Source organism: Streptomyces sp. NPDC048434, assembly GCF_043200375.1.
Taxonomy (GTDB): Bacteria; Actinomycetota; Actinomycetes; order Streptomycetales; family Streptomycetaceae; genus Streptomyces.
The window spans coordinates 1-56666 of record NZ_JBICXQ010000043.1; the positions used below are offsets into that span (position 1 = coordinate 1).

51 protein-coding genes and 2 riboswitches (1 of these 53 running past the window's edge) are annotated in these 56666 nt (G+C 71.6%); of the genes, 18 read left to right on the forward strand and 33 right to left on the reverse strand.

Annotated elements, in window-relative coordinates; genetic code table 11:
- Positions 1–395 precede the first annotated feature (395 nt).
- From ACGFWI_RS35740 to ACGFWI_RS35750, 3 genes are all read right to left on the reverse strand, one after another.
- Complete coding sequence (locus ACGFWI_RS35740; RefSeq protein ID WP_393910235.1) at positions 396–800, reverse strand: DUF3040 domain-containing protein; 405 nt, start codon at positions 798–800, stop codon at positions 396–398.
- 259 nt (positions 801–1059) lie between these two features.
- Positions 1060–1815, reverse strand: a complete 756-nt coding sequence (locus ACGFWI_RS35745; protein ID WP_393910236.1) for a methyltransferase — start codon at positions 1813–1815, stop codon at positions 1060–1062.
- 380 nt (positions 1816–2195) lie between these two features.
- Positions 2196–2681: an SAV_6107 family HEPN domain-containing protein gene (locus ACGFWI_RS35750; protein ID WP_393910237.1), complete on the reverse strand. Its 486-nt coding sequence runs from the start codon at positions 2679–2681 to the stop codon at positions 2196–2198.
- Positions 2682–2909: 228 nt separating this feature from the next.
- On the opposite strand from ACGFWI_RS35750, the gene ACGFWI_RS35755 reads away from it, so the two are divergent.
- The 5 genes from ACGFWI_RS35755 (at position 2910) to ACGFWI_RS35775 (ending at position 9272) form a co-directional block, all read left to right on the forward strand.
- The gene (locus ACGFWI_RS35755; RefSeq protein WP_393910238.1) at positions 2910–3857 is read left to right on the forward strand and encodes an ATP-binding cassette domain-containing protein; all 948 of its coding nucleotides are present in this window, start codon (positions 2910–2912) and stop codon (positions 3855–3857) included.
- Entirely contained in the window at positions 3829–6036 is a 2208-nt protein-coding gene (locus tag ACGFWI_RS35760) for a YhgE/Pip family protein (RefSeq protein ID WP_393910239.1), read from the forward strand. Before ACGFWI_RS35755 ends, ACGFWI_RS35760 begins: the two co-directional genes overlap by 29 nt.
- A 35-nt stretch (positions 6037–6071) precedes the next feature.
- A complete protein-coding gene (locus ACGFWI_RS35765; protein WP_393910240.1) occupies positions 6072–6686 on the forward strand; it encodes a TetR/AcrR family transcriptional regulator in 615 nt (204 codons plus the stop codon).
- 357 nt (positions 6687–7043) lie between these two features.
- A complete protein-coding gene (locus ACGFWI_RS35770) occupies positions 7044–7664 on the forward strand; it encodes a DUF4126 domain-containing protein (protein WP_393910241.1) in 621 nt (206 codons plus the stop codon).
- A 90-nt stretch (positions 7665–7754) separates the two neighbouring features.
- Positions 7755–9272 carry a phytoene desaturase family protein gene (locus tag ACGFWI_RS35775; protein WP_393910242.1) on the forward strand — a complete coding sequence of 506 codons (1518 nt, stop codon included), beginning with the start codon at positions 7755–7757 and terminating at the stop codon, positions 9270–9272.
- Between the two features lie 112 nt (positions 9273–9384).
- On the opposite strand, the gene ACGFWI_RS35780 is transcribed toward ACGFWI_RS35775, so the two are convergent.
- The 5 genes from ACGFWI_RS35780 to ACGFWI_RS35800 form a co-directional block, all read right to left on the reverse strand.
- Positions 9385–10698: a hypothetical protein gene (locus ACGFWI_RS35780; RefSeq protein WP_393910243.1), complete on the reverse strand. Its 1314-nt coding sequence runs from the start codon at positions 10696–10698 to the stop codon at positions 9385–9387.
- A gap of 36 nt (positions 10699–10734) precedes the next feature.
- A complete protein-coding gene (gene metF / locus ACGFWI_RS35785) occupies positions 10735–11652 on the reverse strand; it encodes a methylenetetrahydrofolate reductase [NAD(P)H] (protein WP_393910244.1) in 918 nt (305 codons plus the stop codon).
- A gap of 149 nt (positions 11653–11801) precedes the next feature.
- Complete coding sequence (gene thiE / locus ACGFWI_RS35790; protein WP_393910245.1) at positions 11802–12494, reverse strand: thiamine phosphate synthase; 693 nt, start codon at positions 12492–12494, stop codon at positions 11802–11804.
- A 120-nt stretch (positions 12495–12614) separates the two neighbouring features.
- Complete coding sequence (locus ACGFWI_RS35795; protein WP_393910246.1) at positions 12615–12980, reverse strand: Rv2175c family DNA-binding protein; 366 nt, start codon at positions 12978–12980, stop codon at positions 12615–12617.
- A 129-nt stretch (positions 12981–13109) separates the two neighbouring features.
- Positions 13110–14351, reverse strand: a complete 1242-nt coding sequence (locus ACGFWI_RS35800; protein ID WP_393910247.1) for an NAD(P)/FAD-dependent oxidoreductase — start codon at positions 14349–14351, stop codon at positions 13110–13112.
- A 156-nt stretch (positions 14352–14507) separates the two neighbouring features.
- Positions 14508–14620, forward strand: a riboswitch (TPP riboswitch).
- On the opposite strand from ACGFWI_RS35800, the gene thiO reads away from it, so the two are divergent.
- From thiO to ACGFWI_RS35825, 5 genes are all read left to right on the forward strand, one after another.
- Positions 14618–15838, forward strand: coding sequence for a glycine oxidase ThiO (gene thiO / locus ACGFWI_RS35805; protein ID WP_393910248.1), 1221 nt, complete (start codon positions 14618–14620; stop codon positions 15836–15838). Its footprint overlaps the riboswitch before it by 3 nt.
- Positions 15835–16062, forward strand: a complete 228-nt coding sequence (gene thiS, locus ACGFWI_RS35810) for a sulfur carrier protein ThiS (RefSeq protein WP_393910249.1) — start codon at positions 15835–15837, stop codon at positions 16060–16062. Before thiO ends, thiS begins: the two co-directional genes overlap by 4 nt.
- 45 nt (positions 16063–16107) lie before the next feature.
- Positions 16108–16902, forward strand: a complete 795-nt coding sequence (locus ACGFWI_RS35815) for a thiazole synthase (protein ID WP_393910250.1) — start codon at positions 16108–16110, stop codon at positions 16900–16902.
- A gap of 617 nt (positions 16903–17519) precedes the next feature.
- On the forward strand, positions 17520–19475 hold the full coding sequence (pknB, locus tag ACGFWI_RS35820) for a Stk1 family PASTA domain-containing Ser/Thr kinase (protein ID WP_393910251.1): 1956 nt from the start codon (positions 17520–17522) through the stop codon (positions 19473–19475).
- Between the two features lie 19 nt (positions 19476–19494).
- Positions 19495–20433, forward strand: coding sequence for a deoxyribonuclease IV (locus tag ACGFWI_RS35825; protein WP_393910252.1), 939 nt, complete (start codon positions 19495–19497; stop codon positions 20431–20433).
- 103 nt (positions 20434–20536) lie between these two features.
- On the opposite strand, the gene ACGFWI_RS35830 is transcribed toward ACGFWI_RS35825, so the two are convergent.
- A complete protein-coding gene (locus ACGFWI_RS35830; protein WP_393910253.1) occupies positions 20537–21160 on the reverse strand; it encodes a sulfite oxidase-like oxidoreductase in 624 nt (207 codons plus the stop codon).
- A 155-nt stretch (positions 21161–21315) separates the two neighbouring features.
- Between ACGFWI_RS35830 and bfr the strand changes: the two genes are divergently transcribed.
- Positions 21316–21792, forward strand: a complete 477-nt coding sequence (gene bfr, locus ACGFWI_RS35835) for a bacterioferritin (protein ID WP_381857221.1) — start codon at positions 21316–21318, stop codon at positions 21790–21792.
- A gap of 70 nt (positions 21793–21862) precedes the next feature.
- Here the strand turns inward: bfr and ACGFWI_RS35840 are convergent, their stop codons facing one another.
- Both ACGFWI_RS35840 and ACGFWI_RS35845 read right to left on the reverse strand, forming a co-directional pair.
- On the reverse strand, positions 21863–22117 hold the full coding sequence (locus ACGFWI_RS35840; protein ID WP_393910254.1) for a bacterioferritin-associated ferredoxin: 255 nt from the start codon (positions 22115–22117) through the stop codon (positions 21863–21865).
- A gap of 174 nt (positions 22118–22291) precedes the next feature.
- Positions 22292–23641, reverse strand: a complete 1350-nt coding sequence (locus ACGFWI_RS35845; RefSeq protein ID WP_393910255.1) for a class II 3-deoxy-7-phosphoheptulonate synthase — start codon at positions 23639–23641, stop codon at positions 22292–22294.
- 252 nt (positions 23642–23893) lie between these two features.
- Here ACGFWI_RS35845 and ACGFWI_RS35850 point away from each other — a divergent pair, with 252 nt between their 5' ends.
- A complete protein-coding gene (locus tag ACGFWI_RS35850) occupies positions 23894–25846 on the forward strand; it encodes an anthranilate synthase family protein (RefSeq protein ID WP_393910256.1) in 1953 nt (650 codons plus the stop codon).
- Here ACGFWI_RS35850 and ACGFWI_RS35855 read toward each other — a convergent pair.
- The 5 genes from ACGFWI_RS35855 to ACGFWI_RS35875 form a co-directional block, all read right to left on the reverse strand.
- Positions 25812–26828 carry a 2-hydroxyacid dehydrogenase gene (locus ACGFWI_RS35855; RefSeq protein WP_393910257.1) on the reverse strand — a complete coding sequence of 339 codons (1017 nt, stop codon included), beginning with the start codon at positions 26826–26828 and terminating at the stop codon, positions 25812–25814. The two genes, ACGFWI_RS35850 and ACGFWI_RS35855, sit on opposite strands and share 35 nt — an antisense overlap.
- 189 nt (positions 26829–27017) lie before the next feature.
- Positions 27018–28046 carry a 6-phosphofructokinase gene (locus tag ACGFWI_RS35860; protein WP_393910258.1) on the reverse strand — a complete coding sequence of 343 codons (1029 nt, stop codon included), beginning with the start codon at positions 28044–28046 and terminating at the stop codon, positions 27018–27020.
- A gap of 178 nt (positions 28047–28224) precedes the next feature.
- Positions 28225–28869, reverse strand: a complete 645-nt coding sequence (locus ACGFWI_RS35865) for a response regulator (RefSeq protein ID WP_393910283.1) — start codon at positions 28867–28869, stop codon at positions 28225–28227.
- A 20-nt stretch (positions 28870–28889) separates the two neighbouring features.
- Positions 28890–30182 (reverse strand): MacS family sensor histidine kinase, encoded by a 1293-nt coding sequence (gene macS / locus ACGFWI_RS35870; RefSeq protein WP_393910284.1) that lies wholly within the window; start codon positions 30180–30182, stop codon positions 28890–28892.
- Positions 30183–30274: 92 nt separating this feature from the next.
- Complete coding sequence (locus tag ACGFWI_RS35875) at positions 30275–31021, reverse strand: lysophospholipid acyltransferase family protein (protein WP_393910259.1); 747 nt, start codon at positions 31019–31021, stop codon at positions 30275–30277.
- Between the two features lie 161 nt (positions 31022–31182).
- Between ACGFWI_RS35875 and ACGFWI_RS35880 the strand changes: the two genes are divergently transcribed.
- Both ACGFWI_RS35880 and ACGFWI_RS35885 read left to right on the forward strand, forming a co-directional pair.
- Positions 31183–31980, forward strand: coding sequence for an alpha/beta hydrolase (locus ACGFWI_RS35880; protein WP_393910260.1), 798 nt, complete (start codon positions 31183–31185; stop codon positions 31978–31980).
- Positions 31967–32560, forward strand: a complete 594-nt coding sequence (locus tag ACGFWI_RS35885) for a hypothetical protein (protein ID WP_393910261.1) — start codon at positions 31967–31969, stop codon at positions 32558–32560. The genes ACGFWI_RS35880 and ACGFWI_RS35885 overlap by 14 nt, the downstream gene beginning before the upstream one ends.
- A 1-nt stretch (position 32561) precedes the next feature.
- On the opposite strand, the gene ACGFWI_RS35890 is transcribed toward ACGFWI_RS35885, so the two are convergent.
- The 6 genes from ACGFWI_RS35890 to ACGFWI_RS35915 all read right to left on the reverse strand — a co-directional run bounded on the left by ACGFWI_RS35890 (position 32562) and on the right by ACGFWI_RS35915 (position 37779).
- Positions 32562–33311, reverse strand: a complete 750-nt coding sequence (locus ACGFWI_RS35890) for an endonuclease/exonuclease/phosphatase family protein (protein WP_393910285.1) — start codon at positions 33309–33311, stop codon at positions 32562–32564.
- Between the two features lie 121 nt (positions 33312–33432).
- Positions 33433–34374: an ROK family glucokinase gene (locus ACGFWI_RS35895; RefSeq protein WP_393910262.1), complete on the reverse strand. Its 942-nt coding sequence runs from the start codon at positions 34372–34374 to the stop codon at positions 33433–33435.
- 122 nt (positions 34375–34496) lie between these two features.
- The gene (locus ACGFWI_RS35900) at positions 34497–34973 is read right to left on the reverse strand and encodes a DUF5304 domain-containing protein (protein WP_393910263.1); all 477 of its coding nucleotides are present in this window, start codon (positions 34971–34973) and stop codon (positions 34497–34499) included.
- 105 nt (positions 34974–35078) lie between these two features.
- On the reverse strand, positions 35079–36281 hold the full coding sequence (locus ACGFWI_RS35905; RefSeq protein WP_393910264.1) for an ArsA family ATPase: 1203 nt from the start codon (positions 36279–36281) through the stop codon (positions 35079–35081).
- Between the two features lie 2 nt (positions 36282–36283).
- Positions 36284–36787 carry an SRPBCC family protein gene (locus ACGFWI_RS35910; protein ID WP_393910265.1) on the reverse strand — a complete coding sequence of 168 codons (504 nt, stop codon included), beginning with the start codon at positions 36785–36787 and terminating at the stop codon, positions 36284–36286.
- Positions 36788–37002: 215 nt separating this feature from the next.
- Positions 37003–37779, reverse strand: coding sequence for a metallophosphoesterase (locus ACGFWI_RS35915; protein WP_393910266.1), 777 nt, complete (start codon positions 37777–37779; stop codon positions 37003–37005).
- A 274-nt stretch (positions 37780–38053) separates the two neighbouring features.
- On the opposite strand from ACGFWI_RS35915, the gene ACGFWI_RS35920 reads away from it, so the two are divergent.
- Positions 38054–39850 (forward strand): AMP-dependent synthetase/ligase, encoded by a 1797-nt coding sequence (locus ACGFWI_RS35920; protein WP_393910267.1) that lies wholly within the window; start codon positions 38054–38056, stop codon positions 39848–39850.
- Between the two features lie 230 nt (positions 39851–40080).
- On the opposite strand, the gene ACGFWI_RS35925 is transcribed toward ACGFWI_RS35920, so the two are convergent.
- On the reverse strand, positions 40081–41223 hold the full coding sequence (locus tag ACGFWI_RS35925) for a glycosyltransferase family 4 protein (RefSeq protein WP_393910268.1): 1143 nt from the start codon (positions 41221–41223) through the stop codon (positions 40081–40083).
- A 251-nt stretch (positions 41224–41474) separates the two neighbouring features.
- Between ACGFWI_RS35925 and ACGFWI_RS35930 the strand changes: the two genes are divergently transcribed.
- Positions 41475–42797, forward strand: coding sequence for a glycosyltransferase 87 family protein (locus ACGFWI_RS35930; RefSeq protein WP_393910286.1), 1323 nt, complete (start codon positions 41475–41477; stop codon positions 42795–42797).
- A gap of 97 nt (positions 42798–42894) precedes the next feature.
- Here ACGFWI_RS35930 and ACGFWI_RS35935 read toward each other — a convergent pair whose 3' ends face one another.
- From ACGFWI_RS35935 to ACGFWI_RS35955, 5 genes are all read right to left on the reverse strand, one after another.
- On the reverse strand, positions 42895–44277 hold the full coding sequence (locus tag ACGFWI_RS35935; protein WP_393910269.1) for a hypothetical protein: 1383 nt from the start codon (positions 44275–44277) through the stop codon (positions 42895–42897).
- 51 nt (positions 44278–44328) lie between these two features.
- Entirely contained in the window at positions 44329–45381 is a 1053-nt protein-coding gene (locus ACGFWI_RS35940) for an NlpC/P60 family protein (RefSeq protein WP_393910270.1), read from the reverse strand.
- 234 nt (positions 45382–45615) lie between these two features.
- Positions 45616–46641: an NlpC/P60 family protein gene (locus tag ACGFWI_RS35945; protein ID WP_393910271.1), complete on the reverse strand. Its 1026-nt coding sequence runs from the start codon at positions 46639–46641 to the stop codon at positions 45616–45618.
- Positions 46642–46944: 303 nt separating this feature from the next.
- Complete coding sequence (locus tag ACGFWI_RS35950; RefSeq protein ID WP_393910272.1) at positions 46945–48318, reverse strand: NYN domain-containing protein; 1374 nt, start codon at positions 48316–48318, stop codon at positions 46945–46947.
- Between the two features lie 18 nt (positions 48319–48336).
- Positions 48337–48576 (reverse strand): hypothetical protein, encoded by a 240-nt coding sequence (locus ACGFWI_RS35955; protein ID WP_030086623.1) that lies wholly within the window; start codon positions 48574–48576, stop codon positions 48337–48339.
- 292 nt (positions 48577–48868) lie between these two features.
- Between ACGFWI_RS35955 and ACGFWI_RS35960 the strand changes: the two genes are divergently transcribed.
- Both ACGFWI_RS35960 and ACGFWI_RS35965 read left to right on the forward strand, forming a co-directional pair.
- Positions 48869–49549, forward strand: a complete 681-nt coding sequence (locus tag ACGFWI_RS35960) for a rhomboid family intramembrane serine protease (RefSeq protein ID WP_393910287.1) — start codon at positions 48869–48871, stop codon at positions 49547–49549.
- Positions 49546–49827: an Lrp/AsnC ligand binding domain-containing protein gene (locus ACGFWI_RS35965; protein ID WP_393910273.1), complete on the forward strand. Its 282-nt coding sequence runs from the start codon at positions 49546–49548 to the stop codon at positions 49825–49827. The genes ACGFWI_RS35960 and ACGFWI_RS35965 overlap by 4 nt, the downstream gene beginning before the upstream one ends.
- 473 nt (positions 49828–50300) lie before the next feature.
- Here ACGFWI_RS35965 and ACGFWI_RS35970 read toward each other — a convergent pair whose 3' ends face one another.
- The 5 genes from ACGFWI_RS35970 to ACGFWI_RS35990 all read right to left on the reverse strand — a co-directional run.
- Positions 50301–51671 (reverse strand): aminotransferase class V-fold PLP-dependent enzyme, encoded by a 1371-nt coding sequence (locus ACGFWI_RS35970; protein WP_393910274.1) that lies wholly within the window; start codon positions 51669–51671, stop codon positions 50301–50303.
- 169 nt (positions 51672–51840) lie between these two features.
- Positions 51841–51958, reverse strand: a riboswitch (SAM riboswitch).
- Between the two features lie 91 nt (positions 51959–52049).
- Positions 52050–53114: an anthranilate phosphoribosyltransferase gene (gene trpD / locus ACGFWI_RS35975; RefSeq protein ID WP_393910275.1), complete on the reverse strand. Its 1065-nt coding sequence runs from the start codon at positions 53112–53114 to the stop codon at positions 52050–52052.
- Positions 53115–53289: 175 nt separating this feature from the next.
- Complete coding sequence (locus ACGFWI_RS35980) at positions 53290–54927, reverse strand: cytochrome bc complex cytochrome b subunit (protein ID WP_393910276.1); 1638 nt, start codon at positions 54925–54927, stop codon at positions 53290–53292.
- On the reverse strand, positions 54924–55988 hold the full coding sequence (locus ACGFWI_RS35985; RefSeq protein ID WP_393910277.1) for a Rieske 2Fe-2S domain-containing protein: 1065 nt from the start codon (positions 55986–55988) through the stop codon (positions 54924–54926). The genes ACGFWI_RS35980 and ACGFWI_RS35985 overlap by 4 nt, the downstream gene beginning before the upstream one ends.
- A protein-coding gene (locus ACGFWI_RS35990; RefSeq protein ID WP_393910278.1) for a c-type cytochrome crosses the window boundary here: on the reverse strand, positions 55985–56666 show its 3' portion. It continues 128 nt past the right edge of the window; the window shows 682 of its 810 coding nt (coding positions 129–810); its start codon lies off the right edge, out of view — the gene reads right to left on this strand; it ends in the stop codon at positions 55985–55987. Before ACGFWI_RS35990 ends, ACGFWI_RS35985 begins: the two co-directional genes overlap by 4 nt.

Sequence of the window (56666 nt, forward strand, 5' to 3'; positions counted from 1 at the left end):
CGGGGCGGGGGGCGGCGCCCCCCCCCCCGCCCGGCCGCGGCGCGCGCCCCCCCCCCCCCCCCCCCCACCGCACCGGGGGGGGCCCCCCCCCCCCCCCCCCCCCCCCCCACCACACGAAGAATCCCGGTGCACACGGCGCGGGCCGGTGGGTGCCCAGGCGCCGGGATCAGCCGAGAAGTGAACAGCTCACCGGTCGGCGAGCGGAGAAGACTTGGCGGGAAAGAGCGGCGCTTGGAGCGGTGAGCAAACCGCTCTGAGAATTGCCGGAAAAACAGCGGGAGAAAGGGATGAATGAGGAAACGAAAAGGCCGGATTAAGTGCTGCAGGGACGTGCTGGAGCGGGGGCTCAGTGGACCCGGTGGAGGCAGTCCCGCGGACGCCGTCGCTCCGTCGGCTCAGTGGCCCTGTTCGTCCCTGCGCCGCTGCCAGCGGTCCTCGATGCGGTTCATCATCGAGCGCCGCTGCCTGGCCTGTCGGCGTGCCGGTGCACCACCTCCGGAACCCGTGCCGGACTGCTGCTCACCAGGCTTGGGAGCCTTGCGCCAGCCCGTGACCGCCAGCACTGCGCAGCCGAGCATGACGAGAAAACCCACCACGCTGATCCAGATCTGCTGCGCGACCATGCCGGCCATGAGCAGGGCGATACCCACCAGGAAGCCCGCGACCGCTTGGTAGACCCGTCGCCGGGTGTACGTACGCAGCCCGCTTCCCTCAAGCGCTGTCGCGAACTTGGGATCTTCGGCGTACAGCGCTCGCTCCATTTGCTCGAGCATGCGCTGCTCGTGCTCCGAGAGCGGCACGGAGTCCTCCTACTCGTCGGTCGCGGGGGGCGACCGGGGTGCGACCCTTTCAGGATAGGCAGGGAATCGTCCCCGTGAAACCCGCCCCTCGACGCCAATTCACTGCCCGGGCCGCCGCGGCGACCGGTGATGATGCTGGCTGCATTCCCCACCCGCCTGTCCGCCATGCCGGAACGTCGTACCCCGATCATACGGGGCGAGGGGGCCGATCGGGTGGTCTGTGGCCGACTGCACGCGGTAGTCGGCTGTGCCGCGTGGGTCAGTCGCGCTCGGCGAGGACGTGCAGCTGAGTGGCCACGGAGTGGAAGGCGGGCTGTTCCGCGGCGGCCGCCTCGAGCTTCAGCAGGGCGTCCGCGGCGCCCGGCTCGGTGTCGACCAGAACACCGGGGACGAGGTCGGCGAAGACCCGCACGCCGTGCACCGCGCCGACCTGCAGACCCGTGGCGGACACCAGCTCGGTGAGCTGGTCGGCGGTGAACCGGCGCGGCACCGGGTCGCCCTCGCCCCAGCGTCCGGCCGGGTCGGTGAGGGCGTGGTGGGCCTCGGTGAAGTGGCCCGCGAGGGCGCGTGCGAGGACCGCGCCGCCCGAACCGGCCGCGAGGAGGCTGAGGGTGCCTGCCGGGCGCAGCGCCTCGACGGCGTTGCGGACGCCCTCGGCCGGGTCGTCGACGTACTCCAGCACGCCGTGGCAGAGCACGGTGTCATAGCCGCCGCGCTCGACGACGTCGAACAGACCGTGGGCGTCGCCCTGCACCGCACGTACCCGTTCGGCGACGCCCGCCTCCGCGGCGCGGCGCTCCAGGGCGAAGAGGGCGTTGGGGCTGGGGTCGACGACCGTGACGTGGTGGCCGAGGCGGGCGACCGGCACGGCGAAGTTGCCGGTGCCGCCGCCGGTGTCGAGGACGTCCAGGGCGTCGCGCCCGGCGGCCTTGACCCGGCGCTCCAGGGCGTCCTTGAGGACCTCCCAGACCACGGCGGTACGAAGGGAGGCGCGGGGGCGCAGCGGGTCAGACACGGCGGGTGGCTCCTCGGCGGGGGCATGAACGTCTAGGCGTCCACCACCCTATTCCGTCCGGCGCCCTCCGCCGTCTGCGGAGCCAACCGAGCACCCGGTGGCGCCGGGCCGGGCGGCGGACACTACGGGGCGGGACGGGGCGCCACAGGCGGCGGGACGGGCGGGACAGACGGGACGGGGTGCCGTGAGGAGGCGGGGTAGCCGGTAGCGGGTAGCGCCCCCGAGAGGTACGTGGCGGGCATGGGTGACGGGTGGGTGGTTTCGCCGGGCGGGCGAGGGCGCCGCTTCTTCCCTTGATCCCCCCTTCTCCCTCCTCCCCCGGGGTCCCCGCCCCCGCCCACCCCACCCCACTCCTCGCCTCCCCCGCCCCCCGCCGTTCCCTATCCCGCCCGCTGTGGCGGCAACGACGACTGGAGGAACAGCATCCGCTCCACCAGGCGCAGGAACATGGCGGCGTCGCGCAGCAGATCGTCGGCGTCCCGGCGCCCGGCCGCGCCGGCTATACCGGCCTCGGCCTTTGCCCGGCGGGCGGCGCCGGCGGCGAAGAGGGCGCCCCACTCGGCGAGTTCGGGCGCGACCTCGGGGAGGACCTCCCAGGCGCTGCGGATACGCTGCCTACCGCGCACGGTGGTCTCCGGCCGGCCGCGGACGGCGAGGACGGCGGCGGCGGTGCGCAGCGCGGCCAGATGGGCCGTGGCGAACTGCTCGTTGGGGGTTGGAAGGGTCTGTGCTTCGTCGAGGCCCTGCTGCGCCTGGGCGAGCAGGTCGAGGGCGGCGGGTGGCGCGGTCGCCCTCCGCAGGACGGGGTGGACATCGCTCGGGGGACCGTACGCAGCGGAGCTGCCCCCACCGGGACGAGCTGCCATGACGAACCTCCTGTCGTCGCATGCCGGTTCGGGACCGAATGCCGATTCGGGACCGTATGAACCCATCGTGACGTACACCACTGACAATCGACACTGACCTGCACTTTCGTCGAAAAGGGGACGCACTCGGAGGCACATTCCCGGGATCGGTTCCCAACACCCCCTTGCGGAACCCGGGGTGGGATGCCGCATACTTTTTGAACTGACCAGTCAGTTCAAGGAGGGATCGTGGACAGCACCCCGCACGGGGCGGCGGTCACGGCCGCGGGATTCGGGGTCAAGGGCCCCCGCGGATGGGCATTCCGGGACATCGACCTCACCGCCGGACCCGGCTCACTGATCGCCGTACAGGGCCCTTCTGGCTCGGGCCGTACGTGTCTGCTGCTCGCGCTCACCGGCCGGATGAAGTCCGCCGCCGGCACCGCCGAGGTCGGCGGACTGCCGCTGCCGAGGAAAAGGTCCGCCGTCCGGTCCGTCACCGCGCTCGCCCATGTGCCCGGGGTCGCCGAGCTCGATCCGGCGCTCACCGTGGGCGAACATCTGCGGGAACGCGCTCTGCTGCAGGGCCGGTTCGGCGGTTCGCTGCGTGCGCTGCTGCGGCCGCGGCACGAGCGCCGGACCGAGGCCCGCGCCCTGGTGGACACCGCGCTCGCGGCGGCCGGTCTCGATCCGGAGTCGCTGCCCAAGGGGATCCGTACGTCCGTCCGCGACCTGGAGCGGCTGGAGGCGCTGCGGCTCTCCGTGGCGCTCGCGCTGATCGGGGGCCCGCGGCTGCTGGCCGTCGACGACACCGATCTGAAGCTGTCCGACGCCGAGCGCGCCGCGGCCTGGGCGTTGCTGCGCGGCCTGGCGGCGGCCGGTACCACCGTGCTCGCGGTGTGCAGCGAGCCTCCGGAGGATGCCGAGGGCGTGGTGCTGGTGCATACGGGCGGCCGCCCGGAGCGGGAGTCCCCGGCGGGCACACCCGGCGGTTCCCCCGCCACCACGGACGCCACGGACCACCAGGACGCCAAGGACACCGCGGACGGCCAGGACAGCAAGGCCGCCTCGGACACCGCGGACGGCCAGGACCGCGAAGACACCACGGACAGCCAGGACAGCAAGGCCGAAGAGCACGACGGGCCCGACGACGAGGAGGGGGCGGCCGATGCGCTCGCCGAAGCTGGCCGCTCTTGAGCTGAAGCGGTTCGGGAGGGGGAAGCTGCCGCGTGCCGCGCTGGCCGCTCTTCTGCTGCTGCCGCTCCTGTACGGCGCGCTGTACCTGTGGTCCTTCTGGGACCCGTACGGGCGGCTGGACAAGATTCCGGTCGCGCTGGTCAACGAGGACAAGGGCGCGGCCGTCGACGGGAAGCACCTCTCGGCCGGCGACAGCATCGTCTCGGGGCTGCGCGACAGCCACACCTTCGACTGGCGCCCCGCGGACGCCAAGGGGGCCGCCAGGGGCGTCGAGGACGGCTCGTACTACCTGTCGCTGACCATCCCGAAGGACTTCAGCCGGCGGATCGCCTCCAGCTCCGGGGACCATCCGGAGACCGGCGCCCTCAAGGTGCGGACGAACGACGCGAACAACTACATCGTCGGGCAGATCTCCCGGACGGTGTTCTCCGAGGTGCGCTCCGCGGCCTCCGCGAAGTCGTCGCGCACCTTCCTCGACAAGATCTTCGTCTCGTTCTCGACGCTGCACGGCAAGACCGAGCAGGCCGCCGAAGGCGCCGACCAGCTCAACGACGGTATCGGGCAGGCCCGGCACGGTGCGGGCAAACTGGCCGACGGCCTGGGCACCGCGAAGAACGGCAGCGGCAGACTGGTCACGGGCCTGGGTGACCTCGACGCGGGCGCGGGGCGGCTCTCCCGGGGCAGCTCGGACCTCGCCCGGGGAGCCGGGACCGCCGCCCACGGCTCGCGCCAACTGGCCGACGGCTCCGGGCAGGTGGCACAGGGAACCCAGCAGCTGGCCGACACGGTCAACGGAGTCGTCGGCAAGGTGGGGCCCTTCGTCCGGGCGCACGGCAAGGAGATCGGTGAGGCGGCGCAGCTCGTCGCCGACGGTTCGCAGGCGGTCCGTGACCACCTCGACAAGCTCCCCGCCGCGGCGTCCACCGGGGCGAAGCTCTCCCGGGGGATCTCCGACCATCTGTCCGCCTACTACCGGCTGCGCTGCGAGAGCGCGGTGCGACTCGACACCTCCTGCACGGAGCTGAAGCAGCTCAAGGAGCAGGCGGCCACCGCGGCGGACAAGGCCGAGCAGGTCAGCGGATACGTCCACGACCAGAAGAACCTCGACCAGCTGGGCCGGGACCTGGACACACTGCACTCCCTGGCGGGCGAGCTGGCGCAGCACGGGCCGACCCTGGGCGCCGACATGGACGCCGCCGTCAAGAAGATCAATGATCTCAACGACGGTGCGCACAAGGTGTCCGCGGGGGCGCGCAAGCTGGCCGCGGGCAATGCCCGGCTGGCCGCCGGCGCGGACAAGCTCAACAACGGCGCGCAGGAGCTGCACGACGGTACGGGCCGCGCCACCGGCGGTATGGGCGACCTCGACTCCGGTGTGGGCAAGCTCAAGGACGGCGCGCAGACGCTGAACGGCGGCATGTTCAAGCTCTCCGACGGCTCGCAGAAGCTGGCCGGCGGGCTGCACGACGGGGCGAAGCAGATCCCCGACTACGGCAAGAAGGACCGCGACGCGCGGACCCAGGTCATGTCCGACCCGGTACAGCTGGCCTCGGACGCCGCCCACAAGGCGCCGAACTACGGCACCGGGTTCGCGCCGTACTTCATTCCGCTGTCCCTGTGGGTCGGCGCGATGGTGGCGTACATGCTGATCCAGCCGCTGAACCGGCGGGCGCTGGCGATGGGTGCGTCCCCCTGGCGGGTGGCGGTGTCCGGGTGGCTGCCGGTGTTCGGTGTGGGGGTGCTGCAGACCGCGGCCCTGATGTCCGTTCTGCACTTCGCGCTCGGCCTGGAGATGGTGCGGGCGGCCGGCACGATCGGCTTCCTCGTGCTGGTCACGGCCTGTTTCTCGGCGATCGTGCAATGGCTGAACGCGCAGTTCGGCCCGGCCGGCCGGATCCTGGTGCTGGCGCTGCTGATGCTCCAGCTGACCTCGGCGGGCGGCACCTACCCCGTACAGACCAGTCCGGGCTTCTTCGCCGCCATCCACCCCTATCTGCCGATGAGTTACATCGTGGAGGGGCTGCGCCGGCTCATCACGGGCGGGGGGCTCGCGCCCGTATGGCAGGGCAGCGTGGTGCTGCCGGCGTTCACCGCGGGAGCGCTCGCGCTGACGTCGCTGACAGCGCGCGGCCGCCAGGTGGTGCGGATGAAGGACCTTCACCCGGAGCTGAGCCTGTGAGCACGCACCCGGCGGGGACCGGCACAATCGCCCCCATGGACAGCTCCAATACACGCCGCGACGCCACCCGGCGCAAGCTCTTCGAGGCCGCGGTCACGCTCATCGCCGAACAGGGCTTCTCGTCCACCACGGTGGACGAGATCGCCGAGCGGGCGGGCGTCGCGAAGGGCACCGTCTACTACAACTTCGCGAGTAAGAACGTTCTCTTCGAAGAGCTGCTGCGGCACGGCATCGAGATGCTGGCGACCTCCTTGCAGGCGGCCGCCGAGGAGGTCACCGACCGGGGCGGCGGCCGGATCGACGCACTGGACGCGATGATCCGGGCCGGGCTGGACTTCATCTCCCGTTACCCGTCGCTCACCCAGCTCTACGTCGCCGAGCTGTGGCGCACCAACCGGGCCTGGCAGTCGACGCTGATGGTGGTGCGCGAGCGGGCCATCACGGTGGTGGAGGACGTGCTGCGCGAGGCGGTGGCGGGCGGGGAGCTGAGCGAGGAGATCGACATCCCGCTGACCGCCTCGGCGCTGTTCGGGATGGTTCTGGTGGCCGCCCTGGACTGGCAGTCCTACCAGCCGGACCGGTCGATCGACGAGGTGCACGCGGCGCTGTCGCGGCTGCTCCAGGGCCGGGTCAGCGGCCGGCACTCATAGCCCCGGCCGGCACTCCTCGGGGCAGGTGCGCGCCGTATTGGTCAGGTACGACGCGCACCGTTTTCCTTCCCCCGGGGGCCCGCACAAAAGAGTGCGCTGCCCTGGCACGGATCGTTCCCCCATCGATCCGACCAGGACAGCGCTTCCCCCGTACTCCCCCGTGCTTCCCCCGTCACGTCCGGGAGCCGCGCCGCTCCGCCGCCCCGTGTCGGCGGTGCGGCGCCGCTTCCCTTCCGTGGTCCCCACTCTTCCTTCCGGAGGGCTGCCGGCCCATCCGCGTACCTACTCATCTCGGCGTCTGAGTACGGATACTCAAACCTGAGCACCGGCCCCCAGCCGGGGCCTACGCTTTGCGGCGTGTCCGTACTTCCCTTGGTGTTCACCAGTGGCTGGGCGAGCGGGATCAACGCCTATGCCGTCGTCCTGCTCTTCGGCCTGCTCGGCGCGACCGGCGTCACCGATGAGGTGCCCGCGGTGTTGGAGCGCCCCGATGTGCTGATCGTGGCCGGGGTGCTCTTCCTGTGCGAGGCCGTCGCCGACAAGATCCCGTACGTCGACTCGGTCTGGGATTCCGTGCACACGGTGATCCGGCCGGTGGCCGGCGCCGTCGTGGCGGCGCTGCTGGCCGGCCACAACGGTTCGCTGCCCGAGCTGGCCGCGGGCGCGGTGGGCGGTTCCACGGCACTGCTGAGCCATCTGGTCAAGGCCGGCACCCGGATCGCGGTCAACACCTCGCCGGAGCCGGCCAGCAACATCGTGCTGAGCCTCGCCGAGGATCTGGGCGTCGCCGGGATCATCGCCTTCGCCGTGTTCCATCCGGTGGCCGCGGCGGTCATCGCGGCGACACTGCTGGCCGCGGGTATCGCGCTGGTGGTGTTCCTGTGGTCGCGGATCCGCCGGTATCTGCGGCGCCGTCGGCAGCGGCGCGAGGAGAAGCGGCCGGCCGCGGCGGGCGAGGCGCTGCCACCGGCGGTCTGACGGCATGCCGACGCCGGCGGCGGACTGCCGCTGCCGGGCCGGTCCCCGGCGGTGCGGGCGTTGTCAGTGGGCCCGGATAAAGTCGCAGGCATGGCACGGATTGCGGTGATCGGCGCCGGGATGGGCGCGATGGCAGCCGCTGCCCGGCTGGCCGTCGCGGGCCACCGGGTGGCGGTGTTCGAGCGCGGCGCGACGCACGGCGGCGCGGTGCAGCGGTGGGAGCGGGACGGCTTCGCCTTCGATACGGGTCCCGGCCTGCTGCATCTGCCGGCCGTCTACCGCGATCTGTTCCTCAAGACCGGCCGGGAAGCGCTGGAGAGTTGCGTCGAGCTGACCCAGGTCGACCCCGCGAGCCGGCATGTCTTCTCCGACGGAACGGCCGTATCGCTGCCGAACGCCTCACGGGCCGGGGTGCTGGCGGCCCTGGACGAGGCGCTGGGCGCGGGCTCCGGTGAACGCTGGAGCGCACTGATGGGCCGCGCCCGCGAGGCCTGGGACGCCACCCGTCGGCCGCTCCTGGAGGAGCCGCTGTGGCAGGACTGGCGGGTGCTGGGGCGCGATCCGTATCCGGCGGTGCGCAGGCGTGGGCTGTTCGGCCGGGGCAAGGGCCCCACCACCGCCACCCTCGCCGAGGTGGCCCGCCGCGAACTGGCCGACCCCCGGCTGACCGCGCTGCTGGAGAGCCATGCGCTGGCGTACGGCTTCGACCCGCGCAGCGCCCCGGCGAGCGCCGTCGTGCTGCCGTACATGGAGCAGACCTTCGGGAGTTGGTATCCGCGCGGCGGTATGCGGGCGCTGGCCGATGCACTGTACGAGCGCTGTCTGGCGCGCAAGGTGGAGTTCCGTTTCGGCGTCGCGGTGACCGGGATCGTGGAGAAGGACGGCCGGGCGGCGGGCGTCGAGCTGGCCGACGGACGGGTGTCCGAGGCGGAGTTCGTGGTCGCGGGCATCGACCCGGTGCGGCTCGTGGAGCTCTGCAAGGGGCGGGAGCCGTGGGGTGCCGACGAGGTCCGCCCCGACCTGGGGCCGGGTGACCGCGCCACCGCGCGGCTCACGGTCTGCCTCGCGCTGCGCGGCGCGCGCCCCGAGGACGCGGTGCACCGCACGGTGGTCCATGCCCCGGACCGCACGGCCGAGCTGGCGGGCGTGTTCGGCGACGGATACGGGCTGCGGACCCCCTGTGACCGGCCCACGGTGACGGTGCTGCGTCCGGACGACCCCGCCTCCCGGCCGGACGACGCCCATGAGGCCGTGACCCTGACCGCGACGGTGGCCCCGCACGGCCCGGTCGACTGGCATGACGGCGAGGCCGCGGCCGCCGATGCGGAGCGGATGACCGAGATCGCCGAGGCTGCCGTTCCCGGGCTGCGGGAGCGGGTGCTGTGGCGGGAGGTTCGGCCGCCCGCGGACGACGCCCTGGTGCCGGGCCCGGCGCTGGCGGGCCAGGAAGGCCGCTTTCTGCGGCCCGGCAACCGCACCCGGATACCGGGGCTCTACGCGGTCGGTGGCTGGTCGCACCCGGGCGGCGGACCGGCGCACGCCGGGATGTCCGGCGCGATCGCCGCCGGTCTGATCGTGAACGGCGACGACTGGCACGGCTCCACATGAGGGCGTAGCGGGCGCCGGACGAGGGCGTGGCGGGCGCGGGCGCTGCGGGGGGACACCGCGGCGGCCCGGCCGGCGCGGAATGCGCTGCCGTGGCCGCGTCCCGGCCGTCGGCTCAGTAGCGGTACTGCTGCCCGTCGTAGCCCGGCTGCTGGTAGGGCGGGTAAGGCTGCTCGGGCGGGAGTTCGCCGTCGCGCTGCTGGGGGACCCAGACGCCACCGGGCGGGGTCTCGCCGTAGCCCTGGCCGAGCGGCTGTCCCTGGGCGTCGTACTGCTGCGCCGCATAAGGAGAGGAGGCGTAGGGGTCCGCCTGCTGATAGGGGTCGTAGGACGCGGCGTACTGCTGGGTGCCGAGGTACGGGTCGGCGTAGGGCGCCTGCTGGCCCAGGCCGTCGCCGTACGCCGCATAGGGGTCGGCATAGGCGTCCTGGCCGGCTCCGGCCTGGCCGTAACTGCCGTCGTACGCATAGCCGTTGCCGTTGCTGTTGCCGTCGTACGCGTAGCCGTTGCCGTTGCCGTTGCCGTTGCCGTCGTACGCGTAGCCGTTGCCGTTGCCGTCGTACGCATAGCCGGTGCCGTTGCCCGCGGCGCCGTTGTAGACGTCGTAGCCGCCGTAGCCGGGCTGCTGGACACGGGCGTCGGGGCTGTAGATGCCGTACTGGCCGGTCTCGTCGGGCATCGGCTGCGGGGCGTAGACGGCGGTGGTGTCCGCCCGCGCATAGTCGTCCTGGACGGCGAAAGCCTGTGTGGCGTAGGGGCTTTGATCCTGCTGCTGCCCCTGGTAGGGGTCCTGGCCGTAGCCGTCGTCGGCGTTGTAGCCGTAGTCGTAGAAGCCCTGCCCGACCACGGTCTCCTGGGCGGCGAACGCTTCCTGTCCCGCAGCGGGATTGTCCTGCGCGGCGAAACCGTCCTGCCCCGCAAAGGAGCCCGGCCCGCCGTACGAGCCCTGCCCGGCATAGGTGTCCTGCACGGGATAGCTGTCCTGCCCGGCCTGCCCGGGATAGCTGCCCAGGCTCTGGAATCCGCCGGTGCTCTCGAAGGTGTCCGGGCCCCCGTCGTCGATCCGGCCGGTGCCCTCGGCGGCCGCGACAGCCTCCAGGCCGGAGACCTCCAGGGTCGGTTCGGCCGGGGGCGGTCCGGACGGGCGGGCCCGGCGGCGCCGGCTCTCGCCGGGCTTGCCGCCCAGGGCCCAGCCGGTGGTGAAGCCGCGGCGGAAGGAGAGCGTCACATTCGTCTGCCCGATGGCGAAGGCGACAAGTCCCAGCCCAATCACGACTATTGACGGGATGATGACGCCGACGACCACGCCGAGGAAACCGGCGAAGGCCAGCAGGCGCCAGCGCAGCCGCGCCTTGTTCTGGAGCAGGACCTCACCCAACAGCCAGAGAGCAACCAGGCCGAACGCGATGTAGAGGACCGTCCAGCCCATATACGCCCCTCTTCCGCCGCTCGCCGGCAACCGTGATCAGGACTGCTGGTGCAGCCCCAGATTCTCGTAGATTTCCAGGGTCGCCGTGGAGTGGTTCAGGGTAATGAAGTGCAACCCGGGAACATCCTCGGCCATCAAGCGTGCGCACAGTTCCGTTGCGTACTCGATACCAATGGAGCGTACCGCCGCCGGGTCGTCCTTGACGGCGAGGATGCGCTCGGCCAGCTCGGGCGGGAAGGCCGCGTTGCTGAGCTGAGCGAACCGCTCGATCTGGCGCACGTTCGTGACCGGCATGATCTCCGGAATGATCGGCGTCGAGCAACCCGCCGCCGTGACCCGGTCCCGCAGCCGGAAGTAGTCCTCGGGATAGAAGAACATCTGCGTGATGGCGAAGTCCGCACCGGCCCGGCACTTGGTGACGAAGTGCGCCACGTCCGTGTCCCAGTCCGTCGAGCGCGGATGCATCTCGGGGAAGGCCGCGACGCCGACGCAGAAGTCGCCTGACTCCTTGATCAGCTGGACCAGGTCGGCGGCGTAGCCGATGCCGTCGGGGTGCTTGACCCACTCGCCCATCGGGTCGCCGGGCGGGTCGCCGCGCAGCGCGAGCATGTTGCGGATCCCGGCGTCGGCGTACTGGCCGATGATGTTGCGCAGGTCGGCCGTGGAGTGGTTGACCGCGGTCAGATGGGCGACCGGGGTCAGGGTGGTGTCGGTGGCGATGCGCTCGGTGGCGCGCACCGTGCCTTCACGGGAGGTGCCGCCTGCGCCGTACGTCACGGAGACAAAGGTCGGGGAGACGGCCTCGATCCGACGAATGGCGTTCCACAGGGTCCGCTCACCCTTCTCGGTCTTCGGGGCAGCGAACTCGAACGAATAGGACTGCTTGCCGGAAGCAAGCAGTTCGCGCACGGTGCGGGCGCGATCAGTCCTGGTGGAAGCTGTACCTAGGGCCATACCGGCAGGTTAACCACCGGCCGGGCACACACCAACCGCGTCCGGCGTAATGCCTGGTTGGTCGGGTTGATGTCCACTGGGTGGACATTTTCCGGTCGCCCGGACGTCAGGTGACCGCCCGGCGCCGAACCCGTGCGAAGTGACGCAGGTCACTCGTCTCCGCGGGCCGGGCGGGACGGTGCGGACCCGTCCGGGGCGTCCCAGGTCCGGATGCGCTTGGCCAGTGCGGCGGCCGCGGCTCCCGGATCGTCCGCCTCCGTGAGGGCGCGGACCACCACGACCCGGCGGGCGCCCGCATGCAGCACCTCGTCGAGATTTCCGGCGTCGATCCCGCCGATCGCGAACCACGGACGCTCGGGGGCGCGGGCCGCGGTGTAGCGGACCAGGTCGAGGCCGGGGGCGTGGCGGCCCGGCTTGGTGGGTGTCGGCCAGCACGGGCCGGTGCAGAAGTAGTCGACGCCGGGTTCGGTGAGCGCGGCATCCACCTCGGCCTCGGCATGGGTGGAGCGGCCTATGAGGACGTCGGGGCCGAGGAGGGCGCGGGCGGCCGGGACCGGCAGATCGCCCTGCCCGAGATGCAGCACGTCGCTGCCCGCCGCATGGGCGACATCCGCGCGGTCGTTGACCGCGAGCAGCTTCCCGTGCCGCCGGCAGGCGTCCGCGAAGACCTCCAGATGCCGGAGCTCCTCGCCGGCCTCCATGCCCTTGTCACGCAGCTGGACGATGTCCACGCCCGAGGCGAGCACCGCGTCCAGGAACTGCGGGAGATCGCCCTGGCGCCGGCGGGCGTCCGTGCAGAGGTAGAGCCGGGCATCGGACAGGGCCGGACGTGCGGTGGTCATCGGGCGGCTTCCCCCCAAGATCGGGGGCGTACGGGCCGGTCCTTCCGGTCCGTACGCCCCGCGGATGCGGTTACGGATACTGGTGCGGTGGCCGGCTGGGAGCGGGCCGCGCCGACGGCGTCAGACGGCGAGCGCCTGGGCCCGGCGCTTCACCTCCGTGCCGCGATTCTCGCGCAGCGCCTGGGCGGGCGTGCCGGGCAGGCTCTCATCCGGGGTGAACAGCCACTCCAGCATCTCCTTGTCGGTGAAGCCGTCGTCCTTGAGGAGGGTGAGGGTGCCGACGAGGCCCTTGACCACCTTGTCGTCCTGGATGAAATCGGCGGGCACATGCAGCGCCCTGTTCTCGCCGCGGCGCACCGCGATCAGCTGGCCCTCCTTGACCAGCTGCCGCACACGCGTCACCTCGACGCCGAACTGTTCGGCAATGTCGGGGAGGGTGAGCCAGGCGGGGACGAGTCCATCGATGTTTGCGTCAATCTCGGTCACAGGACAAGCCTGCCACCTCGCACTGACAGCCGGTAGCCGGGCATCGCCATCAGGGGCTTCCTGCACACCGGCGGGTGACGGCAGGCGCTCGGGCGACGACTGCCGGTCACGACGTGCCCCGCACCCGGGCTACAGCGCCGCGGCCTTCAGCGGCACCGCCGCGTTCGCGGCCCGCTCGCGGTCCATGGCCACGCCCCGCTCGATCAGCTTGCGCCCCTGGGCGAGGTCCCGGGGCCGCCCCACGGCCAGCAGCGCGACGAGCCTCCCCTCCCGCAGCCAGATCACCGACCACGCGGCCCCGGCCGGGTCACCGCGCCAGACCAACTCGTCGGCGTCCCCGTGGTGGCCCGCGTACTGCACGAACCGGCCGAACTGCTCCGACCAGAAGTACGGGACGGGGTCGTAGGCCACCCCTTGCGCGTCGCCGCGGGCGATGTTCTCGCCGACCGTACGGGGGCCCTGGAGGGCGTTGTCCCAGTGGTGGATCAGCAGACGGCTGCCGTAGCGGGCCGACGGGAACGAGGCGCAGTCGCCGACGGCGTAGACATCGGCGACGGAGGTGCGCAGCTGCTCGTCGGCCAGTACGGAGCCGTCCTGCGGCGAGACCTCGACGCCCGAGCCGGCCAGCCAGGCGGTCGCGGGGCGGGCGCCGATCCCGACGACCACCGCGTCGGCGGGCAGCGTCGTGCCGTCCGCGAGGGTGACCGCGCCCGCCGTGACGGACGCGACCCGGGCGTTGATACGCAGCTCGGCCCCCGCGTCCGCGTACCAGCCGGTCATATGGGCCGCGACCTCGGCGGGCAGCGCACCGGCCAGCGGGCGGTCGGCGGCCTCGACGACGGTGACCGCGCAGCCCGCCTCGCGCGCCGCGGTCGCGAACTCGGCACCGATCCAGCCGGCCCCGACGACCACGATTTCGTGCTGGGCGGCGAGCACCGGCCGCAGCCGCTCGGCGTCGTCCAGGGTGCGCAGCAGATGGACGCCGGGCAGCCCCTCGCTGCCGGGCAGCACGATCGGGTCGGCGCCGGTCGCCAGGACCGCGTAGTCGTAGGAGAGCGGGCCGTCGGCCGTCTCGATCACATGGGCGTCCGGCCGCAGGGCGGTGACGGGCCGGCTGAGGTGGAGTGCGATGCCGAGCCCTTCGAAGTCGACGTCGAAGGTGGAGCCCTCGGCCTTGCCCAGCAGCACCGCCTTGGACAGTGGCGGACGGTCGTAGGGCTGGTGAGGCTCGTCGCCGAGGAGCGTGATCGCGCCGCGCCAGCCCTGTTCGCGCAGGGCGACCGCGGTCTGCACACCCGCGATTCCCGCGCCGGCGATCACGACATGCGGCCTGCGGTCAGGGGCCTGGGAGGACTTGCTCTGCTCGCTCACCCGATCACTCTAGGACGGGGTGTGACGCGCCTCGCAGCAGCGCGCAAGGAGATCTCTGACACAGCGTCACCATCGGACCGGCCCGGGGCGCGGGGCCGTGGGCGGCCGTGGACGTTGCCTTACGGCGCGTCGCGGCCCCGTATTAGGGTGACGGATACACGCACTCGCGGGAGCCCGGACGCACCGGGCTGAGAGGGAGGCTGGCCGGCCTCCGACCGTACGAACCTGATCCGGGTCATGCCGGCGAAGGGAGGGGCTGGACACCCATGCAGGCATCTGCCACACGAACGAAACCCACCCCGCAGAGCCCCGATGTACTCGTCATCGGCGGCGGCATCATCGGCCTGGTCACCGCCTGGCGGGCGGCCGTCCGCGGGCTGAGTGCCGCGGTGGCCGACCCCGCGCCCGGTGGCGGCGCGGCCCGTGTCGCGGCCGGGATGCTGGCCGCGGTCACCGAGCTCCACTACGGCGAGCAGACCCTGCTGGGCCTCAATCTCGCCTCCGCGCGGCGCTACCCCCGGTTCGCGGAAGAGCTGGAGGAGGCCGCCGGCCACCCCATCGGCTACCGGCGGTGCGGCACCCTGGCCGTCGCGCTGGACGCCGACGACCGTGCCCATCTGCGCGAACTGCACACCCTGCAGATCCGCTCGGGGCTGGACGCGCAGTGGCTCACGGGGCGCGAGTGCCGGCGTCTGGAGCCGATGCTGGCCCCCGGGGTGCGCGGCGGTCTGCGGGTGGACGGCGACCACCAGGTCGATCCGCGCCGGCTGGCGAGCGCGCTGCTGGCCGCCTGTGAGCGCTCCGGAGTGGCCTTCCACCGGAGCCGGGCCGTGCGGCTGACGGTCGACGGCGGCCGTGCCACTGGCGCCGAACTCGCCGACGGCACCCGGGTGCCGGCCGGTCAGGTCGTCCTGGCCGCGGGCAGCTACAGCGGTCAGCTCGCCGGCGTGCCCGACGACGTGCTGCCGCAGGTACGCCCGGTCAAGGGCCAGGTGCTGCGGCTGCGGCTGCCGGACATGCCCGCGGGCAGCCCCGCCTTCCTGTCGCGCACCGTACGGGCGGTCGTCCGCGGCGGCCCCCTCTACCTGGTCCCCCGGGAGAACGGCGAACTGGTCGTCGGCGCCACCAGCGAGGAGCTGGGCTGGGACACCACCGTGACCGCGGGCGGCGTCTACGAGCTGCTGCGGGACGCGCACGAGCTGGTCCCTGGCATCACCGAGCTGCCGCTCGTCGAGACCTGCGCCGGGCTGCGCCCCGGCTCCCCCGACAACGCCCCGATGCTCGGGCCGACCGCACTGCCCGGCTTCCATCTGGCCACCGGTCACTTCCGCAACGGTGTGCTGCTCGCGCCGGTCACCGGTGACGCGATGGCCGAGGTGCTGGCCACCGGGCTCCTCCCGGAAGAGGCCCGCCCCTTCTCCCCCGCGCGCTTCACCCCCGCCTCGGGGCCCGAGCGCACCCGTGCCCCCCTGGAGCAGTCCGTATGAACGCCGTCACCCCTGCCCCTACCGTCTCGGTGTCCGTCAACGGCGAGGCCCGCGAGGTCCCCGGCGGGCTCACCCTCGACCGGCTCGTCGCGACGCTGTCCACGGCGCCCGCCGGGGTGGCCGCGGCGGTCAATGACCTCGTGGTGCCACGCACCCAGTGGCCCACCACCCCGCTCGGCGACGGCGACCGCGTCGAGGTGCTCACCGCGGTCCAGGGAGGCTGATCCGCAGACATGGCCGACACCGCACCCCTCGGGGGGACACCCCCCGTGACCTCCGACACCCTCACCCTCGCCGGCACCACCTTCGCGTCCCGTCTGATCATGGGCACCGGTGGCGCGCCCAGCCTCGACGTCCTGGAGCGGGCGCTGCTCGCCTCCGGTACGGAGCTGACCACGGTCGCCATGCGGCGGCTGGATCCGACCGTGCACGGCTCGGTGCTGTCCGTACTGGAGCGGCACAAGATCAAGGTGCTGCCGAACACGGCGGGCTGCTTCACCGCGGGCGAAGCGGTGCTCACCGCCCGGCTCGCCCGGGAAGCGCTCGGCACGGACTGGATCAAGCTCGAGGTGGTCGCCGACGAGCGCACCCTGCTGCCCGACCCGATCGAGCTGCTGGATGCCGCCGAGACCCTGGTGGACGACGGTTTCACCGTGCTGCCCTACACGAACGACGATCCGGTGCTGGCCCGCAAGCTGGAGGACGTGGGCTGCGCCGCGATCATGCCGCTGGGCTCGCCGATCGGCTCCGGCCTCGGCATCCGCAATCCGCACAACTTCCAGCTGATCACCGAGCGGGCCGGTGTCCCGGTCATCCTCGACGCGGGCGCGGGAACGGCGTCGGACGTCTCCCTGGCCATGGAGCTGGGCTGTGCGGCGGTGATGCTGGCGTCCGCGGTGACCCGCGCGCAGGAGCCGGAGCTGATGGCTCAGGCGATGCGGCACGCGGTCACGGCCGGGCGGCTGGCGCACCGCGCGGGCCGGATCCCGCGCCGCCACTTCGCCCTGGCGTCCTCACCCACCGAGGGCATGCCGGAACTGGATCCGGAGCGGCCGGCCTTCTGACGGCCTTCCCAAGGCCTTCCCAAGGCCTTCCCAAGGCCTTCCCACGTTGTCGGCTGTCCCACCGCGTCCCATCGCGCCGTTGCGCCTGCGGCGGGCGGGGGTTCGTCGGGTGCGGTGACGGCCCTAAGGACTTCGTCCTTCGGTCCGTCCCCTCCCGTGGGTGGGTGGTGAGGCGGGTGGGGGCGGACCTTTCGTGTCCGGTTCCTCCGATGTGGTCCACGGGGCCGCGCGTGATCACATACGGGCACCCCCACCGCCCTTTTCCCACCCCTCAACGGGAGGGGACGGGCCGGAGCGGGTGGGTGTCCGGACGTAAAGCGCAGCAGTCCGGACACCCACCCGCGCAGGCCCGTCACCGGCACCCGACAGCCCCGCGCAGCGGACCCCGCCCGCCGCCAGGCGCAACGGCGAACAACGCCCGCGGCGGGAACGCCGACAACGCGGGCCGGGGCGCAAAGCGCAGCGGACAGGCGCAACGGCGAGACGAACCACGGCGGGACAGCCGACAACGTGGGACAACAGCCAAGCGCCGCGAATAGTCACCGTTCCGCTGCAGTCCGCCTCGGCGGGGGCCGCCGAGTTCGTCCTGTCGGTGGTTCCTCGTAGACTCGTCTGCCGTGGATACGACCCTTCAGGACCCGCTCGTGGGCCAGCTGCTCGACGGCCGCTACCGCGTCCAGGCGCGCATCGCCGCAGGCGGTATGGCCACGGTGTACCAAGCCGTGGACACCCGGCTCGACCGCGTGCTCGCGCTGAAGGTGATGCACCCGGGCCTCGCCATGGACGAGGCGTTCGTCGACCGCTTCATCCGCGAGGCGAAGTCGGTCGCGCGGCTGTCGCATCCGAATGTGGTGGGCGTCTTCGACCAGGGCACGGACGGTACGTACGTCTATCTGGCCATGGAGTACGTCGCCGGCTGCACGCTGCGCGATGTGCTGCGGGAGCGGGGCGCCCTGCAGCCGCGGGCCGCGCTGGACATCCTGGAGCCGATCCTGGCCGCCCTGGGGGCCGCGCACCGCGCGGGCCTGGTGCACCGCGACATGAAGCCGGAGAACGTCCTGATCGGCGACGACGGCCGGGTCAAGGTCGCCGACTTCGGTCTGGTGCGCGCGGTGGACACGAACACCACCGCCTCGACCGGCTCCGTCCTGGGCACCGTCTCCTACCTCGCCCCCGAGCAGCTGGAGCACGGCACCGCGGACGCCCGGGTCGATGTCTACGCCTGTGGTGTGGTGCTCTACGAGATGCTGACGGGCGGCAAGCCGCACACGGGCGGCACCGTGGCACAGATCCTCTACCAGCATCTGCACGAGGACGTGCTGCCGCCGTCCGGGCTGGTGCCCGGTCTCGCGCCGCAGCTGGACGAGCTGGTCGCGCTGGCCTGCGCCCGCGAGCCGCAGCTGCGGCCGCAGGACGCGGTGGTGCTGCTGTCCCGGTCGCAGGAGGCCCGTGCGCAGCTGACCGACGCCCAGCTGGATGTCGTGCCGCCGGAGGCCAAGGAGGTGCCCGCGGGCGACGGCTCGGAGCGTACGGACGTGATACCCCGCACCAACGGCGTACAGCTGCCGCTGCCAGAGACCGGCGACGCGGAGCTGAACCGCACCAGCCGGCTGGAGGTGCCGCCGGCCGAGCAGACCACGCGGCTGCGGCCGGTGCCCGCCGAGGCGCCCCGTGGCGGGCTGCTCCAGCGGCGGCGGCTCGCCACCGTCATCGCGGCCGTCCTGCTGGTCCTCGGGATCGGCACGGGCGTCTGGTACATCAACTTCGGCCAGTTCACCACCGTCCCCGCGGTGCTGGACATGCCGCAGACCAAGGCCGAGAAGACCCTGCGGGACGAGGGCCTGGGCGTGAAGGTGGTGCGCGGCTTCAGCTCGAATGTGGAGCGCGGCCACGTCATGAAGATCGACCCGGCGAACGGCAAGCAGATCCGTGGCACGGGCACGGTCACCCTGACCATCTCCCGCGGCCCGGAGATCGTCGCCGTCCCCGATCTGTCCGGCACCCCGGTCGCGGACGCCAAGCGCAAGCTGCGTGACCGCGGGCTGGTCCCCGGCAGCGTGACCCGGCAGTTCAGCGACGAGGTCGCCAAGGGCTCGGTGATCCGTACGGACCCGGGCGCCGGCAGCAAGCGGCGGCCCGATACGGCGGTGGGGCTGACCATCAGCCGGGGCACCGCGGTCGAGGTGCCCGGAGTGCTCGGCAACGACCGCGCGGACGCGGCGAACACCCTGCGCGCGGCCGGTTTCCAGGTGCGCTTCGCCGACCAGCCGGTCTTCTCCACCCAGGACAAGGGCACCATCGCCCGGCAGACCCCGGTCGAGGGCAAGAAGCTCGGCAAGGGCGACACGGTCACCCTCACGCTCTCCAAGGGCCCGGAGATGATCCCCGTCCCGGATGTCACCGGCAAGAACGTCGATGACGCCAAGAAGCAGCTGACGGATCTGGGCTTCCAGGTCGAGGTGAAGAAGCCGTTCCTGTTCCCGCAGGACACGGTCGACACCCAGTCCGTCGACCCCGGCGAGAAGGCGCCGAAGGGCGGCACGATCACCATCAAGCTCAAGGGCGCGCTGTAGGTCCCGCGGGCCGTGCCCCATGGCTGCCGTCCGGCGGGCGTGGGGCACCTGGCACCCTGGGAGGGTGAGTACCTCCCCCGAGGGCGCCGAGCAGCGCGCCCGTGCACGTAACCCGGTCGGCGGCCATGTGCCGGTGGCCGGCGGCCTGGCGAAGACCGGCATTCCCTACGCCCGGGAGATGGGCGACGAGGTCGTCCAGGTCTTTGTGGCCAATCCGCGCGGCTGGGCGACGCTGCCCGGCAGCCCCGGACAGGACGAGGCGTTCCGGGCGGCCTGTGCGCTGCAGGGGATTCCGGTGTATGTCCATGCGCCGTATCTGATCAACTTCGGTTCGCACACCGCGGCGACCGTCGACAAGTCCGTGGACTCGCTGCGCCACTCGCTGCGCCGCGGCCGGGAGATTGGCGCGCTCGGCGTGGTCGTCCACACCGGCTCGGCGACCGGCGGACGGCCGCGCGCGACGGCGATGGCCCAGGTCAGGGAGCGGATGCGGCCGTTGCTCGACGAGCTGACGCACCCTGACGATCCCTGGCTGCTGCTGGAGCCGACGGCCGGGCAGGGGGCATCACTGTGCGCGCTGGCCGAGGATCTCGGCCCGTACTTCGATGCGCTGGACCGGCACCCCAAGCTGGGGATCTGCCTCGACACCTGTCATGCCTTCGCGGCCGGGCACGACATGGCGGCACCGGGCGGCACGAAGGCGCTGCTGGACGAGCTGGTGGAGGTCGCGGGCGAGGGCCGGCTGAAGCTGATCCACGCCAATGACTCCAAGGATGTGGCCGGCGCCCACAAGGACAGGCACGAGAACATCGGCGCAGGTCACATCGGTGCGGAGCCCTTCAGCGAGCTGTTTCGCCACCCGGCGACGGCCGGCGTGCCGCTGGTCGTCGAGACCCCGGGCGGCAAGGAAGGGCATGCGGCGGACGTGGCCCGGCTCAAGGAGCTGCGCGCGTACTGAACCGCCGGCCGCGGTGTGCCCGCGATCCGGACGGGTCGTGGACGGGCGGGCGCCGTGTGGGGTGTTCCGGAGTTCCGGGAGCACCCCGTCCCGGGCGCGGGGGTCAGAGCTCGGGGCCGTCCCCGGGCTCTTCCTGGTACGAGTAGCGCTGCTCCCGCCACGGGTCGCCCGTGTTGTGATAGCCGCGCTCCTCCCAGAAGCCGCGGCGGTCGGCCCGCATGTATTCGATGCCGCGGACCCACTTGGGGCCTTTCCAGGCATACAGATGCGGAACGATCAAGCGAACCGGAAAGCCGTGCTCCGCGGTGAGGAGCTCACCGGAGCGGTGTGTGGCGAAGAGGCACTTCTCCGCGGCGAAATCCTCGATCCGCACATTCGAACTGAAGCCGTACTCGGCCCACACCATGACATGAGTGACATCGGGTGCCGGCGGCGCGAGTTCCAGGATCGTCCGGGTGGCGACCCCGCCCCATTCGGCTCCCAGCATGCTGAATTTCGTCACACAGTGCATATCGGCGACGACCGTGGTGTACGGCAGCGCCGTGAATTCCTCGTGCGACCAGCAGTGCTTCGCGTCGTCGGCGGTGGCGCCAAAAGCCCGGAACTCCCAGCGTTCGGCGCGGAACTTCGGCACCGGTCCGTAATGCGTCACCGGCCAGCCCCGCTGCAGCCGCTGCCCCGGAGGCAGCTGAGGATGCTCCTCTTCGCGGCTTTCCGGCTGACCCATGCCCTCCATGTTGTCAGACCGGAAGGGGTGCCGATGACCAGGGAGAGGCCGATTCGGGCAACTCGCACTAAGCGTGCACTTACTGGACGCCCTGCTCCGGGCGGTGCGAGGATGCGGCACCTGCCCAGTTTCTCGCGTGGAAGGAGCCCGCAGCCATGCAGGGCGACCCCGAGGTCATCGAATTCCTCAATGAGCAGCTGACCGCCGAACTCACCGCGATCAACCAGTACTTCCTGCACGCCAAGATGCAGGAGAACTTCGGCTGGACGAAGCTCGCGAAGTACACCCGCTCAGAGTCCTTCGACGAGATGAAGCATGCAGAGATCCTGACCGACCGGATTCTCTTCCTCGAAGCTCTGCCGAATTACCAGCGGCTGTTCCATGTACGGGTAGGCCAGACCGTCACGGAGATGTTCCAGGCCGACCGCCAGGTCGAGGTCGAGGCCATCGACCGGCTCAAGCGCGGTATCGAGCTGATGCGCAACAAGGGCGACATCACCTCGGCGAATATCTTCGAGGACATCCTCGCGGACGAGGAGCACCACATCGACTATCTCGACACCCAGCTGGAACTGGTGGAGAAACTCGGAGAAGCGCTCTACATCGCCCAGGTCATCGAGCAGCCGAGCTGAGCGAGCGGCCCGATGCCCACCTTCCGCCGGGTCCGCAACGGCAGCGGGAGACCCCCGTCGCCCCTGAGGACTACGCGGCCTCCGAAAGTGCCGCGGGCCCCACGGCGTCCCCCTCCACGCCCAGCGGCTCGGGCGCGCCACTGTCGATGAGCTCCCGGCGGGGGCAGGCGCCCCGGCCGAGCAGCGCCTGGATACGGCGGACACAGCCGCCGCAGTCGGTACCGGCCTTGCAGGCGGAAGCGAGCTGACGAGGCGTGCAGGCGCCCGTGTCCGCGTGCTCACGGACCTGCTGCTCGGTGATCCCGAAGCAGGAACAGACGTACACGCGGTTTCACCTTCCGTGGAGGCACCTCATCAATCCGGCTGATCTTGAGTGAGGTAACCCTTACCTTACCTGCTACGGCCGGGGCTGCACAACGCAGTGGGGCGCGGATCACAGGATCCGCGCCCCACTCTCGTCTTGCCCCTGCCCGTCAGCGCAGGTCAGCGGCCTACCGCCTCACTGATCGCGGTACATCTCCGCCACCAGGAAGGCCAGGTCGAGCGACTGGCTGCGGTTGAGCCGCGGGTCGCAGGCGGTCTCGTAGCGCTGGTGGAGATCGTCGACGAAGATCTCATCGCCGCCGCCCACGCACTCGGTGACATCGTCACCGGTCAGCTCGACGTGGATGCCGCCCGGGTGCGTGCCGAGGCTCTTGTGGACCTCGAAGAAGCCCTTGACCTCGTCCAGCACGTCGTCGAAGCGCCGGGTCTTGTGACCGGAGGCCGCCTCGAAGGTGTTGCCGTGCATCGGGTCGCAGATCCACGCGACCTGCGCGCCGGAGGCGGTGACCTTCTCGACCAGCTCGGGGAGCTTGTCGCGGACCTTGTCCGCTCCCATGCGGGTGATGAAGGTCAGCCGGCCCGGCTCCCGCTCCGGGTCGAGACGCTCGATGAGCGTCAGGGCGTCCTCGGGGGTGGTCGTCGGGCCGAGCTTGACGCCGATGGGGTTGCGGATGCGCGAGGCGAACTCGAGGTGCGCACCGTCCAGCTGACGGGTGCGCTCGCCGATCCAGACCATGTGGCCGGAGACGTCGTAGAGGTTGCCGGTGCGCGAGTCGACCCGGGTCAGGGAGGACTCGTAGTCGAGGACCAGCGCCTCGTGGGAGGCGTAGAACTCGACGGTGCGGAACTCCTCCGGGTCCACCCCGCAGGCGTTCATGAAGTTCATCGCGCGGTCGATCTCGCGGGCCAGCGCCTCGTAGCGCTGTCCGGAGGGCGAGGACTTCACGAAGTCCTGGTTCCAGGCGTGCACCTGACGCAGGTCGGCGTAGCCGCCCGTGGTGAAGGCGCGCACGAGGTTGAGGGTCGCCGCGGAGGCGTGGTACATCCGCTTGAGCCGCTCGGGGTCCGGGATCCGGGCCGCCTCGGTGAACTCGAAGCCGTTGACGGAGTCGCCGCGGTAGGTCGGCAGCGTCACCCCGTCGCGGGTCTCGGTGGGCTTGGAGCGCGGCTTGCTGTACTGGCCGGCGATCCGGCCGACCTTGACCACCGGGACGGAACCGGCGTAGGTCAGGACGGCGCCCATCTGCAGAAGCGTCTTGAGCTTGTTGCGGATGTGCTCGGCGGATACGGCGTCGAAGGCCTCCGCGCAGTCGCCGCCCTGGAGCAGGAACGCCTCACCACGGGCGACCGCTCCCAGGCGCTCGCGCAGCTGGTCGCACTCGCCCGCGAAGACGAGCGGCGGATAGGACTCGAGCTCCGCGATCACATCGCGCAGAGCCTCTTGGTCCGGCCAGTCGGGCTGCTGCGCCGCGGGCAGGTCTCGCCAGGTGTTGCCACCGGCGTGGGTTTCAGCGTTCACGGTCACACCTCCCACATTACGGGGTCCCGCGAGGCTGTCCGTCCAGGCATCCGGACTTTGAGACGCACTGCACTCGGACGGTCCGGTAGGGTGCCCCTCATGTGCACGCGACCGACGATCAACAGCAACTGGTGGTGGACCGCTCATCCGGCGGCCCACTGATTCGCGCGCACACCACACACTTCGCGAAGGCCGCCCGAGGGGCGGCCTTCAGCCTTTCCGGCGGCCGTTCCTCCTCTCCCTGGAAGGAACCCCGTCATGCACCGCGAGCCTCCCGCCCGCACCGACGCCGCCGCACTCGTCCGACGGCTGCTCGACCCCGCCTGCCCGCCTTTCGCCCTGCTGCACCGCCGCTCCCCCGGGCGGGAGGCGGCCGCCACCGCCGAGGTGCTGATCGGTGAGGTCGACGAGGTCGGGCGGCTGGCCGACATCCCGCTGGGTGAGGGGGTGCCGGACGCGCCGGTGACCGATGCGCTCGCGCTGATCCCGTTCCGGCAGATCCGCGAGCGCGGCTTCCGGGCCCATGACGACGGCACGCCGCTGGCCGTGCTGCGCCCCCGCGAGAGCGCCGAACTGCCGCTGGACGAGCTGCTGGCGGCGCTGCCCGTGCAGGAGGTGCGGGTGACGGACGGGGCGTTCGATGTGGACGACGACGCCTACGCCGGGATCGTCGGGCGGGTGGTACGGGACGAGATCGGCAGCGGCGAGGGCGCGAACTTCGTCATCCGCAGGACGTTCGAGGGCGAGATCGCGGACTTCGCTGCGGCCGATGCGCTGGCGCTGTTCCGGCGGCTGCTGTCCGGTGAGCGCGGGGCGTACTGGACGTATGTGGTGCACCGCCCCGGGGTGCGCACCTTGGTCGGCGCCAGCCCCGAGGTGCATGTCCGGATGTCCGGGGGGACGGTCGTGATGAATCCGATCAGCGGCACCTACCGCTACCCGGAGGGCGGCCCCACCGCCGAGAGCCTGCTGACGTTCCTCGGCGACCGCAAGGAGGTCGAGGAGCTGTCCATGGTGGTGGACGAGGAGCTGAAGATGATGTGCACCGTCGGGGACAAGGGCGGGGTGGTGATCGGGCCCCGGCTCAAGGAGATGGCGCACCTCGCGCACACCGAGTACGAGCTGCGCGGCCGGTCCACCCTCGATGTGCGCGAGGTGCTCAAGGAGACGATGTTCGCGGCGACGGTCACCGGGTCGCCGGTGCAGAACGCCTGCCGGGTGATCGAGCGGCACGAGCCGGTGGGCCCGGACGGGCGGGGCCGCGGCTACTACGCGGGGGCGCTGGCGCTGATCGGCCGGGACGCGGGCGGCGCGCAGACGCTGGACTCGCCGATCCTGATCCGTACCGCCGACATCTCCGCCGAGGGCCGGCTGCGGGTGCCGGTCGGCGCCACCCTCGTGCGCGCCTCCGACCCGCACAGCGAGGTCGCCGAGACGCATGCCAAGGCCGCGGGGGTGCTGAGCGCGCTGGGGGTGCGGCCGGCACCCGCGCGCACGGCGGCCGGGGAGGCGCCGCCGCGGCTGGCCGACGACCCGCGGGTGCGGGCCGCGCTGGACGCCCGCCGCACCGACCTGGCGCCCTTCTGGCTGCGGATGCAGACCACCGCGCCGACCGCCGAGCTGAGCGGGCACGCGCTGGTCATCGACGCGGAGGACACCTTCACCGCGATGCTGGCGCATCTGCTGCGCACCTCGGGGCTGACGGTGACCGTGCGCCGCTTCGACGAGCCGGGGCTGCGCGAGGCCGCCCGCGCGCACCGAGGCCCGGTCGTGCTGGGCCCGGGGCCGGGCGACCCGTCGGACGCCGCCGACCCCAAGATGCGTTTGCTGCGCTCGCTGACCGCCGAGCTGGTCGCCGGACACCGCGACGGTCTGCTGGGGGTCTGCCTCGGGCATGAACTGCTCGCCGCCGAGCTGGGGCTGGAGATCGTCCGCAAGGAGGTGCCCTACCAGGGCGCACAGGAGCGGATCGACTTCTTCGGACGCGAGGAGACGGTCGGCTTCTACAACACCTTCACGGCCCGCTGCGACGACACCACGGCGGCCGAACTCGCCATGCACCGGGTCGAGTTGAGCCGGGACGCGGGGTCCGGCGAGGTCCATGCGCTGCGCGGTCCGGGCTTTGCCGGCGTGCAGTTCCACCCCGAGTCGGTGCTGACCCTGGACGGCGCCTCGGTCACCGCGCAGCTGTTGGCAGCTGTCCTCGTGTGACCAGCATGTTCTCGTTGGTGCGGTGGGCCAGGTAGTCCTCGACATTGGCCACGGTGGCCTCGATGATCTGGCCCACCGCCTCCTCGGTGAAGTACGCCTGGTGCGAGGTGATCAGCACATTCCCGAAGGTCATCAGGCGGGCGAGGGTGTCGTCGCTGATGATGTCCAGGGACTTGTCGAAGAAGAAGAACCGGGCCTCCTCCTCGTAGACGTCCAGGCCGACGCCGGTGAGCCGGCCGGCCTTGAGCGCCTCGACGAGGGCCACGGTGTCGACGAGTCCGCCGCGGCTGGAGTTGATCAGAATCGCGTCGTCCTTCATCGCGGCCAGCGCGGCCGCGTCGATCAGCTGCCGGGTGTCCTCCACCAGCGGGAGATGCAGGGTGATGAGATCCGCCTCGGCGAACAGCCGCTCCCGGGAGACGTACTTCATGCCCAGGGCGAGGCAGTTCGGGTTTTCGGCGAGGTCCCAGCCCAGGAGGTGCATGCCGAAGCCGTGGGCGATGCGGGTGAACGCCTCGCCGATCCTGCCGGTGCCGAGCACGCCCACCGTGCGCCCGCGCAGATCGCGGCCCATCAGGCCGTCCAGCCGGAAGTCGAAATTACGGGTGCGGTTCGTGGCCCGGACGATCCGCCGGTTGATGGCCAGGGCGAGGGCCCAGGCGAATTCGGCGACCGCGTAGGGCGAGTAGGCGGCGACCCGTCCGATGCTCATCCCGAGGTCGGCCGCGGCCTGCAGATCGACGTTGTTGAAGCCCGTGGAGCGCTGGGCGATCATCTTCGTCCCGCCGGCCGCGAGGACCTGCAGGACGTCCGCGCCCAGATCGGCGTTCACGCTGGAGCTGACGATCTCGTAGCCGTGCGCGATGGGGGCGGTGTCACGGTTGAGGAAGACATCCAGGCTGCGGACCTGGTGAGGGCCGGCGAAGGCCTTCTCCAGGAGCGGGCGCTCATCCGCCTGGACGCCGAAGGCGACGATTTGCACAAGCTCTCCAGGGTTCTTCCGCCGGATCAGATTCTCCCGCCTACGAGCGATAGGCCGGATATGTCGCGATGGACCGTAGGGCGAATATACGGCCCATCGCTCGGCGGTGCCGCCCGGAGTGGCGGACGGCACCGTGGGGCTGCGGGGTACGGGATGTGGGGTACGGGAAGGGCAGGACAGGGGCCCCGCTCAGCCGAAGAACACGCCGACCTCGGCATAGAGCGCCGGATCGACGGTCTTCAGCTGTGCGGTCGCCTCCGCGATCGGCACCCGGACGATGTCCGTGCCGCGCAGCGCGACCATCTTCCCGAAGTCGCCGTCGCGCACCGCGTCAATGGCGTGCAGCCCGAAGCGGGTGGCGAGCCAGCGGTCGAAGGCGCTGGGCGTACCGCCGCGCTGGGTGTGCCCGAGGACCGTCGTGCGCGCCTCCTTGCCCGTACGTGCCTCGATCTCCTTGGCCAGCCACTCCCCCACACCGGACAGCCGGACATGGCCGAAGGAGTCGGTGGAGTCGTCCTTGAGCACCATCTGGCCGTCCTTGGGCATCGCGCCCTCGGCGACGACCACGATCGGGGCGTAGCGGACCTTGAAGCGGGAGTCGATCCATCGGCAGACCTGCTCGATGTCGAAGCGCTGCTCCGGAATGAGGATGACGTTCGCCCCGCCGGCGAGGCCGGAGTGCAGCGCGATCCAGCCGGCGTGCCGGCCCATCACCTCGACGACCAGCACCCGCATATGGGATTCGGCGGTGGTGTGCAGCCGGTCGATGGCTTCGGTGGCGACGCCGACGGCGGTGTCGAAGCCGAAGGTGTAGTCCGTGGCCGAGAGGTCGTTGTCGATGGTCTTGGGGACGCCGACACAGGGGATCGCATGTTCGCCGGAGAGCCGGGCGGCGACGCCGAGGGTGTCCTCGCCGCCGATCGCGATCAGTGCCTCGACCTCCTCCTTGGCGAGCGTCTCCTTGATCCGGCGGACGCCGTCTTTCTCCTTGAAGGGGTTGGTCCGCGAGGAGCCGAGGATGGTGCCGCCACGGGGCAGAATGCCGCGCACCGCCGGGATGTCCAGCGGCATCAGGTCGCCTTCCAACGGCCCGCGCCAGCCGTCCCGGAAGCCGACGAAGTCGTATCCGTACTCCTGGGTGCCCTTGCGGACGATGCTTCTGATCACTGCGTTCAGACCCGGGCAGTCGCCACCGCCGGTCAGTACTCCGACCCGCATCGCTGCTTCACCTACATCCCGTCAGTGGCCGCGTACGGCCGTGTATGAGCCGACCCCGGTCACGCTAATGGTGATCTGGGTCACTCCGGGATGGGACAAACGGGGATGTCGGGGATTTACCGGGGAGTTGGCCGGGGCGTTCACCCGTACGAGCGGATCCGGCCGGTGAGCGCGCCGGTCACGCCTCGTCGAGGCCGCGCTCTATCGCATACCGCACCAGCTCCACACGGTTGTGCAACTGGAGCTTGCCGAGGGTGTTCTGGACGTGGTTCTGGACCGTGCGGTGCGAGATGACCAGCCGCTCGGCGATCTGCTTGTACGAGAGTCCCTTGGCGACCAGGCGCAGCACCTCGGTCTCCCGGTCCGTCAACTGCGGCGCGCCCGGCTCGTCCGACGTCGCCGGGGCCGGCTCGGTCGCCAGCCTGCGGTACTCGCCGAGCACCAGACCGGCCAGGCCCGGCGTGAACACCGCATCGCCGGCGGCCGTGCGCCGCACCGCGTCCAGCAGTTCCTCGGTGCTCGCCGACTTCAGCAGATAGCCGGTCGCCCCGGACTTGACCGCCTCCAGGACATCGGCATGCTCACCGCTCGCGGACAGCACCAGCACCCGCAGCGCCGGATTGGCGCCGACCAGCTCCTTGCACACCCGCACGCCGGGCAGCCCCGGCAGATTGAGGTCCAGGACCAGCACATCAGGCCCCGCGGCCTGCGCCCTGCGCACCGCCTGGAGACCGTCGCCGGCCGTCGCGACCACCTCGCACCCGGCCTCCGCCAGATCCCGTGCGACCGCGTCCCGCCACATGGGGTGGTCGTCGACCACCATGACCTTCAGCCCTTGCTCGCTCACTTTCCGGCCTTCCCCCGTTTTCCGCCCTTGGGCGCACCGCCCTTGGGGACCGTCAACTCCACTTCCGTGCCCTGTCCGGGGACCGAGATCCACTCCGCGCCGCCGCCCAGGTCCCGCAGCCGGCCGCGGATCGACAGAGCCACCCCCAAACGGCCCTCGCGCTCGGCGTCCGCGAGCCGGCCCTCGGGGATGCCGGGGCCGTCGTCGCGGACCGTCACGATCACCGCGTGCGGTTCGTCCTCCACCAGGATCCATGCGTGGGCACCGGCCCCCGCATGCACCCGTACATTGTCCAACGCGGCACTGACAGCGGCCGCGAGCTCGCCCGCCGCGGCGGGCGGCAGCGCGACCGGGGCACCGGGCTCGGAGAAGGTGACACCGGCGCCCGCGTACGGCGCCAGCAGGGCCCGGACGTCGCACGGTCCGGCGCCGGACGGCGCCGATGCGGACGTGGCAGGCGCCGCCGCGCCCTCCCCTGAGGGCTCGCCGGCCGGGTGCGGCACCGTGGGCACCGCGCCGCCGGGCCGGATCCCGGGCGGCGAGACCAGCCCGCCGGCGACCAGGGTCCGCAGCGCAACCTCCTGCTCACCGGCCATCCGTCCCAGTTCGGTCGCCTCGCCGCCGATCTCGGCGCCGCGCCGCTGCACCATCGCCAGCACCTGCAGCACGCTGTCGTGGATGTCGCGGGCCAGCCGCTCCCGTTCCCGGGTGGCGGCCTCGATCTGCAGGGCGCGGGCGAGGGTGCGCTCGCTGGAGCGGGCCACCTCGACGACATAGCCGAGGCCGACGCTGGCCACCCACACCAGCACCACGTTGTGGACGGTGTCGCGGGCCAGCTCCTGGCGCTCGACGAGATTGGCCACCGCCACGATGGTGGAGGCCACCGCGGCCCAGCGCCAGCCGCCCTTGATCGCGAAGCCCAGGACGGCGCCCGCCGTCCAGATGGACGGCAGCGTCGGCCCGCCGTCCATGATGCGGGCGTGGCTGTCGACCACCAGCGTGAGCAGGATGCCGCCGACCGCGAAGCCGAGGTCGGCGACCAGGAACTGCCGGGTGCAGCGCTCCGCCGAGGTGGTGCAGCGCCAGGTCAGCACCATCCAGACGGTGAGCACGCCCATGTAGGCGGCGGCACCCAGCGGATGCTCGTACCGCCGGTAGGAGAGCGCGACCAGGCACAGGGTGTAGACGAGGGTGAGGATCCGGTAGCCGGTGAGCGCGCGCCACAGCGGGAGCTCGACGGACATCCGCAGCACCTTCGGGGGGCGCTTGCCATGGCGTCGGGCGGCCATGGCGGCGCTCACCGTTCGTAGGTCCGTATCCGTGTCCGTCATTGCCGTCCCCTCGCCGGGCGCGCTCACGCCCGGTCTCGGCCCTGCTCGTGCTATTCGGCGGCCGCCTTCTTGGCCCGCTCCGCCTCGGCCTTCCTCTTCGCCTCGGCCTGTGCCGCCTCGGCCTTCGCCGCCTCGGCCAGCTGCCGCTTGGCCGCGGTCGCGTAGATGTCGACGTACTCCTGGCCGGACAGCTTCATGATCTCGTACATGACCTCGTCGGTGACCGACCGCAGGATGAAGCGGTCGCCCTCCATGCCCTGATAGCGGGTGAAGTCGAGCGGCTTGCCGATGCGGATGCCCGGCCGGATCATCTTCGGCACGACCTTGCCCGGCGGCTGCACCTTCTCGGTGTCGATCATCGCTACGGGGATGACCGGCGCCCCGGTGGCCAGCGCCACCCGTGCCAGACCGCCCGGCTTCCCGCGGTAGAGGCGGCCGTCCGGGGAGCGGGTGCCCTCCGGGTAGATGCCGAACAGCTCACCGCGTTCCAGCACCTCGATACCGCTCTTGATCGCCGCTTCGCCCGCGCCCCGGCCGCCCGAGCGGTCCACCGGCAGCTGGCCCACGCCCTTGAAGAACGCGGCCGTCAGCTTGCCCTTGACCCCCGGGGAGGTGAAGTACTCGGACTTCGCGATGAAGGTGACCTTGCGGTCGAGTACCGCGGGCAGGAAGAAGGAGTCCGAGAAGGACAGGTGGTTGCTCGCGAGGATCGCCGGGCCCTCGGCGGGGATGTTCTCGATGCCTTCCACCCAGGGCCTGAAGGCAAGCTTCAGCGACCCGCCGATGGAAAACTTCATTGCGCCGTAGATCAACCGACTGCCTCCTGTGTGTGACGCAAAGACCTTAACCTGCCCCGGTGGCGCGCTCGTCCGCGGCCGTCGCCGGACCTATCCGCCCGCCGTCACTTTGCGTACCCTGAGGTAACTCGCCAGGCCCCCTCATCGATCGGAGTCCCCCGGTGCCGCTCCTTCCCGGAGCCGAGCCGTTCCGCCGTGACGGCGGAGAGGTCGGCGTCCTTGTGTGCCACGGCTTCACGGGCTCCCCCCAGTCCGTACGCCCCTGGGCCGAATACCTGGCCGAACAGGGGCTCACGGTCAGTCTGCCGCTGCTGCCCGGTCACGGCACCCGCTGGCAGGACCTGCAGATCACGACCTGGCAGGACTGGTACGCCGAGGTCGACCGCGAGCTGCGGGCGCTGACCGAGCGCTGCAGCACGGTCTTCGTCTGCGGCCTGTCGATGGGCGGCGCGCTGGCGCTGCGGCTGGCCGCCAAACACGGCGACGCCGTCAGCGGGGTGGCCGTGGTCAACCCCGCCAACAAGGTGCATGACGCCGCCGGGCCGCTGCTGCCGGTGCTGCGCCATCTCGTACGGACGACCAAGGGGCTGACGAGCGATATCGCCAAGCCCGGCGCCGAGGAGGTCGGCTATGACCGGGTGCCGCTGCACGCGGCGTATTCGGTGCGCCGCTTCTTCCAGCAGGTCGACTCCGAACTCCCCGGTGTCACCCAGCCGTTGCTGGTGATGACCAGCCCGCAGGACCATGTCGTCCCGCCGGTGGACTCCGAGCGCATCCTGAGCCGGGTGTCCTCGACGGACGTCCGGCAGACTCTGCTGGAGCGCAGCTACCACGTCGCCACGCTCGACCACGACGCGGAGCAGATCTTCCGGGACACCTTCGCCTTCATCACCCGGCTCGCGCCGCACGCGCGGGCGGACGCGGCTCAGGAGGGGACGGCGGCCAGTGGCGGAGCGTAGCCCCCGCGACCCCCGGGACCCGCTGGACGAAGAGGCCGCCTGGGCCGAGATCGTGGCGGGCTACGGCGACCAGCCGTCGTTCCCCCCGGCGGGAGACCGCGTCGACGGCACGGACGAGCCGGCGGGGATCGACGGCACGAAGGACGCCGAGGAGGACACCGAGCAAGGCGCCGCGGACGGTGCCGAGGCAGGCGCCGAAGGGGACGAGGCCAAGGACGGCAAGGGCGACACCGCCCGTCCGGGCAGCTTTGTCGTCTTCGCGCCGGGTGTCGGCCCCCGCAACTGGACCCCCGCGGAGGCGTCCGACGACGACTTCGACGAGAGCGACGAGGGCCACTTCACCCCGCCCGAGCCGCCCCCGCTGCCGCAGGCTGATGTCACCACCAAGTTCGCCTGGATCGCGGTGATCGGCGGTCCGGTGCTGCTGGTGACCATGGTGCTGCTGCAGCAGCCGATGACGTGGTGGAGCACGGTCCTGGGCATCGGCGGCTTCCTCGGCGGCTTCGCCACCCTGGTGACCCGGATGAAGAATGACGACGAGGACGACAACGACCTGCCGGGCAGCGGCGCGGTGGTGTGAGTCAGCCCCCGGCCGGCACCCGCAGGGCGGCCAGCACCGGCAGATGGTCCGTCGCGGCCGTGAGGTCGCTCTCCCGCACCCCCGCCAGCCCGCTCGGCACACCGCAGCCGAGGACCTCCACACCCTTCGTGGCGAAGATCGCGTCGATCCGCTGATGCGGGTCACGGGGCGTGGAGGTGAGCTCCCCGCCCCACGGCTCGGCCGCCCAGGCATCGGTGAGCGCTCCCGCCAGCCGCCGGAAGCCAGGGCCTTCCGGCCGCTCGTTGAGGTCGCCCCCGGCGACGGCGTACGGCACGTCCAGGGCGGCCAGCCGTTCCAGCAGCAGCCCGGCCTGCTCGGCACGCTCCCCGGCGGCGAGGCTGAGGTGGCAGCTGAGCACACCGAGCCGGGCCCCGCCGATCCGGACCACGGCGGTGGCGAAACCGCGCTGGTGCAGTCCGGGGTTGCGGGGCAGCAGTACGTCCTCCGTGCGCTCCACATGGGCGCGCAGGGTGGAAAGAATCATCGGGCCCGCGGTCGTGCCGCCGCCGGTGACGTACACCAGCCCGGCCGCGCGGGCCAGCCGCTCGGCGGCCTTGCGCCAGCGGAAGAACCGCGGCGCCTCCTGGACCAGCACGAGATCGGGGGCACAGGCCTGGATGACCCTGGCCAGCGCCGCCCGGTCGTCGCGCATCGAGCGGATGTTGTAGCTGAGTACCCGGATCACGGCCGTACCGTCGGGCTCGGTACGGGAGTCGGGAAGCGGGATCAAGGCGGCGGGTCCTCTCACCGGGATCGTCACGCGGCCAAGATAGAGCACCGTCCGCCGCATCCCTGGGGGACGCGACGGACGGTGCCGTACCGATGAGCGGGCGCTGACGGCCCTCGGGCGGTCAGCCCTGGCGCGCCAGGTCGGCCGCGCCGACCAGACCGGCCTTGCCGCCGAGCTGGGCGGCGAGTACCTGGGCGTGCGGCCGCCACTGGTTGCCGACCAGCCAGCGGCGGAAGGACTTGCGGATCGGTCCCAGGACCAGTTCGCCCTCGTCCGAGACGCCGCCGCCGACGATGAAGGCCGACGGGTCGAAGAGCGAGGCGAGGTCGGCGAGACCGGCGCCGGCCCAACGGGCCAGTTCGCGGAACGAGTCGATGGCGACCGCGTCGCCCTGGCGGGCGGCCTCGCTGATGTGCCGTCCCTCGATGCCCTCGGAGGTGCCGTCGCCGAGCGCCAGCAGGATCTCGGCGTTCTCGGGGGTGGCGAAGGCCCGCTGGCGGGCGTAGCGCAGCAGGGCACGGCCGGAGGCGTACTGCTCCCAGCAGCCCTGGCTGCCGCAGCCGCAGAGCAGGCCGTCGGGCACGACCCGGATGTGCCCGAATTCGGCGGCGACGCCGAAGCGGCCGCGGCGCAGCTTGTTGCCGATGATGATGCCGCCGCCCAGGCCGGTGCCGAGCGTGATGCAGATGACGTCGCTGTGCCCCTGGCCGGCGCCGAACTTGTACTCGCCCCAGGCCGCGGCGTTGGCGTCGTTCTCGACCACCACGGGGAGGCCGACGCGCTGCTCGACCTTGTCCTTGAGCGGTTCGTGCCGCCAGTCGATGTTCGGTGCGAACAGGACCGTGGCCCGCTTCTCGTCGACATAGCCGGCGGCACCGATGCCGACGGCCTCGACATGATGGCCGGCCCCGACGGTACGCACCGCGTCCGCGATGGCCTCGGTCAGCGCGTCGGTGGCATGCGGAGTCGGAACCTTGCACGTCTCAAGGATCGAGCCCTCTTCGTCGACCACGCCGGCCGCGATCTTCGTGCCGCCGATGTCGACGCCGATGGTGAGTCCCATGTGTCCCTCAGTTTTTCGCTCGAACCCCGCCAGGACCCACCGTACCGGAGGTGGCGGCGGCGACCGTGCCCTTCAGGCGTCGGACGTGGGCGGCCTCCCCCGTGGTGCGGGGCCGTGGGGGCTCAGTCGAGATCGATCCGCTCGGTGCCGGTGGGGCCGTCGTCGTCGCGCGGATCGTCGCCGCGGCGGCCGTCGGGACCCTCGTCGAGGTCGTCGCGGGTCCAGCGGCGCTCGCTGCTCTCGACCGCGGAGCGGTAGGCGGCGAGCAGTTCGGAGCCGGCCGCGGCGAGGTGGTCGAAGAGGTCGGGGTTGCGCTCGATGACCGGCTCGACGGCGGCCTTGGCCTGCTTGAACAGCTGGTTGACGGCTCCCTGCGCGGCGATTCCGCCCAGTGCGCCGGGCAGCTGGATGCCGGCGAGCTTGTCGGTCACCGCGTCGGCGAGCTTGCGCAGCTCCTCCGCCGCGCTGCCCGGCTGCGGGCCATGGGCGGCCCGGTGCCGGGTCTTCTCGGCCGCGAGGTCCTCGGCACAGGCCGTCTCCCAGGCGTCGGCGTCGGGCTCGGCCCCGCGGTCGGCGGGGCGCTCGGTGGCATCACTCATGAGGAACTCCGTGACTCCTGCGGCGAGGCGGGACGGCGAAGGGTGCGGGACGGGCGCGTCAGAGCCAGGCCCACTCTCGACGGTACCCGAACGGTGGTACCGCGTTCAGTCGCTCTTGGGCCACAGCTCCGGATCCGGCGTGAAGCGGATCTCCAGGGCGCCGTCGTGCAGTCCGGCGCCGGAGACGGTGCAACGGCGCAGCACGGAGGGGAGCGTGCGGATCCGCCGGAAGCGGCCGACGGTGACCACGATCTCGTCGCCGCGGCGCACCAGGCCGAGGCCCTTGCGTTCGGCGCCGGGCAGCGGCACCCGCCAGATGAGGAGGCCGTCGGCGGCCAGCCGGTCCTCGACGGTCCAGGGGTCGGGGCGGGGCCCGTCGACGGGTCCGTCCGCGCCGATCTCGCCGGTCGGCCCGTCGATCAACTCGTCCAGCTCGTCGACGCCCTGCGGGTCGCGGCCCAGGTGCGGCACCTCGTGGACCGGGATGTCGGGGAACTCCTCGCGCAGCGCCTTGAGGGCCGTCTGCTGGCTGCCGGAGAGCGCGGCGAGGAACGGGTCCGCCGAGCCGGTGGGCAGCAGCCGGTTGACGATCACACCGTCGGTGCGCCGACCGTGCAGTGCCAGGCCGGCGCGGAGGGTGCGCAGGTTGGCGGCGGCGACCGGGCCGGCGTCGGTGACCAGGCGTACGGACGTGCCGGGGTCGTCGATCGCCCGCTGGACGGCGGCGAGTTCGCGCTCCCAGCGCTCGGCGGCGTCGTAGAGCTTCTGGGCCGGCATCGGGACGCCGGCGAGCTGGGCGAGCACCGGACGCAGCGCGCGGGCCGCCTGGCGCTCGGGCGGCAGCAGCCGGCGCAGATAGCGGCGTATCTGAGCCGGCAGGGCGAGCAGCCGGATGGCTTCGGCGGCCGAGGGCATGTCGACGACGACCATGTCCCAGTCGCCCGAGGCGTGTTCGGCGCGCAGCGCGTGCAGCAGCGCGAAGTCCTCGGAGCCGGGGAGTTCGGTGAGTTCGTCCTCGTCCAGGGGGCTGGCGCCGAGCAGGTCGAGGGCCGCGCCGGCCCGGTCCTGGAAGGCGAGGAATTCCTGGCGGAAGCGGTCGCCGGGGTCGATGCGCAGGGCGTGCAGGCCCGGCGCTATCGGGGTGGGGGCGTCGGCACCCAGGGGGGTGCCGAGCACCGTTTCCGGGGCGCTGCTCCCGGTGGTGAGCAGGAGTGCCCGCGCGCCCCGGCGGGCGCCGGCCAGGGCGGTCGCGGCAGCCAGCGTGGTGCGGCCCGCGCCGCCGGGGCCCGTGACGAGGACGATGCGCACGCTCAGAGCTTCTTGGCCTCGTCGGCGGACTCGGCCGCGTCGGCGGGCCCGGCGGCGTGATCGGCGGGACCGCTCTCGACGCGCTTCTTCAGCCCGGCCAGCGCCCGGTCGATGATGACCTTCTCCGCCTTGCGCTTGATCATTCCGAGCATCGGGATCTTGACGTCGACGGTGAGCTGGTACGTCACCTCGGTGCGCGCGCCGTTGCCCTGCGCGGCGAGGCGGTAGGAACCGTCCAGGGCGCGCAGCATCTGGGACTTGACCAGGGACCAGCTGACCTCGTTGTCGCCGGTCCAGGTGTAGGCGAGGGTGTGGTCGTCCTTGATCGCTCCGGCGTCCAGCAGCAGGCGTACCTGCTCGGCGCGGCCGCGGTCGTCCTTGGCAAGCACCTCTGCCTCTTTGACCTCGCCGGTCCATTCCGGATAGCGGTCAAAGTCGGCGATCACTCCCATCACTTCGGCGGGTGCCGCCTCGATCGTGATGCTCGAGCTGGTGTGTTCGGCCATCGCCGTGACTCCTCCATGCCGATTCATGCCGGTCCGCCGACTCTTCCCCAAGCTCTCGGCTCCGTTGGAGCAGGGGAGACCCTGTTTACGCTGTGTCTCTGCTGCTGAAGGCTACCGCGCGGGGGAACGCGGGCGGACACCAGCAGGCCCGGCGCGACCGGTCGGGACGGCCGCCGGCCACTCACCACCGGGCTCACGACCAGAGACGTCCTGGCTCACCACTCCATGACATAGGGCGTCCCGGTCGCATTGAAATGGCCGACATTGATGCATTCCGTGCCGTCGATCCGGACCCGTCGGGCGAGCGGCTGGTGCACATGGCCGAAGAGGGCGTAGCGCGGCCGGGTGGTGCGGATCGCGTGCAGCAGGGCCGCGCTGCCACGCTCGAAGCGGCGGGCGACGGTGTCGTAGCAGAGCTCGGGGACATCGGGCGGGATATGGGTGCACAGCACGTCCACCTCGCCGACCGCCTCGATCTTGGCGGCGTACTCCTCGTCGCTGATCTCGTACGGGGTGCGCATCGGTGTGGTCAGCCCGCCGCCGACGAACCCGAAGACCCGGCCGCCGAGCTCCACCCGCTGGCCGTCCAGAACGGTGGTGCCGGACGCGGCGTATTCGGGCCACAGGCGCGGGATGTCGACGTTGCCGTAGGTGGCGTACGTGGGGGTGGGGAAGGCCGCGAAGAGTTCGGCGTACTGCTTGCGGACCGCGCCCTCGATGACCGACTCCCGGCTCACGCCCGTACGGTCCAGTTCCCCCCACAGCCGGCGGCCCAGTGCGCGGGCCTCCTCGAAGCGGCGGGCGGTGCGCAGTTCAACCAGTGCGTCGGCCATCTCGACGCCGAAGAGGTCGGGGAAGATGCCGCGCGAATGGTCGGCGTAGTCGAGGAAGAGGACCAGGTCACCGAGGCAGAGCAGGGCGTCGGCGCCGGTTCCGGCCGCCGCGAGGTCCCGGCTGTTGCCGTGTACGTCACTGACCACATGCACACGCATGGCGTCACCCTAAATCGCTCGGGCGCGCGCGGGGAGAGGTCCTGGGCCTGGGGTTACTTTCGGGTCACCGACCCGCTGGTCTAGTCTGCGCGGGACAAGTCCCCATGGCGTGTCCGGCAGCGTGTGACGCATCGAACATCTGGCCGTTCCCCCCTATCCCAAAAGCAATACCCATGGGTAACGTCCGGGCAGTCCAATCCCCCCTGCATGACCATGGACCGCCGCCGGTGTACACACAGCGTCGTGGCGCCGGCGCTTTTGAGGAGCATCAGTCTTGCGCGAGTTCAGCCTTCCGGCCCTGTACGAGGTCCCCGCGGACGGCAATCTGACGGATCTTATCCGCCGAAATGCCGCGCAGCACCCGGATGTTGCCGTCATGGGACGCAAGGTGAACGGCGGGTGGCAGGACGTCACCGCCGCCACCTTCCTCGCCGAGGTCCGCGCCGCCGCCAAAGGACTGATCGCTTCCGGAGTCCAGCCCGGTGACCGGGTCGGCCTGATGTCGCGCACGCGCTACGAGTGGACGCTGCTGGATTTCGCCATCTGGAGCGCCGGCGCCGTCACCGTCCCCGTATACGAGACCAGTTCGGCCGAACAGATCCAGTGGATTCTCGGCGACTCCGGCGCGGTGGCCTGCCTGGTGGAGTCCCCCACCCACGAGGCGACCGTCGAATCGGTCCGCGACCGGCTGCCGGATCTGGAGAACATCTGGCAGATCGAGCGGGACGCCATCGCCCGGCTGCGGGCCGCGGGCTCCGGCATCTCCGACAACGAGGTGGATGCGCGCAGCGCGCTCGCCGACGCGGACTCGCCGGCCACCATCGTCTACACCTCCGGCACCACCGGCCGCCCCAAGGGCTGTGTGCTCAGCCACCGCAGCTTCTTCGCCGAGTGCGGCAACATCGTCGAACGACTGCGTCCGCTGTTCCGTACCGGTGACTCCTCGGTGCTCCTCTTCCTCCCCATCGCGCATGTCTTCGGCCGGCTGGTGCAGATCGCCGCGGTGATGGCGCCCATCAAGCTGGGCCACGCCCCCGACATCACGAACCTCACCGAGGACCTCGCCTCCTTCCGCCCGACGCTGGTCCTGGGCGTGCCCCGGGTCTTCGAGAAGGTCTACAACTCGGCGCGGGCCAAGGCGCAGGCGGACGGCAAGAGCAAGGTCTTCGACAAGGCGGCGGACATCGCGATCGCCTACAGCCGCGCGCTGGACACCCCGGAGGGCCCGGCGTTCGCACTGAAGCTGAAGTACAAGGTCTTCGACCGGCTGGTCTACAGCAAGCTGCGTGCCGTCCTCGGCGGCCGCGCCACCCATGCCATCTCCGGCGGCGCCCCGCTCGGTGACCGCCTCGGCCACTTCTACCGCGGCATCGGCTTCACCGCCCTGGAGGGCTACGGCCTGACGGAGTCCTGTGCGGCCACCGCCTTCAACCCCTGGGACCGGCAGAAGATCGGCACCGTGGGCCAGCCGCTGCCCGGCTCGGTCGTGCGGATCGCCGACGACGGCGAGGTGCTGCTGCACGGCGAGCATCTCTTCACCGAGTACTGGAACAACCCGTCGGCCACCAAGGAGGCGCTGTCCGACGGCTGGTTCCACACCGGCGACATCGGCACCCTCGACGAGGACGGCTACCTCGCCATCACCGGCCGCAAGAAGGAAATACTGGTCACCGCGGGCGGCAAGAACGTCGCCCCCGCAGTGATCGAGGACCGTATCCGGGCGCATGCCCTGATCGCCGAGTGCATGGTCGTCGGCGACGGCCGTCCGTTCATCGGCGCGCTGGTCACCCTCGACGAGGAATTCCTGCCCCGCTGGGCCGAGGAGCACGGCTACCCCACCGATGTGACGCCGTCTCAGGTCACCGGGGACCCGGAGCTGCTGGCCGCCGTCCAGCGCGCCGTCGACGACGGCAACGCGGCCGTCTCCAAGGCCGAGTCGGTACGCAAGTTCCGTATCCTGCCGACCCAGTTCACCGAGGAGTCGGGGCATGTCACGCCGTCGCTGAAGCTCAAGCGGAACGTGGTGGCGAAGGACTTCGCGGAGGAGATCGAGGCGATCTACCGCGCATAGGGGGCCCACACCGCCCCCGAACCGGTTCGGTACCGCCGGGATCCGCCGTCGTGGCTGCGCGCCACGGCGGCGGATTGTCGTTTCCCCCCGAACGCGGTCCGCTCGCGCCGCACCGGCGGACGTGCCGCGGCCCGGCGGCACGGACCGGCCGCCCGGAGCGGCGGACCCGCGGCGCGGAACGGAGTCACGGGCCCGCGGTGCCGGGCCGTTGCGCCGGCCGCGGGCGGTCCCTACAGCAGTTCCTTGAGCCGTTCCGCCAGCAGGTCCCAGCGCCACTTCTCCTCCACCCAGGCGCGGCCGCGTGCGCCCATGGTGCGGCGCAGGGCGGGGTCCCGGAGCAGGGTGACGATGCGGTCAGCGGTGGGGGCCGGGGAGCCGCCGGGGACGACCCAGCCCGTCTCGCCGTCCAGGACGGCGTCGGGGGCGCCGCCCGAGTCACCCGCCACCACGGGGAGTCCGGTGGCGGAGGCCTCCAGGTAGACGATGCCGAGGCCCTCGACGTCCAGCCCGCCACGGCGGGTGCGGCAGGGCATCGCGAAGACGTCGCCGGCGCCGAAGTGGGCCGGCAGCTCCTCCCACGGGACCGCGCCGGTGAAGCGCACCGAGTCCCCGACGCCCTTCTCCAGGGCCAGTGCGCGCAGCTCCTTCTCGTACGGGCCGCCGCCGACGATCAGCAGGACGGCATCGGGCACCGCGGACACGATGGCCGGCATCGCCTCGATCAGGGTGTCCTGGCCCTTGCGCGGGACGAGCCGCGAGACACACACCACCACCGGCCGGCCGGTGAGCCCGAGCGCGGCCCGTACGGCATCGCCCCCCGAGCCGGGGTGGAAGGTCTTCTCGTCCACGCCGGGCGGGAGTTGGACCATCCGTCCGGCGGCTTCCGGGGTGAGCGCACCGGCGATCCGCGAGCGGGTGTACTCGCCGAGGTAGGTGAGCGTGTCGGTGCCTTCACCGATCCGGCGCAGCAGCCGGCGGGCGGCCGGCAGCTGCGCCCAGCCCGCCTCGTGGCCGTGCGTGGTCGCCACGATGCGGCGCGCACCGGCCGAGCGCAGCGCGGGCGCCATCAGCCCGAGCGGCGCCGCCGCGCCGAACCACACGGAGGAGCAGCCGTGTTCACGCAGCAGCCCGGTGGCCCGCCGGGTCACCCTCGGGGTGGGCAGCAGCATCGTCGTACGGTCGCGTACCACCGGGAACGGCTGCTCGGCGTCGAAGGCGGCGGTGGCCGCGCGACCCTCCGCGCTGCGCTTCCAGGTCGAGGCGTAGACGACGACCTGGGAGGGGTCCAGGCGCAGCGCCATGCTGTGCAGGAAGGCCTGGATGCCGCCGGGCCGGGGCGGGAAGTCGTTCGTGACGATCAAGGTCTTGTGCACGATGGTCTCTCGGCGGTCGGTCTCGGCGGTTCCGGCCCGACAGTACCGGTCGGCGGACAGCCGGGGGCGGCCCGCCCCGCCCCGCCCGTCCCTCGTCTACGGTCGTGACCAGCCGCCACCGGCATCATGCGGACAGCGCGGGCGGGGAGCGGTCGGCAGGGCCCGTGCGCGCGGGGCCACAGGCGGCCCGGGCAGCACAGGCGGGCAACTGCGGCACAGGCGGGCAACGGCCGAGGAGCGACGAGGTGACGATGAGCAGCATCAGCAGAGCGCGCGGGGTGGGGCTCCCGGTCGCGGCGTGGGCCGTGACCCGGGCCCTGGTCCTGCTGTGCGTCCTGAGGGTGCTGGTGCTGCCGGGGCCGGATGTCACCACCGATGTCTCGGTGATCTACCACGGCTGGTTCGAGATCCTGAAGACCGGCACCTTCCCGCTGGCGGATGTGACCTGGCAGTACCCGCCGGCCGCCGCGCTCGCGATCCTGTCCCCCGGCCTGCTGCCGTTCCTGGACTACGCCCCGGCGTTCTTCACCCTGATCCTGGTCACGGACGCGGCGGCGCTGGCGCTGTTCCTGCGGGCCGGCCGGCGGCCCGGCCATCGCCCGGCGGGGGCCTGGGTGTGGATCGCGGGCGTGGCGCTGCTGGGCCCGACCGCGTACGCCCGCTACGACCTGATGGTCGCCGCGGTCGCCGCCGCCGCGTTGTTCGCGGCCGCCCGCCGACCGCGGGTGGCGGGCGCCCTGATCGCTTTCGGTGCGCTGCTGAAGGCCTGGCCCGTACTGCTGCTGACGGGGGCGGCGGTGCGCGGCCGCCGGGCACGCGCCCTGTGGGGGAGCGCGGCCGGCATCGCGGCCGGGCTGACCCTGCTCTGCATGGTCGCGGCACCGGGCGCGCTGGCCTTCCTCACCTTCCAGCGCGACCGCGGCACGGAGGTCGAGTCGCTCGGCGCGCTGGTCTTCCATGTCGCCCGGCAGTACGGGTGGGACGGACAGGTCCTGCTGCACTACGGCTCGCTGGAGTTCCTCGGGCCGGGCGTCCCGCTCGTCAGCACCCTGGCGCTCACCCTGAGCCTCGCCGCCGTGGGCTGGCTGTTCCTGTGGCGGGTGCGCGCCCGGGAGTTCGGCCCCGCGACGCTGTGCGACGCCGCCTTCACCGCCACCCTGCTGTTCACGACCACCAGCCGCGTCATCAGCCCGCAGTACATGCTCTGGCTGGTGGGGCTCGCCGCGGTGTGCATGACCGTACGCGCCAGCCGGCAGGCGCTGCCGGCGCTGCTGGTCCTGCCGGCCACCGGGATCACGCTGCTGGAGTTCCCCGTCTGGTTCGCGCACATCGTGGCGAGCGACCTCCAGGCCGTCGTGCTGCTGGCCGCGCGCAACGGCCTGCTGGTCGCCGCCTCGCTGCTCGCCTGCCGCCGGCTGTGGGTCTCGACGCGCGGCGGCGGTCAGGGGCGTACGGGCCCTGTCGGCGTGGTCAGCGCACGCCGGCCGGTCGGCGAGACCACCGCGGCTCCCCCACAGCTCACGAGCTCCGCCCCGCAGGCACCGGCGGACGGGTCGCCGTCATCGGGCCCCTGAGCCAGGCCCCGCGCCGCCGCGGCTGTGCCCGCAGGCGGCGCAACGGCCGTCCGCGCCTCCGCACGGACGGACCGCCCAGCCGGCCCGCCGCCCGCCCTCACCGCCGCAGCTGTGCCTTCACATACGCCCGCCACTGCCGGGTGAACTCCGCGAGTCCGACGCCCAGTTGGGAGCGCAGGGCCCGGTCCGTCCGGTCGGCGTGGGCCGGCGGCCGACGACCGGCGCCGGCCCGTGAGGCCGGACGGGAGCCCGCGGCGACCGCCGTGGCCGCCTCCATCGGCGCTCCCGCGCTCCCCGACGAGACACGTATCGCGCTCTTGCCGGCCGCCCGGTAGAAGGCGATCAGTTTGGCCTCGCCCCACTTGTCGGCGATCATCCGGCAGGCCAGCCAGCTGCCCTCGTAGGCCTTGGCCAGCCGGTCGGCGCCGGCCTTGAAGCCGAAGTCCTCGTCGGTCGGCAGACGGCCGGGGGCCTTGCCCCGGGCGACCGCTCGGGTGAGTTCCGGGGCGGTGGTGGCGGCCTTGCGGCGGCCGCCCCGGTAGGCGACCCAGTCGGCGAAGCCCTCCGAGAGCCACAGCGGGGTCGCCGCCGTGGTGGCCGTGCGGGTGGCGACATGGGTGGTCTCGTGGGTGAGGACCACCCTGCGGCCCAGGTCGTTGAGCTCCTCGTAGGCATCGGGGTTGATGATCACGCGGTCCGCCGGCGTGCTCGTCGAGACGCCCGCCTCGCCCGTGGTGACCGCCGCGATCCCGGCATAGCCGGACGCATCGTCGCTGCCCATCAGCTGTGCCATCCGCTCGACCGAGTCCGGCGACTCGACCACGACCTTCTTCGACCACTTCCCCTTCCAGGCAGCCGAGACCGCGGGCACCGCCCGGTCCACCCGGCGCGCCAGATCCTTCAGCCGCGCCAGATGCCCGGCGCCGCCCAGGATCAGGCTGTGCCGGCCGCGGACCAGCCGCACCGGGCCCTGGTCCCACAGCTGGCGGGTGCCGCTCCGGCCCGCCGCCGCGCCCTCGGTGTCGGAGGAGATCAGCCAGTGGCCGTGGCGCCGGGTCAGGGTGAGGTACTGGACGGCGTGCACCGGCGAGGTGTCATAGCCCTTGATGCGGTAGCGCAGCCGCACCTTCGCGGCCAGATGTGTGTCGGATTCGCCGGCCGCGAGCGGGAAGGCGCCGGTCGAATCGAGGTCGTAGTGCCAGTCGGCCAGCGGCACGGCTGCCAGATGAGCGAACATCGTGCGCTGTCGGTCCCGGTAGCCGCCGGCCCGCGGGTCGACGGAGGCGAGGAAGCCCACCGCGTCCCGCCGCTGGACGGCCCGCGCACGGGTGTCGAGCATCCGCTGGACGTCCGGGTAGCGGGCCGGTGTGGAGGTCGCGGGCGCACAGCCGGCCAGCGGGGCGAGCAGCGCGAGGAGCAGGGCGGCGCAGCCCGCCGCCCCGGCCCGCGACGGCCGCCGTCCCGCCCACTGGTGTGACATGCGGACGATCGTAGATCCGCCCCGGCCGGGGCAAAAACGCTGCGCTCCGCCTCAGGGCCTGGTGACGGACGAGATCGGCAGCATCCCGACGGGGTCGTAGCGGACCCGTGCGCCGGGATAGGGCGCGTGGACCACTTGGCCATTGCCGACGTACATCCCGACGTGGCTGGCGTCCGAGCGGTAGATGACCAGGTCACCGGGCTGCATCCGGCTGAGGGGCACCTGCCGGCCGGCGCCGCGCTGAGCCTGCGAGGTACGCGGGATGGAGACGCCGGCCCGGCCGTAGGCCCATTGGGTGAGTCCGGAGCAGTCGAAGGCCGAGGGCCCGTTGCCTCCCCACGCGTACGGCGAGCCGACCGCGGCGCGCACCGCGGCGACGGCCGCGGCGGCCCGTCCGGAGGCCGGTACGGCTCCCCGCAGGTCCGGGACCGCCTCATGGCGCCCGTCGCTCCTGGAGGCCCGGGCGTAGGCCTCCCTGGCGTCCCTGGGGAGCGCGCTCAGCAGCCGCCGCGCGGTGGTCAGCTTGCGCTGGACGTCCTTCTTGTGGCGCGCGACCTCCTTGCGGCCGGCCTCCAGCTCCGCCAGCTTCCCGGCAGTCTCCCTGCGCTGCTGCTCCAGGGAGCGCTGTGCGGCCCTCAGCCCGTGCAGCTCGCCGGCCTGGCGGGTCCCGAGCCGGTCGAGGGCGGAGGCCTTCTCCAGGTAGCTGTCGGGCCGTTCGGAGAGCATCAGCTTGACGGTGGGGTCCATCCCGCCGGCCCGGTACTGGGCGGCGGCCAGCGCGCCCAGCCTGCCGCGCATCCGGTTGACCCGCTCCTGGGCGCGGGCGGTGCGGTCCTGCAGGGCCGCCACCTGGTCGCGCAGCTTCTTGGTCCGTGCGTCCGCGCCGTTGAACTTCTCGGTGGCCCGCTCCGCCTGCTCGTAGAGGTGGTCGACCCGCGTGGTCGCCGTATCGCGGCCGACGGCCGTGCGGCTGACGGGGGTGGGGTCGGCGGAGGCCTGTGGGGCCGACAGCGCGGCGGCCGCGGTCGCCAGGGCGGCCGAGACCACGGTGACCCCGGCGAGGGTGGTCGGGCCGTGCTGCGAGGTACGGCGGTGGGACGCCACGAGAGCCGCACTCCTTCCGTGTGCAGCCCCTGCCGCCCCGGGAGGGCGGTCGGTGAACCGGATGCTGCGAGGGCAGACAGTAACGGCGCCGGTGCGATCCGGCCAAAGCGGCCTTTTCGTACGCAAAAAGCCGCCCCGCCGGTGACTGTGCAGGTCACCGGCGGGGCGGCAAGTCAGCGGCCGAGGCCGCAATTCGCCCGTTCGGGCGGCAGGTTGAGAGGGTTGTGAGGCTTTTCAGACCCGCACGCCGAACGCGAACGGCATGTTGCCGATCGGCTCGTAGCGCACGGCGGCGCCGGGCTTCGGCGCGTGCAGCACCTGGCCGTTGCCCGCGTAGAGGCCGATGTGGTGCAGGTCGCCGTAGAAGAGCACCAGATCGCCGGGCTTGAGGGCGCTCTGCGAGCCGATCCGGGTACCGGCGTTGGCCTGCGCCTGCGAGGTACGCGGCAGCGACTGGCCGGCCTGCTGGTAGGCCCAGGAGGTCAGACCCGAGCAGTCGAAGGAGGACGGGCCGGTGGCGCCCCAGACGTACGGCGAACCTATCTTGGACTGTGCGGCGGCCAGGGCGGCCGCGCCGCGCTGCGAAGCCGGCACGTCATCGCCGAGGCTGACCCGCTGGTTGCTGCGGTTGGCACGGTTCTCCGCGGCCTGCATGGCCGCCCGCTCCTTGGCGGTCATCTGGTTGAGCAGCTGCTGCGCCTTGCCCAGCTTGCCCTTGATCTCGTCCTTCTTGTCACCGAGCGCCTTACGGGTCTCGGAGAGGTCCTGGATCTTGCTCGTGGCCTCCGAGCGCTCCTGGGCCAGCCGGCGCTGCTTGTCCGCGATGGTCTTCAGCTGGTCGGCCTGCTTGCCGCTCAACTGGTCGAGCGTGGCGGCCTTTTCGAGGTAGGTGTCCGGGTCACCGGAGAGGAACAGCTGAACCGAAGGGTCGATGCTGCCGCTGCGGTACTGGCCGGAGGCGACGGCGCCCAGGCCCTTGCGCATCTGGTTGAGCTCACCCTGGCCACGGGCGACCTTGTCCTGGAGGTCGTCGACCTCCTTCTGGAGCTTGTCCTGCTGCTCCTTGACCCCGTCGTACTTCTCGGTGGCCTGCTCCGCCTGCGAGTAGAGCTTGTCGACCTCGGACTTGACGTCCTTCTTCGACTGATGAGGGGCGGCCTGGGCGGCCTGGGACGAAAGGGCAACGGCCGCCGCGGCGGTGGCGGTGAGCACGGTCACGCGAGTACGGCTCGGCTGCTTGGGTCGACGGTGGGACGCCACGGGGGCGAGCTCCTTCTTCCTCCAGCCGCCTACCGGGAAGTGGGGGGGTGAGACCCCGGCTCCGCGTGAACGCCGCGGACTCGGCGGTACCTTCACCTGTTCATCCCGGTTGGATAATCATCTGCATGAAGGTTCGGGCCTGACCTTAGTAACCGAGCTGTGATCGCTTCAAATCCTCAGGGGAAAAATCTGCGCCACCAGCCCCATCTTTTACCAACATCACACAGCCAGTGAGCATCAACTGACGCTCAGAGACGGATTACCCGCGATTTCCCGTGTTCCGACGCTCCGGGCGGTGGCGCGTCAGGTCCGCGCAAGTCGTTTGAGGAGCAGGGCCGATGCGACCGGCCGCGCCCCGGCCCTCGCCACACCGTCGGCCACTTCCCGGTCCGTGGAGACCACGACGACCGGACGGCCGGGCGGTTCGGCCCGAACCAGCTGACGAATCAACTCATCGGCCGTTACGCCCGGTTTGCTGAAAAGGACCCGGACCCCGCGCGGCGGCGCGAGCAGTACCGGCGCCGCCAGCTCCGCCCCGTCGAAGACACAGGTCATCTCCGCACCGGTCTGGGCCGCCAGCACCGCGAGACCACCCAGCAGCCGCAGCCGCTGCTTGTCGAGCGGCATGGTCGGATAGCCGGTTTTGGTGACGTTGTAGCCATCCACCACCAAATGCGCCTGCGGCAGCGCCAGAAGCTGGTCGAGCAGCGCCGGATCCATCTCCGACAGCGCCCGGGTCGCAATGTCCTTCGGCGTCATCCGGCCCGGTGCGACCGCCTCGACGGTGTCCGCCGGGTGGACGCTGGCGGGCGGCAGTGCCAGCTCGCGGCGCAGCCCCTGCGCGGCGTCCAGGACCGTGTCCAGCAGCAGCCGCAGCCGCATGTCCTCGACGCTGCGGCCCTCGCGGGTGGAGCGTCGGCTGGCCTCCAGCGCCGCCTCGGCCTCCGCGATCCGCGCCTTGAGCCGGCGCACTTCGCTGTCCGCCGCGGTCTTCTCCGTGGCCGCCCGGTCCCGTACGTCCGCCATGGCGCGCTCGGCCTTGCGCACCGCGGCCTCACCGCGCTTGACATCGCTCAGTGCGCTGCGCAGCTTGCGCCGCAGCGACTCGTTCTCCTTGCGGACGGCATCCAGGTCCACCCGGATCCGGTCGGCCTCCGTGCGGGCCTCGCCGCGCGCCTGCCCCAGCTCCTCGCGCAGCCTGGCCAGCTCCCGTTCGGCCTCCTCGCCGGCCCGTTCGGCGCGCGCCCGCTGCGCCTCCTCGCCGGCCGCCGCGACGAGCTTGACCCAGCCTTCGGGGCGCAGCACATAGGCGGCCGCCGCGACATCGAGCGGATCGGCGGCCGCGGGCGGAGTGCCGTGCTCCAGCGCGTCGGCGAGCTCCGACTGCGCCTCACGCAGCTTGCCCGCGATCCGCTGCCGGAAGACCGCATCGCTCTCCAGCGCCGCGGCCATCGCATTTCCGGCGAATTTGGCCCGACGAGTCGGGGTGAACCGGGCGTACTGCCGCAGTGGGGGCGGAAGTTCGGTGAGGGTCAGTGCGCCGAACGACTCCGCGGTGAGCGCCACGACACGGCGCCGTACGCCCTCGGGCAGCGGACGGTCGAGCACTTCGTCGGCCGCACCCTCGGGTGCGTCGTCACGCTGGGCCCCCGGCTCCCCTTCTGGACGGTCCACCACGGCTGCATCGCTCCGATCTCAGGCGTTCGCGCCCGGGCGGTCGACCAGCTCGATCTGGTCGACCGCGTTGCACCAGCGGCAGCGCACGGACTCGATGCTCTCACTGAGGACCTCGCGCTCCTCCACCGTCGGCGCCCCGGCCAGGTCCAGGTGGACGTACTCCACGACCTTCGACCGGCGGGTCACATCGAAACGCGTGAGGTTGCCGCACAGGGTGCAGCGCCACCGGGTTCCGTCCGTCGGCAGGGGAACAGCCATCGTGTCGTCCTCTTTCGTGCTCGTCGTCTCGTGCTGCTGCGCGGTTCACACGGTGCGCCGTCGGCTCGCGGAAGTACGCAAAGTACTGCCTGTAACCCTACGGCCTGATGGGGGGCCGGTGCGGGCCCGCCCAGGTGCCGGGATGCGGCGAGGCACTCTGTCCCGATTGCCCGCATTGGGTCATGATCACCTCATGACGGTGCCGGCCCCCTCACCCCGCTCTCCCCGCTCGTCCGGTCTCCTCCCCCGCCCTCCGCACCCCACCCGGTCACTGGCCGCGGTGTTCTCGCGGATGACGAATGTGCTGATCGGCCTGTGCTGTGCGGTCTTCGTGGTCGGCCCCGCCTCCGGCCTGAACCGGATATACGGCACCGGCGATGCCCTGCTGAAGGCCCAGACCGCGTATTTCGAGCGGTGGGGCGTGATCCCGCTGCATCTGTGGAGCGGTTCGGTACGGGCGCTGATCACCCCGCTCACCGCGTTGTTCGTGCACGGCAGCTGGCTGCATCTGCTCGGCAACGTGCTCTTCCTGTACGTCTTCGGCGGGATGACCGAGGCACGTATGGGCAGGCTGCCGTTCGCCGCCTTCTACCTCATCATCGGCTACCTGGCGCTGCTCGGCTACGCGGCCGCACACGCCGCCTCGGGCCAGACGCTGGTGGGCGCCTCCGGCTCGATCTCCGGCGTACTGGGCGCCTTCCTCTTTCTGTTCCCCACGGCCCGGGTCACCAGCGTCTTCCCGTTCCTGTTCTTCCTGCCGCTGCGCTTCCCCGCCTGGATCGTGCTGCTGTTCTGGTTCTTCCTTCAGTGGCAGGCCGCGCAGGACGACCCCCGCGGTCCCGGCGTCGCCTACCTCGCCCATGTCGTCGGCTTCGCGCTCGGCTTCCTGTACGCCTGGGCCCGATACGGGAGGGATAGTGTGGGGGCCACCGGGGGAGATGACCGGGCAACCGAGGGAGAGAGCCAGCCGTGATCACGTCGATCGTGCTCATCAAGACCAACGTGGACCAGATCCCGGAGATTGCCGCGAAGATCGCCGCGCTGGAAGGTGTCAGCGAGGTCTACTCGGTCACCGGAGCCCACGATCTGATCGCGATGGTGCGGGTCGCCGCCCACGACGACCTCGCCGACGTCATCCCGGGCCGGATCAGCAAGGTGCCCGGCGTCGCCGCCACGGAGACGCACATCGCGTTCCGTACGTACTCCCAGCACGACCTTGAGGCGGCGTTCGCGATCGGCCTCGACGCGTAGCCCTTTCTTTCCCACGTTTTCGCTGCGCTTTGCCTTGCGCACCACGTTGTCGGCCTTGCTCGCCGTTGCGCCTCTCCGCTGCGCTTTGCCTTGCGCCCCACGTTGTCGGCCTTGCTCGCCGTTGCGCCTCTCCGCTGCGCTTTGCCTTGCGCCCCACGTTGTCGGCCTTGCTCGCCGTTGCGCCTGCGGCGGGCTGGGGTCGCTGCGCGGGGCTGTCGGGTGCGGTGCCGCTCCTCCGGACTTCGTCCTGCGGCGCGTCCCCTCCCGTTGAGGGGTGGAAAAGGCTGGTGGGGGTGCCGGTAGGTGGTCCAGTGCGCCTTGCGTCTCGCCCGTGAACCGGCGGGCCGAACGCCCGCCCCCACCCACGTTTCACCCATCCACTCACCGTACCCACAGCCCCGCGCAGCGGACCCGGCCCGCCGCCAGGCGCAACGGCGGACAACCACTACGGCGAGAGAGCCGACAACGTGGGATCAGACGGCGGGCACACAACGCCCGTCCTCCGTGCGGTAGTTCCAGCGCGCACCGTCCGCCACCAGTTCCTTGACCGCCCGGACGAACCGCTCGACGTGCTCGTCGGGCGTCCCGGCACCGAAGCTGACCCGGATGGCGTTCAGCGACCGCTCACCGGGCGCCGCCTCCGGGGCCCCGCACTCCCCCGGCTCCTGCGGCTCGCTGCCCAGCAGGGTCCGTACGAGCGGGTGCGCGCAGAACAGGCCGTCGCGGACGCCGATGCCGTACTCCGCCGACAGCGCCGCCGCGAAGTGCGAGCTGTTCCAGCCCTCGACGACGAAGGAGAGGACGCCCACCCGCGCCGCGTCCTCGCCGAAGAGCGAGAGCACGTTCACCTCGGGCACCTCGGCCAGCCCTTCCCGCACCCGGGCGATCAGCTCCTGCTCACGGGCGACCAGGCCCTCGAATCCGGCCTCGGTCAGCGCCCGGCAGGCCGAGGCGATCGCATAGGCGCCGATGACGTTCGGCGAACCGGCCTCGTGCCGCGCGGCGGTGGTGTGCCACTCGACGTCCACGCCGCCGTCCGTCCGCCGGGAGACCTTGCGGCTGGCGCCGCCGCCGGCCAGATACGGTTCGGCGTCCTGCAGCCAGTCCGCGCGGCCGGCCAACACACCGGCGCCGAACGGCGCGTACAGCTTGTGCCCGGAGAAGGCGATCCAGTCGACGTCCAGGTCCGCGATGTCCACGGGGTGGTGCGGGGCGAGCTGCGCCGCGTCCAGCACGATCCGCGCGCCGTGCGCATGTGCGGCGGTCGCCAGCTCCCGCACCGGCCACAGCTCACCGGTCACATTCGACGCACCGGTCACACAGACCAGCGCCGGGCCGTAGGGCTCCCGCTCGGCCAGCGCCTTCTCCAGGGTGTCCACCGCCTGCTGCGGGGTGCGCGGCGCGTTGAGGTAGGTCACCGCGACATCCGCGCGCTGCTCCCACGGCAGGAGCGAGGCGTGATGCTCGGTCTCGAAGACAAACACCCGGGTGCCCTGCGGGAGTACGGCGGCGAGCAGGTTCAGCGAGTCGGTGGTGGAGCGGGTGAAGACCACCTGGTCCTCGGACCCGCAGCCCAGGAACTCCGCGATCGTCCGGCGGCTGTTCTCGAAGAGGTCGGTGGACAGCTGCGAGAGGTACCCGGCGCCGCGGTGCACACTGCCGTAGTACGGGGCGTAGGCCGCCACGTCGTCCCAGACCCGCTGCAGCGCGGGCGCGCTGGCGGCGTAGTCCAGCGCGGCGTAGTCGACCTCGCCGCCGGTCACGAGCGGAACGAGGACGTCCCGGCCGAGAACCGGCAGCGGGGCACACACGGAGCGGTCGGCGGCAACGGCGGAAACAGACATGGCGAACTCCCGTAAGAGGTAAGCGAATTCGCTGCGGGCGGGGCGCAGGAGCGCACGGCACGGCGCCGCAGCGGAAAAGGAAAAGAGGTGCGGAAAAGGGGCCGTCGAGCCCTATCGCATTCGCTGATTCACGGAAGTTCTCCCTCGGGGACCAGGATCCCTGGCGAGGGATCCGCGCTTGCCGCAGACCTCGCTGCCTGCGGCCTGGTCATCACCCGGGGCACCCCGCCACGGAAGGAGGGTTGCCGGACAGCGGGCCGGGGCCTGCATCGCTGTCACTCGTGACCTGCGCAGAATCATGCCACACCGGCAACATCGCGCAAGCCCCGGTCCGTATACCGGACCGGGGCTTGCGTCACACTCTGCGTCACCGCGCGCTCATGTGTTGCTGGCGGCCACCCAGCGCTCCAGCGCCTGAAGCGCCGCACCCGAGTCGATCGCGGCGGCGGCCCTGTCGATACCGGCCCGGATCTGTTCCGCCAGTGGGGCGTCGGTCGGCTCCAGCGCGACCAGCGCCGCCGCGGAGTTCAGCAGCACCGCATCGCGCACCGGACCGGTCTCCCCGTCCAGCAGCCGGCGGGCCACCTCCGCGTTGTACGACGCGTCCGCGCCGCGCAGCGCCTCCACCGGCACCAGCGGGATCCCCACGTCCCGCGGGTCGAAGGCCTCCTCGCGCACCGTGCCGTCCCGGACGATCCAGACCCGGGAGGTCGCGGTCGTGGTCAGCTCGTCCAGGCCGTCGTCGCCCCGGAAGACCAGCGCCGACGAGCCGCGCTCGGCGAGCACCCCGGCCAGGATCGGCGCCATCCGGGCGTCGGCGACTCCGGTCGCCTGGGCGCCGACCCTCGCGGGGTTGGTCAGCGGGCCCAGCGCATTGAACGTCGTACGGATGCCGAGCTGGCCCCGGGCGTTGGCGACATGCCGCAGCGAGGGGTGGAACATCACCGCGAAGCAGAAGGTGATGCCCGCTTCCTGGGCGACCTCGGTGACCCGCTGCGGGGTGAGGTCGAGATTGACGCCGAGCTTCTCCAGCACGTCGGAGGAGCCGCTGTCCGAGGACGCGGCGCGGTTGCCGTGCTTGACGACCTTGGCGCCGGTGCCGGCCACCACGATCGAGGACATCGTGGAGATGTTGACGGTCTTGGCGCCGTCGCCGCCGGTGCCGACGATGTCCACGCTCGGCCCGGGCACCTCGATCAGCCGGGCGTGCGCATACATCGTGCGCACCAGTCCGGAGATCTCCGCGACGGTCTCGCCCTTGGCCCGCAGCGCCACCGCGAAGCCGGCGATCTGGGCGTCGGTGGCCTCGCCCCGCATGATCTTGTCCATCGCCCATGCGGTGTCGTCCGCGGCGAGGTCATGGCCGTCGAGCAGGGCGTTGAGGACGCCCGGCCAGGTGTGAGCCGCCACGCTGTCGCCGCCCACCGGGGTCACAACGTTCATGGTCCACACTCCTGGTTCGTCTCCTGCTTATGCCGTCACCCTATCGAGACGACGGCACGCCGGAGGGCCCCGTCCGGATTGGGGTCTCCCCTGCTCGGCCGAGGCCGAGCGCGGGGAGGGACGGGGCCCTCTGGGTGGCGTGCTACTTACGGTGCGCTACGAGGCGCCGCGGTGATCAGTGGTGGCCGTGGCCGCTGGTGATCTCCTTGTACTCCTCCACCGTGGGCTTCGGGATGACGTTGTCCTCGCCGTAGAAGTTCTGCGAGAGCCGGGCGCGCAGCTTCTGCGAGAGCGACAGCTTGCGTGCCACACCGTTCTCGTCGACCTCCGGGCCGAGCTCGACCGGGGTGGGCTGCTCGTGCTGCGTGAGCACGTGCAGCTGCTCCTGGTCGAGGGGCTCGTGGACCTCGATGAACTCACCGTGCGGCAGGCGCTTGATGATGCCGGACTCGCGTCCGTGCAGCACCTTGTCCCTGTCGCGCCGCTGCAGACCCAGGCAGAACCGCTTGGTGGCGATGAAGCCCAGCACCGGCCCGACGAAGAACGCGATCCGGACGAACCAGGTGATCGAGTTGATCGACAGGTGGAAGTGGGTGGCCCACAGGTCGTTGCCGCCACCGATCAGCATCACGAAGTACGCGATCAGCCAGGCGACACCGAAGCCGGTACGGGTCGGGACGTTGCGCGGGCGGTCCAGGATGTGGTGCTCGCGCTTGTCACCCTTGATCCAGGACTCGACGAACGGGTAGACCGCGATCGCGACCAGGACCAGCGGGAAGATGATGATCGGGATCAGCACACCGAAGTTGACGGTGTGGCCCCAGAAGTTCCACTCCCAGCCCGGCATGACACGCACCAGACCCTCGGCGAAGCCCATGTACCAGTCGGGCTGGGCGCCGGTGGACACCTGGTCGGGCCGGTAGGGGCCGATCGCCCACACCGGGTTGATGCTGGCGATCGCGGCGATCGCGGCGATCACACCGAAGACCAGGAAGAAGAAGCCTCCGGCCTTGGCCATGTAGACCGGCAGCAGCGGCATGCCCACGACGTTGTTGTTGGTCTTGCCGGCACCGGGGAACTGGGTGTGCTTGTGGTAGAAGACCAGGATCAGGTGCGCCACCAGCAGGCCGAGCATGATGCCCGGCAGCAGCAGGACGTGCACCGTGAAGAACCGCGGGATGATGTCGTGCCCCGGGAACTCCCCGCCGAAGATGAAGAACTGCAGGTACGAACCGACCAGCGGCATCGCCAGGACGACGCCCTCGATGAACCGCACACCGGTACCGGAGAGCAGGTCGTCGGGGAGCGAGTAGCCGGTGAAGCCGGTGAACATGCCCAGCACGAACAGCAGGAAGCCGAACAGCCAGTTGACCTCGCGCGGCTTGCGGAAGGCGCCGGTGAAGAACACCCGCATCATGTGGACCATCATCGCGGCCAGGAAGACCAGCGCCGCCCAGTGGTGGATCTGGCGGATGAGCAGGCCACCGCGGACGTCGAAGCTGATGTCCAGCGTCGACTCGAAGGCCTGCGTCATCCGGATCCCCTGCATGGGCACATAGGAACCGTGATAGGTCACCTCGGCCATGCTCGGGTGGAAGAACAGCGTCAGATAGACACCGGTCAGGATGATGATGATGAAGCTGTAGAGCGCGACCTCACCCAGCATGAAGGACCAGTGGTCCGGGAAGATCTTGCGCATGTTGGACTTGGCGAGGCTGTAGATGCCCAGCCGGCCGTCCGCCCAGTCCGCGATCCGCTCGCCCCGTGGCGCGGGGCCACGGCGTGTGGTGGTCGCGGTTGTCTCGTTACTCATCCGCGCTCCCAGAAGCTCGGGCCGACGGGCTCCGCGAAGCCGGTTGCGGCCTCCAGGAAGCCGTCCTTCTCCGTGATGTGCAGCTGCGGCAGGGCGTGTCCGGCCGGGCCGAAGATCACCCGGCCACCGTCAGAGAGGTCGAACGTCGACTGGTGGCAGGGGCAGAGCACGTGGTGGGTCTGCTGCTCGTACAGGCTGATCGGGCAACCCACGTGGGTGCAGATCTTCGAGTACGCCACGATGCCCTCGTGCGACCAGGAGAGTTCGTGCTTGTCCTTGATGTCCTGCGGCTGGATCCGCACGAGCATCAGGGCGTCCTTGGCGATCTTCTCGGCGAACTCCTCGTCGTTCTCCTCCAGGCCCTCGGGCTTGGCGAACGTCAGGGAGCCGACCGCGATGTCCTCGGGACGCAGCGGGAGGTTGGTGGACTGGTTGACGAGCCGGACGCCCTTCTTCCAGTTCGTGGTGCGCAGCTTGGTCCCGGGCAGCGGCCCGAGGTCACGCAGCAGGACGACGCCGGAGAGCGGCACCAGGGCCAGCGCGCCGAACATCGTGTTGCGGATCAGCTTGCGGCGGCCGAACTGCGACTCCTTCGCGCCCTCCGCGAAGTCCGCCATCACCTTGGCCTTGACCTCGGGCGAAGCCTCGATCGGGTGGCGCTCGTCGGCGACCTCCTCGTCCGACATCAGCGTGCGGGCCCAGTGGACCGCACCGGCGCCGATGCAGAAGAGCGCCGCTCCGAGCGTCAGACCGAGCGCGAAGTTCAGCGCGCTGATGTGACCGATCGGCCAGATGTAGACGATCTTGTCGATCGGGATCGCCACGTACGAGGCGATGAAGGCGACCGTGGCCACCATCGACACCAGGAAGAGGAGGGCCACGGTGCGCTCGGAGCGCCTCGCGGCCTGCTCGTCGATGTCCTGGGCCCGGTGCTCGTGGGCCGGCAGGCCCGGGTCGGCGAACGGGTTCTCCGCCGTGGCCACCGCGCCTTCGTGAGCCGTCTCCCGCTCACCGGGAAGTGTTTCTTCTGGCACGTCTTCGTGTCGTCCAGTCTCGCTCATGACTTCTTGGCCTTCGTAGTCCGGGCTGCGACCCAGATGGCGACCGCGATCAGCGCGCCCAGGCCGAAGATGTAGCCGAAGAGACCCTCGCTGACCGGGCCGAGACCGCCCAGGTCGAGGCCGCCGGGGCTCTCGGATTCATCGCCGTTGACGGCGTCGAGGTACGCGATGATGTCCTTCTTGTTCTCCTTCGCCAGCGAGCCGTCGCCGAAGGAGGGCATGTTCTGCGGGCCGGTTTCCATGGCCTCGTAGATGTGCTTCGGGTCCACACCCTCGAGCGTCGGTGCGAACTTGCCGTCGGTCAGGGCGCCGCCCTTGCCGGTGAAGTTGTGGCACTGCGCGCAGTTGGTGCGGAACAGCTCGCCGCCCTTGCCGATGTTGGCGCCTTCGGGGCTGTACTGCTCCTTGGACGGCACGCTCGGGCCGGGGCCCAGCGACGCGACATAGGCCGCGAGCTGATCGATCTGGGCGTTGTTGTAGATGTTCTTCTTCTTCGGCACCTGGGCGCCGGGCTGCTGGGCGGGCATACGGCCGGTGCCCACCTGGAAGTCGACGGCTGCGGCGCCCACGCCGACCAGGCTCGGGCCGTCGGAGGTGCCCTGACCGCCGGTGCCGTGGCAGCTGGCGCAGCCCACGGCGAAGAGCTTCTTGCCCTCCTTGACGGCAAGAGACTGGGCG

What these genes read in the sequence shown, in the direction of transcription:
- metF (WP_393910244.1), bottom strand. Translation starts at nt 11,652, where the DNA reads ATGGCCCTAGGTACAGCTTCCACCAGGACTGATCGCGCCCGCACCGTG.
- ACGFWI_RS35935 (WP_393910269.1), bottom strand. Translation starts at nt 44,277, where the DNA reads ATGTCACACCAGTGGGCGGGACGGCGGCCGTCGCGGGCCGGGGCGGCG.
- ACGFWI_RS35765 (WP_393910240.1), top strand. Translation starts at nt 6,072, where the DNA reads ATGGACAGCTCCAATACACGCCGCGACGCCACCCGGCGCAAGCTCTTC.
- ACGFWI_RS35760 (WP_393910239.1), top strand. Translation starts at nt 3,829, where the DNA reads ATGCGCTCGCCGAAGCTGGCCGCTCTTGAGCTGAAGCGGTTCGGGAGG.
- ACGFWI_RS35895 (WP_393910262.1), bottom strand. Translation starts at nt 34,374, where the DNA reads ATGGGACTCACCATCGGCGTCGACATCGGCGGCACGAAGATCGCGGCC.
- ACGFWI_RS35955 (WP_030086623.1), bottom strand. Translation starts at nt 48,576, where the DNA reads ATGGCTGTTCCCCTGCCGACGGACGGAACCCGGTGGCGCTGCACCCTG.
- thiS (WP_393910249.1), top strand. Translation starts at nt 15,835, where the DNA reads ATGAACGCCGTCACCCCTGCCCCTACCGTCTCGGTGTCCGTCAACGGC.
- ACGFWI_RS35915 (WP_393910266.1), bottom strand. Translation starts at nt 37,779, where the DNA reads ATGCGTGTGCATGTGGTCAGTGACGTACACGGCAACAGCCGGGACCTC.
- ACGFWI_RS35825 (WP_393910252.1), top strand. Translation starts at nt 19,495, where the DNA reads ATGGCTGCCGTCCGGCGGGCGTGGGGCACCTGGCACCCTGGGAGGGTG.
- bfr (WP_381857221.1), top strand. Translation starts at nt 21,316, where the DNA reads ATGCAGGGCGACCCCGAGGTCATCGAATTCCTCAATGAGCAGCTGACC.
- ACGFWI_RS35900 (WP_393910263.1), bottom strand. Translation starts at nt 34,973, where the DNA reads ATGAGTGATGCCACCGAGCGCCCCGCCGACCGCGGGGCCGAGCCCGAC.
- ACGFWI_RS35830 (WP_393910253.1), bottom strand. Translation starts at nt 21,160, where the DNA reads ATGGGTCAGCCGGAAAGCCGCGAAGAGGAGCATCCTCAGCTGCCTCCG.
- macS (WP_393910284.1), bottom strand. Translation starts at nt 30,182, where the DNA reads ATGGCCGCCCGACGCCATGGCAAGCGCCCCCCGAAGGTGCTGCGGATG.
- ACGFWI_RS35865 (WP_393910283.1), bottom strand. Translation starts at nt 28,869, where the DNA reads ATGGTGGTCGACGACCACCCCATGTGGCGGGACGCGGTCGCACGGGAT.
- ACGFWI_RS35960 (WP_393910287.1), top strand. Translation starts at nt 48,869, where the DNA reads ATGACGAATGTGCTGATCGGCCTGTGCTGTGCGGTCTTCGTGGTCGGC.
- thiO (WP_393910248.1), top strand. Translation starts at nt 14,618, where the DNA reads ATGCAGGCATCTGCCACACGAACGAAACCCACCCCGCAGAGCCCCGAT.
- ACGFWI_RS35780 (WP_393910243.1), bottom strand. Translation starts at nt 10,698, where the DNA reads ATGGGCTGGACGGTCCTCTACATCGCGTTCGGCCTGGTTGCTCTCTGG.
- ACGFWI_RS35750 (WP_393910237.1), bottom strand. Translation starts at nt 2,681, where the DNA reads ATGGCAGCTCGTCCCGGTGGGGGCAGCTCCGCTGCGTACGGTCCCCCG.
- ACGFWI_RS35875 (WP_393910259.1), bottom strand. Translation starts at nt 31,021, where the DNA reads ATGAAGTTTTCCATCGGCGGGTCGCTGAAGCTTGCCTTCAGGCCCTGG.
- ACGFWI_RS35850 (WP_393910256.1), top strand. Translation starts at nt 23,894, where the DNA reads ATGCACCGCGAGCCTCCCGCCCGCACCGACGCCGCCGCACTCGTCCGA.
- ACGFWI_RS35980 (WP_393910276.1), bottom strand. Translation starts at nt 54,927, where the DNA reads ATGAGTAACGAGACAACCGCGACCACCACACGCCGTGGCCCCGCGCCA.
- trpD (WP_393910275.1), bottom strand. Translation starts at nt 53,114, where the DNA reads ATGAACGTTGTGACCCCGGTGGGCGGCGACAGCGTGGCGGCTCACACC.
- ACGFWI_RS35930 (WP_393910286.1), top strand. Translation starts at nt 41,475, where the DNA reads ATGAGCAGCATCAGCAGAGCGCGCGGGGTGGGGCTCCCGGTCGCGGCG.
- ACGFWI_RS35985 (WP_393910277.1), bottom strand. Translation starts at nt 55,988, where the DNA reads ATGAGCGAGACTGGACGACACGAAGACGTGCCAGAAGAAACACTTCCC.
- ACGFWI_RS35970 (WP_393910274.1), bottom strand. Translation starts at nt 51,671, where the DNA reads ATGTCTGTTTCCGCCGTTGCCGCCGACCGCTCCGTGTGTGCCCCGCTG.
- ACGFWI_RS35910 (WP_393910265.1), bottom strand. Translation starts at nt 36,787, where the DNA reads ATGGCCGAACACACCAGCTCGAGCATCACGATCGAGGCGGCACCCGCC.
- thiE (WP_393910245.1), bottom strand. Translation starts at nt 12,494, where the DNA reads ATGACCACCGCACGTCCGGCCCTGTCCGATGCCCGGCTCTACCTCTGC.
- ACGFWI_RS35775 (WP_393910242.1), top strand. Translation starts at nt 7,755, where the DNA reads ATGGCACGGATTGCGGTGATCGGCGCCGGGATGGGCGCGATGGCAGCC.
- ACGFWI_RS35860 (WP_393910258.1), bottom strand. Translation starts at nt 28,046, where the DNA reads ATGCGGGTCGGAGTACTGACCGGCGGTGGCGACTGCCCGGGTCTGAAC.